Genomic DNA, 55,145 nt, shown 5'->3' with positions numbered 1-55,145 from the left:
CGCAGCACGATCTGGAGGTCGGGGTTGCGCAGTTGCTCGCGGATGTAGCGCACCGTGGCCAGGCCGGCATCGTCGGTCTCCATCACGACATCGAGCAGCACGAGTGCGGTATCCGGGTGAGCGGCGAGGTGGGCCCTGCAGGCTTCGCCGGAATACACGCTGTGGAACTGGATCTTGCGCCCGGAGAAGGTCAGGTCGGTCAGCACCAGGCGCGTGATCTCGTGCACGTCGGGGTCGTCGTCGACCAGCAGGACCTGCCACGCGGGCATCGATAAAGAGGAATTCATGGCAGAGTCCTGGCGGATACGATCGGGATGGTGGCCTTCGCCGAGGGCGTGATGCGGGGCATGCGCAGGGTGAAGACGGTACCGCAGCCATCGGTAGTGCCCGCATGGCCCACGGTGATGGTGCCGCCCAGGCGCTGTGTCACCAGGTTGTAGACCAGGTGAAGGCCCAGGCCGCTGCCACCCTTGCCGCGGCGCGAGGTAAAGAAGGGCTCGAAGATCTTCTCATGCAGGGCATCGGAAATGCCGCTGCCGTCGTCGGCGTAGCGGATCACGACTTCGTCACCGGCGGCGAGCCGGGCGGCGATGCGGATGGTGCCGCGCACAGGGCCCGTGTCGCCGCTGCCGAATGCGTGCACCAGCGAGTTCATGACCAGGTTGGTGAGGATCTGCGCGATCGCGCCGGGGTAGCCGTTCATGGCGATGCCGGCCGGGCAGTCGATCAGCAATTGCACGTGCGTGTCGCGCAGGCGCGGGTCGAGGCTGACCACGGTCTCGCGGATATAGTCGCCCAGGTCGAAGCTGCGCCGTTTTTCGCTGGTCTGGTCGACCGCCATCTGCTTGAAGCTCTGCACCAGCTCTGCCGCGCGGTTGGCGTTGGACAGCAGCAAACGGGCGGATTGCGCGGCGTCCGACAGGTAGCGTTGCAGCGCCTCGGGTGCCAGCTCGTTGCTTGCCACCAGCGCCTGCGTGGCGCTGGTGCGGTCCTGCAGGTAGGAGGCGGCGCTGACGGCGATGCCCACCGGCGTGTTGATCTCGTGCGCCACGCCCGCGACCAGTCCGCCGAGAGAGGCCATCTTTTCCGCATCCACCAGGTGCTTGCGCGCGGACTCGAGATGGCGCAGCGACTCCATCAGTTCCGCCTGCGCCAGCTCGCGGCTTTCGTGTGACAGCACGATCCACCACGCGCCGAAAGCCAGCAGCGGCAAGGTGGCCGAGTACACGCGCAGCAGCAGGCCGCCCGTCCCGTCGGCGTGCGAGGCATGCCCTTCGCCGATCAGCCGGTAGGCGAGCAGGAACACGGCGCCCATGGCCGCCGCGGCAATCACGAACAGGCCGAGGAAACGCGCCAGCCGCCGCAGGAAATGCGGCGGCAGTATCCGCAGGAAGCTGCCTTGCCACGGCGCCGCCTGCGTTTGCGCGGCGGCGCCGGGCGCCTTGCAGGCATCGTGGCAATGGTTGTCCAGGCCGCAGCACAGCGAGCAGATCGGCCCCGCATAGAAGGGGCAGTGCGCCATGTCCGGTGCTTCGTAGTCGCGCTCGCAGATGCAGCAGCGGATCGGCTCGTCGGCGTGCTTGTCGAGGGGGTTCGGGTCCTCCCGCGCGATGTAGTACCGGCCGCGGGTCGCATAGGCGATCAGGATGGCGCTGGCGAACGAAGCGCCCAGCGCGATAAAGGCGCAATAGGCTTGCGCCAGCGCGCCAAGCAAGCCGGAGTAAGCGCCGATGCCGGCGAGCGAGGCGATCAGCATGGCGCCGCAGCCCACCGGGTTGAACGCATACAGGTAGGCCCGGCGGAATTCGATGTGCCGCGGGCTGATGCCCAGCGGCTTGAGCACGACAAGGTCGGCCGCCAGGGCGCCGAGCCAGGCGATCACCAGGTTGGAATACACGCTCAGCACGGCCTCCAATGTGCTGAAGATGCCCAGCAGGGTGAGCAACAGCGCGATCAGCACGTTGAACACCAGCCAGACCACGCGGCCCGGATGGTAGTGCGCCAGCCGCACGAACACATTGGACCAGGCCAGTGAGCCCGCGTAGGCATTGGTCACGTTGATCTTGATCTGCGACACGAGCACGAACAGCATCGCCACCGCGAGCACCACCTCGGGCCGATCGAATACCTGCCCGTATGCCCACACGTACATGTGGATCGGCTCCATCGCATGATTGGCGGGCACGCCTGCTTGCAGCGCGAGCACCGCCAGCAGGCTGCCCGCCAGCACCTTGAGGCCGCCGATCACGATCCAGCCCGGGCCCGCCAGCAGCAGCGCGCTCCACCAGCGCCAGCGGTTCTGCGGCGTGCGGTCGGGCAGGAAGCGCAGGTAGTCCACCTGCTCGCCAATCTGGCCCATCAGCGAGAACAGCACGCCGGTGGCGGCGCCAAATGCCAGCACATTGAATGCGGGCGAGGCCGCATCGCGCCCGGTGAATGCCGCCCATTGCGCCAGCACGCCGGGATCGTGGCGCAGGATGTAGGCGAAGGGCAGCACCAGCAGCACCGCCCACAGCGGCTGTGTCCACATCTGCAGCTTGTTGATCAGCGTGACACCGAAGAACACCATTGGCACGATCACCAGCGAGCAGACCAGGTAGCCCACTGTCAGGTTCAGGCCGGTGGCAATGGCGAGCGCCTGGGCCAGGATGGCCGACTCCAGCGCGAAGAAGATAAAGGTGAAGGACGCGTAGATCAGCGAGGTGATGGTGGACCCGGCATAGCCGAAGCCCGCGCCGCGCGTGAGCAGGTCGATGTCCACATTGGCCATGCTGGCGTGGTATGCCACCGGCAGCCCGATCAGGAATATCAGCGCGCAGACCAGCAGAATGGCCGGGAAGGCGTTCTGGAAGCCAAAGCTGAGCGTGACGCTGGCGCCGATGGCTTCCAGTGCCAGGAAGGACACGCCGCCGATGGCCGTGTTGGCCAGCGTGAATGGCGACCAGCGCCGGTAAGAGCGCGCCGCATAGCGCAGCGCGTAATCCTCCAGCGTTTCGTTCGCGACCCAGGATTGGTATTCTCGTTTGATGCGCATGGCGTGGTGGCTTCGGGTGCGATCCGGGTCGGGACGGATGGCTGGCAGCGGGCGCTCCGATTATTGTCTGAATCCGCCCCTCGCGCAATGACATGCGCGCCGCGCGGGAAGGGGTGCGCAACGCGCTGCGGCATGCCGTGCGGATGCTGCGCGGCAGCATGGCGCGGCGCCTTGACATTTAGGGTGTCAGCGCAAACACTGGCCGGCAGTCCTCATATCGAAGAGGCTGGGGGCAGCGTCGCAGCGCGCTCGCCGCTGCCCGGATCCGCTGTGCCCGATGCCATGGAGAATGCGCGGTTGCCCGCCCAGAATGCCGATAGCGCCGATAGCGCCGATCCCCAGGCCGGGGAACTGATCTACCGTATCCACGCCGCGCGCGATGATGATGGCTGGCGCGGCGTGGTTGCGCTGGTGCGCGATCAGTTCGCCGCGGGCGCGGCCGTGCTGGCGCGGCGGCACCTGGCCGGCGGCCAGGGCGCGGTGCTGCACGGCGCCCCGGACGACCCGGCGTTTTTTCGCACCTTTGCGCAGTACTCCGCGCGCAACCCGTGGTTCCTCTCCAGCACGGCCTACCAGCCCCTGCAGGTGATCAGCGGCGAAGACATGCTGGGCAGCGGCGACCTGGTCCGCACGGACTACTACCAGGCGTTGCTGCGGCCTCATCGCTATCTGCATCGCCTGTGCGGGGTGGTGGCGCGCGAGGCGGATGTCGTCTACTACCTTGAGTTGTACCGGCGCGAAGACCAGCGGCGCTTTGCCAGCAAGGAGAAGGCGGAGTTCCGCGGCCTGCTGGCGCATATGGCGCTGTCGCTGGAAAACCGCTGGCACCGCCACAGCGCCGCGGACCTGAGCCAGGCGCTGATGTGCGTCATCGACGGCCATCCTAACGCGACCTTCCTGGTGGAGCAGGATGGGCGCATCGTCTACTGCAACCGCAGCGCGCAAGCACTGTGCGGGCAGGGCAGCGGCCTGTACCGGGATGGCGAGTATCTTGCGGCGGTGATGCCGACCGACCACCGCACCTTGCACGAGATGCTGGCCACGCTGGCCGGGGCTTCCCAAGGACTTCCCTCCAAGGCCGGTGACACGCGCGACCCCCGCCCGGGCCAGGCCACGCTGGTGCCCACGCAGGTGCTGTCGGTTTGCGCGCCCGGCTTTGCCTTGCCCACGACGCTCACGTTGCAGCCCGCCGGTGCATCCATGCGCAACGGGCTGGGCGAGGCGCGCGCGCTGGTGGTGGTCAGCGCGCGCCGGCAGGGTGCGGAGCATGCGCACCACGATTGCCTGTTCGCGCGCCAGTTCAAGCTGAGCGAGGCCCAGGCGCGGGTCAACGCGCTGGTCTTCGCCGGCCACTCCATCGCCAGCCTGGCGCAGCTACTGCACGTGTCCGAGAACACGGTGCGCAGCCACCTCAAGCAGATCTTCCAGAAGACCGGCACCCATGGCCAGATGGAATTGGTGCGCCTGCACGCGCAGCATTGCCCGCCGGCCTGAACGTCCCTCACCTGGCCATCGCGCCGCTGCCTTATCCGTTGCCTCATTCAACTGGGTGAGGCCACCTCACCCAGCCACGTGATGCGCAGAATCCTCGTCGTGAAGGATTCGCATCTTCGCGGGCCTGCTTATAGTTGACCCGTCGCCACGCGGCCGCCGGCGCCAACAGAAAAAGAACAACCAGAACCCGTCACGGAGGAGATACGCCATGCTAGGCCTGACGTTGCTTTACGTAGGTGCCGTGCTGTGCCTGAACGGCTTGTGGCTGCTGGGCAAGATTGGCGACCGCGAGATCTGGGTCGTCAATATCTTTGCCGGCGGGGTGACGATGCTGGTGTCGCTGCGGCTGATCTTCGGCGGCGAGGCGGACAGCGCATCCATCAAGGCCGGTGCGCTGACGCTGCTATTTACCTTCACCTATCTGTGGGTTGCGCTTAACCGCTTCAACGGTGCGGATGGGCGTGGCCTGGGCTGGTTCAGCCTGTTCGTGTCGGTCACGGTGATTCCCGTCGCCATTGATGCGCTGCGCCATGCCAGCTCCGTCTGGGATACCTGGTTCGCCTGGTGCTGGGTCGGCTGGGGCGTGCTGTGGTTCCTGTACTTCCTGTTGCTGGCGATGCAGCGCCCGATCCTGAAGTTCACCGGCGTTGCGACCGTCCTGGCAGGTATCGCCACTGGCTGGCTGCCAGGCTATCTGCTGCTGAGCGAATCATTCAGATAGACCGCAAGGACATACCGCAAAGTCAGACCGCAAAGGTCGACCACAACGCGGCGGCGGGCAGCCGCACGCGACCAACGCTGATCCAGGCATGCAGCCAAGGCGGCTGCATCGTTTCACGGCCGCAATCCGGCGATTGACCGGACACACACCAAGGAGACAGGCACATGGCAGATACCCTGATCAAGGTCGATCTCGCGCAATCGGCGTACGAGAACGAACAGGTCCACAACCGCTGGCACCCGGACATTCCCATGGCTTGCTGGGTCAATCCCGGCGACGAATTCATCCTGGAGACCTATGACTGGACCGGCGGCTTCATCAAGAACAACGAGTCGGCGGATGACGTGCGGGACATCGACCTGTCCATCGTCCACTTTCTCTCCGGGCCAGTGGGCGTGCGCGGTGTCAAGCCGGGCGACCTGCTGGTGGTCGACCTGCTGGACGTAGGTGCCAAGCCCGAAAGCCAGTGGGGCTTCAACGGCTTCTTCTCGAAGAAAAACGGCGGCGGGTTCCTGACGGACCATTTCCCCCTGGCGCAGAAATCCATCTGGGATTTCCACGGTGTCTACACCACGTCGCGCCATGTGCCCGGCGTGGAGTTCGCCGGGCTGATCCATCCCGGGCTGATCGGTTGCCTGCCCGACCCCAAGCTGCTTCATACCTGGAACGAACGCGAGACAGGGCTGATCAAGACCGACCCCGATCGCGTGCCGCCGCTGGCCAACCCGCCCTTTGCCGCGACCGCCCATATGGGCAAGCTCGTTGGCGACGCTGGCAGGCGGGCGGCAGCCGAGGGCGCGCGTACGGTGCCGCCGCGCGAGCACGGCGGCAACTGCGACATCAAGGACCTGTCGCGTGGCTCCAAGGTGTACTTCCCGGTGTATGTGGATGGGGCGGGGCTGTCGGTTGGCGATCTGCACTTCAGCCAGGGCGACGGCGAGATTACCTTCTGCGGCGCCATCGAGATGGCGGGGTGGGTGCACATGCGGGTGAGCGTGATCAAGGACGGCATGGCGAAGTACGGCATCAAGAACCCCATCTTCAAGCCCAGCCCGATCACGCCGACCTACAACGACTACCTGATCTTCGAAGGCATCTCGGTGGATGAACAAGGCAAGCAGCACTACCTGGATGTCAACGTCGCCTACCGGCAGGCCTGCCTGAACGCGATCGAATACCTGACCAAGTTTGGCTACTCGCGCGCGCAGGCCTACGCCATCCTGGGCACGGCGCCGGTGCAGGGGCATATCAGCGGCGTGGTGGACATCCCCAACTCCTGCGCCACGCTCTGGATACCGACGCAGATCTTCGACTTCGATATCCGGCCGCAGGCCAATGGACCCACCGTGCATATCAAGGGCGGTGCCGACGTCCTGCTGTCGCAGGATGTGGCCTGAATGCCGACCTGAGCGCAAGCCAGAGATGTGAAGTCACGGCGGGCGCGGGCTTCCGCCTTCCTCCTCCTTCCCCAAGGGGGCCCGCGCTTGCCACCTTCCACCAAGCGGAGATACCTGTATGCCCATGTACGAATACGCCTGCGAGGCGTGCGGCAGCTTCACCGCGGTGCGCCGCATCGACGAGCGCGACGCGCCGCAGCCATGCCCCGGCTGCGGCCACGCAGCCCGGCGCCAGGTCACCGCGACCATGCTGGCCCTGATGCCATCGGCCCGCCGCATTGCGCATGCGGGCAACGAGCGCAGCGCCCATGCGCCATCGAGTTCCCAGGGGCACCGGCATGGGCCGGGTTGTGGCTGTTCGGGCGGCAGCGCCGGCCTGGCCGGCAAGCCGGGTGCGGCCAAGTCCTTCCCCGGCACGCGGCCCTGGATGATCAGCCACTAGGGGAGACATCCCGATGGGGGCCAGCCCGATCGCCATCCCGGCTATTCGCCAACCACGATCGAGCTACGCACCCGGTCCAGCAGCGGCAGCCATACGCCGCGCGCCGTGTCGCGGCACGAGAGGATGAGCAGCAGCTCCTGGTCCGGCGTATAGATGTCGAAATGCTGCACGTAGATCGTGCCCTGCGCGCCGGTGCGCACGTAGTTGACGGCAATCGCCGGCCAGCCACCGATTGTCTCGAGGCGAGGCTCGTCGATGGAGAGCATCTCCCTGCCCGATGTCTTCAGGGAGTCGCGCATCCTGCGCTCGAAGCTCGCTGCGTATGCCAGAAGCATTGACCTGTCGAAGCGGCGGACCTGCTCGGGCGTGACTGGCGCTTGCGCCAGCGAGTTGACGATCACGGCCGCGTACGGATTCTGCACATTGGATACGGCATGCAGGAGGTTGACCGTCTGGCCCGCCGGCGCCGGGACGATGGAGACGCCCCCCACCGCGTCCGCGATGGTGCCGTTGGCCCGGCCCTGGGCCCCGGACAGGATGGTCCAGTCCTTGGGAACCTGAACGGCAACCTGCCTGGCAAGCCCGATCCGCACGAAAGGCACTGGCGCGCCCGCACCGGCCTGGGCGAAACACGGCGCGCAATTCAGGGCCAGGCCCAGCGCGCAGGCAGTCGCCACCGCCAGTACAAGCCTGCAGCATTGCGCACGCATGCTCCCTCCGTCGTGATCCCGAACAGGAACAATATAGACGCGAAGCGGCTTTCCGGCACGGATCCGGGCGTCGCACGCGCGCCATCATCGTTGTCCGGCCAGGGCAGGCTCAGCCCGCCACCACATTGCGCGGCGAGCCGGCCGCGAACGCCGCGATATTGTCGATCAGCTGGTCCGCCAGCGCCTGGATGGCCTCCCGGCTCGCCCAGACCACGTGCGGCGTGAGCAGGAAGGCGGGATGGTCGCGCAGTGCGTGGAACGGGTGGCCGGGGCCGGGCGGCTCCTGGGTGGCTACATCGAAACCGGCGCCGCAGACCTGTCCTTGCCGCAGGGCGTCGACCAGTGCGGCCTCGTCGACCAGGCCGCCGCGCGCGGTGTTGATCAGCAGCGGGCGGCGCGTCATCTGCGCGAACTCCTCGCGGCCGATCAGCCCCGCGTTGGCGGGGGTCAGCGGGCAGTGCAGCGTGATGATGTCGCTCAGGCGCAGCATGTCCGCGAAGGGCGTGTGTTGCGTGTCGGCGCTTTGCTGGCCCTTGCGGGCGGCGTACAGCACCTTGAGTCCCAGCAGCCGGGCGATCTCGCCCACCGAGCGGCCCAGGGTGCCGCCGCCGACGATGCCGATGGTCGAGCCGGCCAGGTCGTGGATCGGGTAGTCGTGAAAGCAGAACTGCCCCGAGGCCTGCCAGCGGCCCGCGCGCACCGCGTCGCAATAGGCATGCAGGCTGCGGCGCAGCGCGAAGATCAGCGCGAAGGTGTGCTCGGGCACCGTATGCACGGCGTAGTTGCGCACGTTCGACACGCAGATGCCGCGGGCGGCGCAGGCGCGCAGGTCGACGTGGTCGGTGCCGGTGGCCGCGATCGCCACCAGGCGCAGGCTGGCGGCCTCGCGCAGCACCTCGGCCGGCAGCTTGACCTTGTTGGTGATCACGATCTGCGCGTTGGCGATGCGCGCGGCCACTTCATGCGGCGCGGTGGCGTCAAAGACCGTCAGCCGGTGCGCGAACGGCAACGCGCGCAGCACGGTCTCGGGGGCCAGCGTGCCGCGGTCCAGGAAAACGACTTCCGGCGTGGTCTGGGAGGGGTTCATGGTGTTTGTGGTGTTTGTCGTGTCTGCCTGTCGGTAAGCCCGGGTGGCGAGTACGCCATGCCTCTGGCCATCGGCCGGCGCGCGTGGACCGGCCATGGTGGCCCTGGGCGCCCAAATTGACAATGCCGTTCTCGTCCACTAGCCTTTCCCGATTCTCAAACCTCGGGGCATGGCTTGACGGCCCTGGCCATCCGGCCGCCATCGACGCCGCCGCCCACCGGACGCTTTCGCGTGATCAATCCCGCCCATCTCGACCTGCAGTCCCTGCGCCTGTTCCTGGTGGTGGCGCAGAGCGGCAGCTTCACCAAGGCCGCCGAGCGCACCCACATGACGCTGTCGGCGCTCAGCCGCCGCGTTGCCGACCTGGAAAAGACCACCGATTGCGCCTTGTTCGTGAGGCTGCCGCGCGGGCTTGAGCTCACCCCGGCCGGCGTTGGGCTGGTCGGCCATGCGCGGGCCGTGCTGGATAGCGTGAATCGCCTGGCGGGCGACATGAGCGATTTCGCCATCGGCGTGCGGGGGCATGTGCGCGTGTGGGCCAACACCTCGGCCATCATCCAGTTCATGCCGCGGGACCTGGGCGTGTTCCTGCACGCGCAGCCGCTGATCCGCGTCAGCCTGGAGGAGCGCATGAGCGGCGAGGTGATCGCGGCGGTGGCGGGCGGGCAGGCGGATATCGGCGTGTTTGCCGACAACGTTGCGGCCGGCGCGCTGGAAAAGTTCGAGTATCGCCGTGACCGCCTGGTGGTGCTGGTGCCGCCGGATCATCCGCTGGCGGCGCGCGCCGAGGTGGCCTTTGCCGACGCGCTCGCATTCGATTTCGTCGGCCTCAACCAGGGCAGCTCGCTGCTGCAGCGGCTGGCCGACGCCGCGGCCGCGCTGGAGCGCGTGCTCAAGCTGCGGGTGCAGGTCAGCAGTTTCGATGCGATCTGCCGCATGATCGAGGCGGGCCTTGGCATCGGGGTCTTGCCCGAGGGCGCGGTGCGCGCCGAGATCCTTGGCGCCGGGTTGCGTGCCATCCGCCTTGCGGATCCGTGGGCTTCGCGCACGCTGTGGCTTGGCGTGAAATCGGCCGCGACGCTGCAGCCCGAGGCGCGCAAGCTGTTCGATCACCTGCTGGCGCCGCGCTGAGGCGGGCGCTTCAGCTTTGCGTTTTCGGAAAGGGTGCTGGCGCAATCCGACATGTTCATGTGCCTGCGCAACTGCCATGATGGCTTCCGGCCAAACCGCAGAGAGAGCAAGCGCGACATGATTGACCACCTCGACCACCTGGTGCTGACCAGCACGGATGCCGGCGCCACCATCGATTTCTATACGCGCGTGCTCGGCATGCAGCTGGAAACCTTCGGTGAGAACCGCGTGGCGTTCCGCTTCGGCAACCAGAAGATCAACCTGCACGTGCGCGGCGCGGAGTTCGAGCCCAAGGCGCACCTGCCGGTGCCCGGCGCGCTGGACCTGTGCTTCATTGCGTCGATCCCGCTCGACGGCGTGATCGAGCGGCTGCGCGCTGCCGGCTGGCCCATCGTTGCGGGCCCGGTCGCGCGGACCGGCGCCACGCAGAAGATCCGCTCCGTCTACGTGCGCGATCCGGACCTGAACCTGATCGAGATCTCCGAGCTGGACGCGCCGTGACGAGCGCTACGGCGTTGAGTAACGTGCCAGCGCGAGCGCTGCGCGTGCTGCTCGCGCCTGATTCGTTCAAGGGCAGCCTGGAAGCCGCCGCCGCGCGGCGTTCGGCTTAGAAGGACGACCAGTTGGACGCCGACGCCGCACTCGCGGCACTCGCCGCGCTGGCTATGCCCTGGTTTCCCAGCCTGAACACGGCCACTGTGTCGGAGGCGCGCTGGATGTCGCGGATGATCTCGCTCATGGTCGCGACCACGTCGCGGATCACTTCGCTGCCCGTGCGCACGGACAAGACGGCTTGCGCCAGGCCGTCCGGCATCTTCGCGATGCCCGACAGCAGCTGGCCCATTTCATCCCGCGAGCGGATCTCAACGGGGCGGCTCAGGTCGCCCGCGGTGATGTGGCCGAAGTGCGCGAGCGACGCCTCGATGATCTTCTGGTGGTCGGCCGATTTGACGGCGGTTGCGAAGGCATCGAGCGCGACGTACAGCGCCTTGCGCTTGGCAATGCAGCCCAGGGAGGACCGCACTGGAAACCATACGTACCTTCAACTGCGCATCTCGCGCATCTCGCGCACCATCGCGCGAAAGCGCGTCACGGCTGCCGGCAGCGCGCCCTGTCGCATCGCGAGGTGCAGGGGCGCGCTCAGCGGCGGGCTCTCGCCCAGCGGGCGATAGACGATATCTTCGCCACCCAGGCGGTGCATGGACGCGGGCACCACGGACACGCCAAGGCCTGCTGCCACCAGGCTCAGCGTGGCCGGCAGGCGGGGCGCTTCCTGCGCCACCAGCGGGCTGAAGCCCGCGGCGCGGCAAGCGGTCAGGATCGCGTCATATAAACCGGGCCCGGCGGGGCGGCGATAGAGGATGAAAGGCTCGCGCGCCAGCGCCGACAGCGGCAGCGCGCCGGCCTGCGCCGACAGCGGATGCCCGGCCGGCAACGCAGCCAGCATCGGCTCGTCCAGCACGGCATCGAGCACCAGCCCGGCGGTGCTGCCCACCGGCGAGCGGACGAACGCGGCGTCCAGGCGCTCGTGCAGGATCGCGTCCACCAGCTCGCTGGTGCCGGCTTCCTCCAGCGTCACGGCAACGCCCGGCACGCTCTCGCGAAACCGGCGCAGCACGGCGGGCACAAAAGGGTGCAGGGCGGCGGAGCTGGTAAAGCCCACCGCCAGCCGCCCTTGCTCCCCGGCCGCGGCGCGGCGCACCACATCGGCCACGCCCTCGGCCCGGGCCAGCACGGCGCGGGCCTCTTCCAGCAATGCCAGGCCGGCCTCTGTCGGGCGCACGCCGCGCGGCAGGCGGCGCATCAGCAAAACACCCAGCTCCTCCTCCAGTCCGCGCAACAGGCGCGTGAGCGGCGGCTGTTGCATGCCCAGGCGCTCGGCGGCGCGGGTGACGTGGCCTTCCTCGGCCAGCACGACAAAGGCGCGCAGCCGGCGAAGCTCAATCATTGCCATACTCCCAAGGTATTGAAATCGTGCTAAATATGCATTGGAAATCATAGCAGTTCGGCTCTATCCTGACGGCATGCATCGGACATCCACGGAGCACGGCCATGCAAGAACAGGATCTGGGCAAGGACAACGACTACGACAAGGACGCCAATCTTCCTGCGTCGTCGCACCCTGGCAACCTGCTTGCGTTCCTGGCGTGGCTGGACGCCATGCCGCGCACCTTCGCCGACACCATGGAGGCATGGCGCACGTCCTGCCCACGGCTGTCCGCGTGGGAGGATGCGACAACGGCCGGCCTGGTGGACATGGCGTCCCGGCCCGGTGTGCCGCGCGCGCAGGCCATCGTCACGCTGACCGCCAAGGGCAGGGCCGCGTTGCAGCAGGCGAGGCAGCCCGCGATGCCGAAGCATCCGAACAAGCCAGAACTTCCAAAGCACGAGAAGCGAACCCGCAAAGGAGCAGCAATGACTTGGTCAGCCAAGCAATACGTGAAATTCGAGAACGAGCGTACCCGCCCGGTGCGCGACCTGCTGGCCGCGGTGCCGGGGCGCGAGCCGCGTGTCGCGGTAGACATCGGCTGCGGCCCGGGCAATTCGACCGAAGTGCTGGCCGCCTGCTTTCCCGGCGCGAGCGTGACGGGGCTGGACAGCTCGGCCGACATGGTCGAAGCCGCGCGCAAGCGGCTGCCGGCGTTGAAGTTCGAGGTGAGCCGCATCGAAACCTGGTACGACCCGGGCCCTTACGACGTGATCCTCGCCAATGCCGTGCTGCAATGGCTGCCCGACCACGGCCGCCTGCTGCCTGCGCTTGCCGCCAAGCTGGCGCCCGGCGGCAGCCTCGCCATCCAGGTGCCCGACACGCTGGACACGCCCGCACACCGCCTCATGCGCGAAGTCGCCGCCGACGGCCCGTGGGCCGGCAAGCTGGCCGCCGCTTCGCAGGCGCGTACCGGGCTGCAAGGGCCTGGCTGGTACTACGAACTGCTACGCGCGCATTGCGCAGCGGTCGATGTCTGGCACACCACCTACTACCACGCGCTGGCCGGCGGCCCCGCGGCGATTGTCGAGTGGTTCAAGGGCACCGGACTGCGCCCCTTCCTGGACCCGCTGGATGAAGCCGAGCGCGCGGCTTACCTGGAGCGCTACACCGCGCAAGTGGCGCGCGCCTATCCGCCGATGGCGGATGGCACGGTGCTGCTGCCGTTCCCGCGGTTCTTCATCGTGGCCACGCGCTGACCGGCACCGGGGCCGCAACCAACAGCGTGCGGCGTGTCAAGCAGGCTCAGGCCTTGCGCAGGTAGCAGGCCTTGAGCATGAAGCTGCCGGCGTCCATCTTGCAATCGACCTCGTGGTCGCCGCCCACCAGCCGGATGCTCTTGACCTTGGTGCCCATCTTCAGCGTGATGGACGAGCCCTTGACCTTCAGGTCCTTGATCAGCACCACGGCGTCGCCGTCGTTCAACACGGCGCCGTTGGCATCTTTCACCACGGCCTGGACGTTGTCATCGTCCTGCGCGGCGGCCACCATGGCCCATTCGTGGCCGCAGTCGGCGCAGACAAAGTTGTCGCCGTCAGGGTAGGTGTTCTCCAGGGCGCATTGGGGGCAGGCGGGGATAGTGGGCATGACGGCTTCCGGTTACTTGAGGCTTGAGGCTTGAGGCTTTTGGGGGGGCTAGAGTATAGCGGGCGGCGGGCCCGCGTTCGGCCACGGCGTATGGCCCGTTCAGATCATCGTGATTCTCTCGCGCCGGCTTATCCGGCAATCTTCGGCCAGCACCCTATAACAGGCAAGCGCCCCAGCTTGCCGGCCTGGTTTCGGAGACAACGATGATTGGCATGACCGCGATGAAGCACGTAGGCACTGGCTTGAAGTGGATGGTTCTTGGACCGATTGCGGCGGGGCTTGCCTCGGGCGCGATGGCCGTGGAAGCGTTCCCATCCAAGCCGGTCACGCTGGTGGTTCCCTTTTCGGCGGGCGGCCCGACGGATGTCGTGGCGCGGGCACTCGCGCAGGCGATGTCCAGGGATCTCGGGCAAAGCGTGATCGTGGAGAACCGCCTCGGTGCCGGCGGCACGGTCGCGGCGGCCTATGTCGCACGGGCCCGGCCGGACGGCTACACGATCCTGATCCACCACAACGGGATGGCGACGGCGCCCGCGCTGTACAAGAAGCTGTCGTACAGCCCGCTCAAGGACTTCGAGTACATCGGGCAAGTCGCGGATGTCCCGATGACGCTGCTCGGGCGCAAGGACCTGCCCCCGGCCACCACGCAAGACCTGGTGAAGTACGTCGCCCAGAACAAGGACAAGGTCTCCCTGGCCAACGCCGGCCTGGGGGCGGTATCCCAGCTGTGCGGGCTGTTGTTCGAGGAGGCGGTGCATGTGAAGCTGAACGCGATTCCTTACCAGGGCACCGGGCCGGCGCTCACGGCGCTGCTCGGCGGGCAGGTCGACCTGTTGTGCGACCAGACCACCTCGACGCTGCCGCATATCAACGCCAACCGGCTCAGGTTCTACGGCGTGACCACGCCCAAGCGCATCAAGGCGCTGCCCAATGCCCCGACGTTGCAAGAGGGTGGCATGAAGGGCTTCGAGATGAAAGTCTGGCATGGGGTCTACGCGCCCAGGGGCACGCCGCCGGCCGTCACCGCGCGCCTGACCAAGGCACTGCAGAAGGGCTTGCAGGACCCCATGGTAGCGAAGCGCCTCGATGACCTTGGCGCCGAGATCGTGCCCGTCGACAAGCAGACGCCGGAAGGGCTGCATGGCTGGCTCAAGACGGAAAGCGACAAATGGCAACCGCTGCTGAGAACGATGAAGGTGGAAACGGACTAACGTTGAAGACGACAGCGGGCCATGGCCCGCCGCCATGGCAAGCACGCCGCCCTGCAACCGCAGCGCGGCGTTTTTTGCGTTCGGCACCGCCTGGGCGCGCGCGGCAGGCATGTCGTTCGCTGATGGCAGCAGCGTCATTTTCTATTTCACCATTCACTCACCCGCTGGCTACCATCGTCTCCACGGGTTTGGCGATTTTCCCCTGGCCCGCACCATAACAATCTGGAAGAGACATGAAACGCTTGATTGTGCAAGTCGGGGTGGGTGCGTTCGTCTGTGTTGGCGCGCACGCCCAGCCGGCATACCCCGACCATCCCATCCGCATGGTGGTTGGCTTTGCCGCGGGCGGCAGCACGGACATGGTGGCGCGTATTGTCGCCAACAAGGTTGGCATGCTGCTGGGCCAGCCGATCGTGGTCGAGAACCGGGCAGGCGCGGGCGGCAGCATTGCCACCGACGCCGTTGCCAAGAGCAAGGCCGACGGCTACACGCTGCTGTTCGGCACCAGCTCGCACGCCATCAATGCGTCGCTATACAAGACGCTTCCCTATGACAGCGGCGCGGTCGTGCCCGTGTCCATCGTGGCCGCCGTGCCGATGGTGCTCTCGGTGAACCCATCGGTGAAAGCCAGCACGGCAAAGGAGCTGGTCGACGATATCAGGAAGAACCCCGGCAAGTACAGCTACGGCTCCGCCGGCAAGGGCAGCGCGTTGCATATGGCCGTGGAGCTGCTGAAGTACCAGGAGCACCTGGACGTCGTCCACGCGCCTTACCGGGGTGCCAGCCAGGCGATCCAGTCCGTGATGTCCGGCGACCTGCAGTTCATTACCGATGCCGTATCCACCTCCGCGCCCATGATCAAGGCCGGGCGCCTGAAGGCGCTCGCGGTCACCACCGGTACGCGTTCCAGCGTGCTGCCGAATGTTCCGACGATGAAGGAAGCGGGCTTTCCCGGCTACGAGACATCGATCTGGAACATGGTGATGGTGCCGCGGGGCACGCCCGCGCCTGCGATCGAAAAGCTGAGCGTGGCCTTGCAGCAGGCCGTCAAGGACCCGGAAGTGCGGGAGCGGATGGAGAAGATCGGCGTGGAGCCCGTGGTGGATTCCAGCCCGGATAAAGCCGCCAGGTTCGTGCAGGCGGAGACACGCCGCTGGGCGGAGGTGATCAAGGCGGGCAACATCCAGGCGGACTGAATGCGGGCCCGGCAGGCTATGCGCCAATCCAGGTGGCGCCCGGCCAGGCGCCATCCAGCACCAGGCGCTTGATCAGCGTGACCAGTTCCGCCGAGGCGAAGCTGGCGGCAGGCGACATCCGGCGCGTGGCCGGATGCGCCAGCACGATACGCCGGGAAAGGTTGGGCGAGGTGATCGGCGCCGCGGCCAGCGTCCCTTTTTCCAGCTCTTCGGAGACGGCGGAGCTGGGCAGGACCGTATAGCCAAAGCCCTTGGCCACCAGGGATTTCTGCACGCTCAGGGAGTTGGTCTCGACGGCGATCGTGAGCGTCACCCCCGCCACCGCGCACGCATGCTCGACTACCGTGCGCAGCCCGTGCGGCGCATTGGGCAGCACCAGCGGCAGGTCCCGCAGGCTCTCGATGGTATGCGCGGCGCCCGCGGGCACGGTGCCGGGGGCGCCAATCAGGCAGAGCTGCTCGTCGAGCAGCGCCTCGACCTGCAAGCCGGGAGATGCCTTGATGTCGTACAGCAGCGCGATCTCGACGTCGCCCGCCTCCAGCCATTGCAGGAGGTTGCCCGCGTAACCCACGTTGAGCCGCACGACCAGTTGCGGGTGCGTGCCTCTGACGGTTGCGACCAGCTCCGCGGCCAGCAGCTCGCAGGTGCTGGGCAGCAGGCCGACGGCGGCCATGCCAGAGATCGCCCCGGCTACCGGCTGGATCTCCGCCTTGGCCCGGTCGAGCTCGCGCAGCGCGCGGCGCCCGTACTCAACCAGCGTCCGGCCCGCGTCGGTGAGGACCATGCCGTGCCGTTCGCGCTCGAACAGCTCCACGCCGAACTCCTCCTCAAGCAGCCGCACATGCCGGGAAACGGCCGGCTGCACGATGCGAAGCAGCTCGGCGGCCTTGGTGGCGCTGCCGGTCTCGGCGATGGCCAGGAGGGCACGAAGCTGCTTGATGTCCATTGGCGTGTTCCTAAGTGTTCCTAAGTGTTGCTGTGATTCTGGTGGTTGGCCGGCTATCCAAATTACTGATGGTGGAATCAAATTATTCTATTTCATATGAGATTCCATTCAATTTTATGATAACAGCGTTGTTCCCTACCTGGATCACTTCCCATGACAAATCCAAATCCAAATCCTGAGCCTCTTGCCTGGCAAGAGGACATCTTCCAAGCCATCAAGCAAGCCGGAGTCCGGCAAATTGCCTATGTGCCGGATGCAGGGCACTCGCACGTTATCAAGCGGGCCAAGGCCGACCCGGCGATCCGCGACATTGTCCTCACCACCGAGGAGGAGGGCGTCGGCGTTGTCAGCGGCGCGTGGCTGGGCGGTGAGCGCGCGGTCCTGCTCATGCAGAGCAGCGGCGTGGGCAACTGCGTGAACATGTTCTCGCTGCTGGAAAGCTGCCGTTTCCCGTTTTTCACCATCGTGACCATGCGTGGCGAGTACGCCGAGTTCAATCCCTGGCAGGGGCCGATGGGCCTGGCAACCGAGGCGGCGCTCAAGCTGATGGGCATCACGGTGTACCGCGTGGACTCGCCGCAAGACGCAGCCGAACTGGTCGACGCGGGCCTGGCTAGCGCCTTCGACGCCGGGCAACGCGTGGCGATTCTTCTCTCTCAAAGCCTTATCGGCCGCAAAAAATGGGTGCGCTGAACCTATGACTACCTTGACCTCCAAGCCGGCGATCGACCGCCGCGATTTCGTTGCCGCCCTGCTCAAGCAGTTTCCCGATGCGCTGGTCGTGACCGGTCTCGGCTCGCCCTCGTACGACGTCTTTGCCGCCGGCGACCGCCCGGGCAATTTCTACCTGTGGGGCGCCATGGGCGGCTCAACGTCGGTGGCGCTGGGGCTGGCCCTGGCACAACCGCAAAAGCAGGTGATCGCCATCACCGGCGATGGCGAGCAGTTGATGGGCATCGGCAGCCTGGCGACTGCCGCGGCGCAGAACCCGAGCAACCTCGCGGTGGTGATCCTGGACAACGGCCACTTTGGCGAGACCGGCATGCAGCAAAGCCACACCAGCCTGGGCACCAACCTGGCAAAGGTGGCCAAGGCGTGCGGCGTGCCGTCCACGCTGGAGATCTTTGACATGGACGAAGTGCAGGCGCTGGTGCAGGCGATCAGGAACGCCGACGGCATGACCGTGGCGCAGGTGCGCATCGCCGCCGAAGAGCACCAGCGCGCCTTGCCGCCGCGCGATGGCGTGTTCGTCAAGAACCGGTTCCGCCAGCATCTGGGTTTCGCGCCGTTCTAGCCGTCCTGCCGCAGCTTGCCATCCTGTGCCTCGCATCCTGCGAATCCATCCTGCACTTTCAATCTGACCGGACAGCATCGCGCCATGAAGCAATATCAAATGTTCATCGACGGGACCTTCGTGAATGCAAGCGACGGTCGCTGGTTCGAAACCCAGAATCCTTTCACTGGCAAGGCCTGGGCAGAGGTAGCCCGCGGCACGGCGGCCGATGTGGACCGCGCGGCCGGCGCAGCCGATCGTGCGTTCCGCGCGGGCCCCTGGGCGGCGCTGACAGCCACCCAGCGTGGCGCGTTGCTGCGCAAGCTCGGCGACCTGATCGCCAGGGACGCGGAGCGCCTGGCTGAGTTCGAAGTGCAGGACAACGGCAAGCTGCTCGCCGAGATGAGCGGGCAGGTAAGGTACCTGCCGCAGTGGTTCTACTACTTTGGCGGCCTGGCCGACAAGATCGAGGGCACGGTCATCCCGCTCGACAAGAAGGGCTACTTCAACTACACGCGCAGCGAGCCCCTGGGCGTGGTGGCCGCCATCACGCCCTGGAATTCGCCGCTGATGCTGCTGGCGTGGAAGATCGCGCCGGCGCTGGCCTCCGGGTGCACGGTGGTGGTCAAGCCGTCGGAGTTCACCTCGGTTTCCGCGCTGGAACTGGCGCTCCTGTTTCAGGAGGCAGGCTTTCCGCCCGGCGTCTTCAACGTCGTGACGGGTTTCGGCGCGGAGGTCGGGGCGCCGCTCGTCACGCATCCGCTGGTCAGAAAGGTCACGTTCACGGGGTCCGATGCCACCGGCCGCGTCATCAACCAGCAGTGCGCGGCGCAGTTCAAGCATGTCAGCCTGGAGCTTGGCGGCAAGTCGCCCAACATCGTGTTCAACGACGCCAATCTGGACGATGCCGTCAACGGCGCTGTCTCGGGGATCTTCGCGGCCAGCGGACAAACCTGCATTGCCGGTTCTCGCCTGCTGCTGCAGCAAGACATCCACGATGCCTTCGTCGACAAGCTGGTGGCACTCGCCAGGACGGCAAAGCTTGGCAACCCCATGAATGCCTCGACGCAGGTCGGGCCCATCACCACGCCGGCGCAGTACGACAAGGTGCTTTCCTACATCCGGATTGCCAGGGACGAGGGCGCCCGCCTTGTGCTGGGCGGGCAGCCTGCGTCGTGCGGGCAAGGGTGGTTTGTCGAGCCGACCATCTTCTGCGGGGTGACGCCGCAAATGCGCATCGCGCGCGAGGAAGTCTTTGGCCCGGTGCTCTCCATCCTGAAGTTCAAGGATGAAAGCGAGGCGATAGCGATCGCCAACGATAGCTGCTATGGCCTTGGGGCGGGCGTGTGGACCAGCGATATCGGCCGGGCATTCCGCATGGCCGAGAAGATACAGGCCGGCACCGTGTGGGTGAATACCTATCGGGCGGTCAGCGTCATGTCGCCGTTCGGCGGTTACAAGGATTCCGGCCTGGGGCGGGAGAACGGCATCGACGCGATCCGGGCGTATCTCCAGACCAAGAGCGTCTGGATCAATACCGGCGCGGACTCGGGCAATCCGTTTGCCATGCGGTAGCGCGCCTGATTGGTGGGAGCGATCAGTGGGACGTCCAGGTGCTTAGCCGATCAGCTTTGCCGGGCTCCCGCCGGCAGCTTGCGCCACGCTGATCAGCTCATCGATGAGGGCGCGCGCGCAGCCGGGCAGCCCCTGCAGTTCGCGCACGATGACCGCGCGCTCGCGGATCACCCACGGGTCGTCCAGCTCGACGATGGCGAGCTTCATGGTCTGGCGGTGCCGCAGCGCTGCGGACAGCGGCACCACGCCAATGCCCACGCCCGCTTCGATCATGCGGCACATGGCTTCGAAGCTGCGAATCTGGATGCGGATCTGCAGCTTGCGCCGTTGCTCGTGGAGCAGGTCGGTGAGGAAAGCATGCAGGGTGCTGCCCTCATGCAGGCTGACGTGCTCGTACTCGAGGGTGTCGGCGAGCGAGACCTTGCTCTTTTGCGAGAGGGGATGGCCGACGGGCGTGGCGAGCACGAGCTTGTCGGTGCTGAAGTGCACCACTTCAAGCCCTTCCGGGTTAACGGGCCCGGAGATGATGCCGAGGTCGGCGCTGCCGTCGAGCACGCCCCGGATGATGTCCCGCGTCAGGCGCTCCTGCAGGTCGACGGTCACGGCCGGGCGCTCGGCCATGAAGCGCGAAAGTACCTCCGGCATGAATTCCGTGACCGCGGTGGTGTTCGCGAAAATGCGGATGTGACCGACGGAATCCTTCGAGAACTCTTCGAAATCGCTGCGCACGTGTTCGAACTGCCGCTCGATGACCCGCGCATGGCGCAGCAGCCGTTCTCCGGCGGGCGTCAGCGCCAGCCCTCTGCTCTCCCGGTAGAACAGCCGCGTGCCCAACTGCTCCTCCAGGGACTTGAGGCGCGCGCTGGCCGCGGCGGGGGATAGAAATGCCTTTTTCGCACCGCGAGAGAGGTTTTCTTCCTCGGCGATGCGGGCAAAGAGCCTGAGGTCGGCAAAGTCAAAGTGCATGGATACTCCTTCGCCGCCACTGTACCAAGGGGTCGCCGGTGCCGCAATTCGTGCGGCGGGCCCGCTGGCAAAGCGATGCTTTCCGTTGAAGCGAATGGCTGGTTCGAGAAAACGAGATGGTCCGATCCCCTCGACTCTGGGAGACTAGCTTCGGCGCGCATTGCACCAGGCGTGCTGCCCATGCGTGGCGACTTCCGGCCGGGCCGGGGCGCCGTGGACCCACTTCTCCCGTTTGCCGCTGCGCTGCGCAGGGCAGGCGGGCCCAGACTGAACAAGGCTGCTATGCGCCCCCTGGATGGCATCACCGTCGTTTCCCTCGAGCACGCCATTGCCGCGCCGTTCTGTACCCGGCAACTTGCGGACCTCGGCGCCCGGGTCATCAAGGTCGAGCGGCCCAAGGTGGGCGATTTCGCGCGCGGCTACGATGAGCGGGTGGATGGCCTGTCCTCGCATTTCGCCTGGACCAACCGTTCCAAGGAAAGCCTTGCGCTGGACCTCAAGCACAGGGAAGCCCCGGCCATCCTGGGCAAGCTCCTCGGCCAGGCCGATGTGCTGGTGCAGAACCTGGCGCCGGGCGCTGCGGACCGGCTCGGCCTTTCCTATGCGGCGCTGTCGCAGCGCTATCCCGCCATGGTCGTCTGCGATATTTCAGGCTATGGCAGCGATGGCCCCTACCGGGACAAGAAGGCCTATGACCTGCTGATCCAGGCGGAATCCGGCTTTGTCTCGATCACCGGCACCCCCGATAGCCCCGCCAAGGCTGGCTGCTCCATTGCCGATATCGCGGCGGGCATGTATGCCTACTCCAACATCCTGGCGGCGCTGCTGCAGCGCGGCAGGAGCGCAAAGGGCGCGCATATCGACGTGTCGATGCTGGAGAGCATGGTCGAGTGGATGGGCTATCCGCTTTACTACGCGTTCGATGGCGCCACGCCGCCGCCGCGGGCCGGCGCCTCGCACGCCACCATCTTCCCGTATGGCCCGTTTACCGCCGGCGACGGCAAGACCATCATCCTGGGCCTGCAGAACGAGCGCGAGTGGGATGCCTTTTGCCGCGTGGTGCTGGAGCGGCCGGAACTGACGACCGACGAACGCTTTGTCTCCAACTCCCTGCGCACCCAGAGCCGCGCGGCGCTCACCGACATCATCACGGCGGTGTTCTCCGCCCTGAGCATCGAGGCGGTGATCGAGCGGCTTGAGCGCGCCCAGATCGCCAATGCCCGCATGAACGACATGCGCGACGTCTGGAACCATCCGCAGCTCAAGGCGCGCGAACGCTGGACTTCTGTGCCGTCGCCCGTGGGCATCATTCCGGCGCTGCTGCCGCCCGGCACGCCGCAGTCGTTCGCGCCGCGGATGGACGCGATTCCCGCGCTCGGCCAGCATAGCGAGCGCATCCTGCTCGAACTTGGCTACACCGCGGACGACGTGGTTCGGCTCAGTGCCGAAGGCGCGATCTGACCCCATGCTCTCCATCCCGGATAGAGTCCCCATGGCCGCCGCCGCTATCGCCCGTTCCTATCTTTTCGTGCCCGCCAATCGTCCCGAGCGTTTCGCCAAGGCCAACGCATCGGGGGCGGACGCAGTCATTCTCGATCTCGAGGACGCGGTGTCCGACGAGGACAAGTGCCGGGCAAGGGGGATGCTGGAGGCGTACCTGGCCGACGGCGGTCGCGGCATGGTGCGGATCAACGCCACGCAGACCGAATGGTTTGAGGATGACGTGCGCCTTTGCCGCGAGACAGGCGTGACGGGCATCGTGCTGCCCAAGGCGGAAAGCGCGGCGGATGTCGCGCTGGTGGCCAGGCACCTTCGGCCCGGCGTGCAGGTGCTCCCGCTGATCGAGACGGCCAGGGGCATGGCCAACGTCAGCGAGGTGGCCGGTGCGCCGGGCGTCGACCGCCTGATCTTCGGGACCGTGGATTTTCGCACCGAGCTGGGCATCGAGGGCGACGACCAGGAACTGCTGTTTTTCCGCTCCATGCTCGTCCTCGCGTCGCGGGTCGCGGGCATTGCGCCGCCGGTGGACGGGGTGACGGTTGCACTCTCCGATGCCGAGGCGCTGCGCAACGCTGCCGAGCGCGGGCGGCGCCTGGGCTTCGGGGCAAAGCTCTGCATTCACCCCGCTCAGGTGGGCGAAGTCAACGCCGCCTACCGGCCAACCGACGCGCAGCTTGCCTGGGCTGCGCGAGTGGTCGAACAGGCAAGGTCAGGCCCGGGCGCATTCCAGCTCGACGGCGAGATGATCGACGCGCCCGTCATTGCACGCGCCGTGAACCTGCTCGAGCGCGCGGGCCGGGCGCCGGCCTGATCGGCATCAACCACTGACCAGAACCTAACCACAGAGAGATCGATGGACACTGCCAACCTGAAGGCGTGGATCGGTAAGTCAACCGAGTCCCAGGATGACATCACCGCGTTTCCCGTCAAGGCGCTTAGCGCGACCCTGGACCGCGAAGACGCGCCGCCCGTGCACGGCGATGCCTTGCCGCCGCTCTGGCACTGGCTCTACTTCTTGCCGCTGCACCGGCAGTCCGAGCTGGGCATCGACGGCCACGCCAATCGGGGCGGGTTCCTGCCGCCCGTGCCGCTGCCGCGCCGCATGTGGGCCGGCGGGCGCCTGCGGTTTCACCAGCCGCTGCGCCTGGGCGACGCCGTGTCGAAAACGTCCACCATCCTGGACGTGAGCGCCAAGGCGGGCCGCACCGGCTCGCTGGCCTTTGTGACCGTGGAGCATCGGTATTCGGGGCCGCAGGGCCTAGCGGTGACGGAAGAGCACGACATTGTCTACCGTGAGCAAGCCGTCCCGGGCGCGGCCGCGCCCGACCCCATCGCCGCGCGCACGGACGAAGACTGGTCCCATGAAATCCTGCCCGACCCGGTGCTGTTGTTCCGTTTCTCCGCGCTGACCTTCAATGGCCACCGGATCCACTACGACCACGACTACGTGACCACGGTCGAGCACTACCCGGACCTGATCGTCCACGGCCCGCTGCTGGCCGTGCTGCTCCTTGATCTGGTACGCAGGAACCTGCCGGACGCCACCGTTAGCAGTTTTACCTTCAAGGGCGTGCGACCGACCCACGTGCCCCAGCGTTTCGAGGCCTGCGGCAAACTGAGCGAGGACGGCAAGACGGTCGCGCTGTGGATTCGCCAGGCGGGCGGCGCCCTCGCCATGACCGCCACCGCCGAGCTGGGCTAAGCCAGGCGCATCCAGATCCAGCCGAACCAGGCAAAGAAGAACACTCACGGAGACATCTCGTGCTGAACAAAGTCGATGAACACCAGGAAATCCGCGAAGCCATCCGCGACCTGTGCGGGCAGTTCTCGTCGGAGTATTTCCGCAAGATCGACGAGGCCCGGGGCTATCCCGAGGCATTCGTCAATGCGCTGACCGCCGCCGGCTGGCTGGCGGCCTTGATCCCCGAGGAATACGGCGGCTCGGGGCTGAGCCTCACGCAAGCCTCGGTCATCATGGAAGAGATCAACCGTGCCGGCGGCAACTCGGGCGCCTGCCACGGGCAGATGTACAACATGGGCACGCTGCTGCGCCATGGCTCGGCTGCGCAAAAGCGCGAGTACCTGCCAAAGATCGCGAGCGGCGCGCTGCGCCTGCAATCCATGGCGGTCACCGAGCCGAGCACCGGGACGGATACCACCAAGATAAAGACCACTGCCGTGCGCAAGGGCGACAAGTATGTCGTCAACGGCCAGAAGGTCTGGATCTCGCGCGTGCAGCACTCGGATCTCATGATCCTGCTGGCGCGGACCACGCCGCTGGCGGCGTGCAAGAAGAAGTCGGAAGGCATGTCCATCTTCCTCGTCGACCTGCGCGAAGCGATCGGCAAGGGCCTGACGGTGCAGCCGATCCTCAACATGGTCAATCACGAAACCAACGAGCTCTTCTTTGACAACCTGGAGATCCCGGTGGAGAACCTGATCGGCGAGGAGGGCAAGGGCTTCAAGTACATCCTGGATGGCCTGAACGCCGAGCGCACGCTGATTGCCGCGGAGTGCGTCGGCGACGGCTACTGGTTTATCGACAAGGTGACCAAGTACGTCAACGAGCGCGTTGTGTTCGGCCGGCCCATCGGCCAGAACCAGGGCGTGCAGTTCCCCATCGCAAGGGCGTTCGTCAACGTGGAGGCCGCAAGCCTGATGCGCTTCAAGGCTGCCAGGCTGTTCGACGAGCACCAGCCCTGCGGCGCAGAAGCCAACATGGCCAAGCTGCTGGCCGCGGATGCCTCCTGGGAGGCTGCCAACGCCTGCCTGCAGTATCACGGCGGGTTTGGCTTCGCCGCGGAGTACGACGTGGAGCGCAAGTTCCGCGAAACCCGCCTGTACCAGGTCGCGCCGATTTCGACCAACCTGATCCTGTCCTATGTCGGGGAGCACATCCTTGGCATGCCGAGGTCGTTCTGAGGCTTCGTTGGGAGGATTGGATGGCGGCGTAGCGCCGGTGCCTGGCGCTACGCTGGGCGGTGTTCAGCCACTCAGTGATATGCAGAACCGCTGGATCGCCTGGCATGCCTGGCGCAGCGACTCCGTGTCCAGCGCGTAGGCAAGGCGGATGTAGGGCGCAAGGCCGAAGGCGCTGCCGTGCACGACGGCCACGTTGGCCTCGTCCAGCAGCGCAAGCGCAACGTCCTCGTCCGTGCTCAGCAACGTGCCGGCGGGCGTTCGCCGGCCGAGCAGGGCTGCGCAGGAGGCGAATGCATAGAACGCCCCGCCAGGTACCGCGCAGGTTATCCCCGGCGTTTCGTTGAGCAGTTGGACCATCAGGTTGCGCCGCGCCTCGAATACCCGCCGCGTGTCGGCGATGAACGCCTGCGGCCCGGTGAGCGCTGCCAGCGCGGCGTGCTGGGAGATGGCGCTGGCACCGGAGGTCTGCTGGCCCTGGAGCTTCTCCATGGCCTCGAGCAGCCAGCGCGGGCCGGTGCCAAAGCCGATGCGCCAGCCGGTCATGGCGTAGGCCTTGGAAACGCCGTTCATCGTCAGCGTGCGCGCCGCCAGGCGCGGCTCGACCGCGGCGATGGTGTGGAAGCGCTTGCCGTCAAACGTCAGGTGCTCGTAGATGTCATCCGACAGGATCAGCACATGCGGGTGGGCCAGCAGCACCTCGGCAAGCGCTGCCAGCTCGCCGTGCGTGTAGACCGCGCCTGTGGGGTTGGATGGCGAATTCAGGATAAGCCAGCGCGTCGCCGGGCCGATTGCCGCGGCGAGGACGGCCGGCGTCAGCTTGAAGCCGACGTCCGCATCGCACGGCACCACCACGGCATGCGCCCCGCACAGCTGGACCATCTCCGGGTAGCTGACCCAGTAAGGCGCGGGCACAATGACCTCGTCGCCCTCGTTCAAGGTCGCTGCCAGGGCGTTGTAGATCACCTGCTTGCCGCCGCTGCAGACGATGGTGTCCTGCCAGGCAACGTCGAGCCCGTTCTCGCGCCCGAACTTGGCGGCAACGGCTTCGCGCAGGGCGCGCAGGCCCGCGACTTGCGTGTACCGGGTGTGGCCCTGGCGAATCGCGTCGACCGCGGCGTCGCAGACATGCACGGGCGTATCGAAGTCCGGCTCGCCCGCGCTGAGCGAAATCACCTTGGCGCCGGATGCGCGTTTAGCCGCCACGCGGTCCATCATCCGGTAAGTCGCGGACGGCTGGGCACTAGCCAGGTTCTCATTCAAGCGCTGTACATCGGTTGTCATCGGGCCTTCCTCTGCAGCGTGTGGTAGCCCAGTGCCGCGCGGGCTTCCCCGAGGGTTTTCCCGTTGGCAATGTGCTCGCGGATCCGCGCTTCCACGGACTCGATCTGGCGTGCCAGTCCGGCAACCTCGCGCGCCCGGTCGCGCGGGACGACGACCACCCCGTTGGCGTCCGCCACGACGATGTCGCGGGCGCAGACGCGCGCCGTGCCGATGGAGACCGGCGCATTGATCGCTTCGACCTGGACACGGTCCTTGCCGGTGCGCATGAACCGGCCGCGCGTGAACAACGGATAGCCGTCGCCGAGCGCCTTGGCCACATCCCGGCACACCCCGTCGATGACGGTGGCCGCGATGCCGCGCGCGCCGGCGTACTGGGTCATGATGTCGCCCCAGACCGTGCAGTCGGTGCGGCCGTCGTTGTCGATCACCACCACGTCGCCTTCGGCCACGTCATCGATGAAGTCACCGACCGTGCCCGGCGGCGTGCTGGCGCACACGTACCTGACGGTGTAGGCGGGCCCGACCACGACATGGGCGTAGTTGTCCAGCGGCGCAATGCCAAGGCACTGGCCGGGCAAGCCCAGCTTGTCCATGGCGTCGGACACCCCCGGTGTATCCAGGCCCGCGAACAGGTCCGATAGTTCTTTGTCTGCTGCGTTCATTGGGCATCTCCACTGTGGATGGCGTCGAATTCCTTGTCATGCATGACTTCAGCGACCGAGCGTCCGGCGCGCACGGCCTTGACCATCGAGTCCTGGCGGCGTGCAATGCGTTCGCCAAGCGCCACGATGTCTTCGATGCGTGCGGCCGCCACGAACACCGTGCCGCAGCGATCGGCGATCACGTAGTCATCCTGATGAACAAGCACGCCAGCAAAGTCGACAGGCTCGCCGGCGCCAACCTGCACAACCCGGTTGCGCGCGCTGATCATGGTCACGCCGCGTCCGAACACGGGGTAGCCGATCGACTCGCTGCCTTCGATGTCGCGGCTCAGGCCGTCGATCACCGAGCCGCGCACCTGCCTGGCGGTGGCGGCATTGGCCAGGATGTCGCCCCAGCAGGAGACGCCATCGATGCCGCCTGCAATCACAAGCACACGGTCGTCGGTCTGGATTGCGTCGACGACCGGGGTGATCAGGTGCACCGTCGGTTGGGCGTCCGTCTTGCGGCCCAGCTGGATGGTGCTGGCCCGGCCAACGATCTTCGGGCAGTCCCAGAGCGGGCGAATGCCGAAGGTTGCCCCGGGGAGGCTGTAGAAATCGAGGGCATCCGACACCGTGTTGGTATCGAGTGCGGCGAGGCGGTCGAGCAAGGAGCGTGAGGTGGGGGAGGTCATTTCGAGCCTGTAAAGGGGGTTGCCAGGCTTGCACTTTCAACGATGGAGTTCGATCTGTAAATTCCGAATCCGGTAACCTATCCATATGTAAAACCTATCAAGATAGCCATGATCAATTTCCGGCTTGTCCGTCACCTCTGGGTGTTCCTGGCTGTCGCCGAGGAGCAGCATTTCGGGCGTGCCGCCAAGCGGCTTGGCATGTCCCAGCCGCCCGTCACCGAGCAGATCCAGGTACTGGAGCAGGCACTCAAGGTGAAGCTCTTCGAGCGCTCGAGGCGCGGCGCGCAACTCACGCCGGTTGGCGCGGCGCTGCTGCCGGCGGTGCAAAAGCTCGCGGAGCAGCTGGAGCGGCTTGACGTGGCGGTGCGCGAAGCCGTGCATGGGCAGACCGGGCTCCTGACGATCGGCGCGATCTCGTCCGCGATGCTCGATACGTTGCCTGCGCTGATCGACCATCTCAAGGCCGCATACCCGCAGCTGACCATTTCCGTGACGGAGATCGACAGCGCCGACGCCGTGCCAGCGCTGGAGCGCGGTGATGTCGATCTGGCCTTCGCGCGCCTGGAAGGGGAACTGGGCCCGTCGATCCAGTCCATGCCTCTCAAGCAGGACCGGCTGGCGGTCGCGCTGCCGCGGGCGCATGCGCTGGCCGAGGCGCCGCGTATCAGGCTGGCGGCGCTGGCGGATGAAGCGTTCGTGATGTTCGCCCGGCAGGTCAGCCCGGTCTACTACGACAGTCTCATCGCGACCTGCCGCACCGCGGGCTTCTCGCCGCGGGTGCTGCACCAGGTGCGCACGGTGTCTTCGCAGATCGCCTTCGTGGGTTGCGGGCAGGGGATCGCACTCGTTCCCGCATCCTTGAAGAAGGCCGCGCCGGACAATGTCGTGGTCCGGCCGCTGAAGGAATCGGTGAGCGTGGTGACCACCGCCATGGCGTGGTCGACCACGCGGGAGAACCCCATGGTGGCCAACGTCATCGCCGCGCTTTCGGCCGGGAAAGCCACACCGCGATCGCGCACGGCCAGGGCTTGAGCAGGCGCCATGCCCACGCCCCGATCCGCGCCTTGGTGTATCGTTGGAGACTGCGCGAAACGCGGGAATCTTCAACGGGAATACATCGAATGCTGACGATCTGGGGCCGTGCGAATTCGGTCAATGTGCAAAAGGTACTGTGGGGTTGCGAAGAGCTTGGCTTGCCGTTCCGGCGGATCGACGCCGGCATGCAGTTCGGCGGCAACAACGAGCCCGACTATCTCGCCATGAATCCCAACGGGCGTGTCCCGACGATCATCGATGGCGATTTTGTGCTGTGGGAGTCGAATTCCATCCTGCGCTACCTCGCCATGGAATACGGCAAGGCAGGCGCGCTGTACCCGGCCGGGCCCAAGGTGCGCGCCAGCGTGGACCGCTGGCTGGACTGGGCGCTGTCAACCTTGCAGCCGGCGGAACGGCCGGTCTTCTGGGGCTTTGTGCGCACGCCCGCCGCCGAACGCGATGTGGCTCGCCTGACGGCTGAAGTCCGCGTGGTGGCAGGGCTGTGGCGCTTGCTCGACCAGCACCTGGAGGGCCGCGACTATATGGAAGGCGGCGTCTTCACGCTGGCTGACCTGGTGCTGGGCGCCTACGCACGCCGCTGGTTCGGCCTGGACGCCCAGATCGAGCGTCCCGCGCTGCCCAATCTCGAACGCTGGTATGCGCGCGTGGGCGAGCGCGCCGGCTTCCGCCAATACGTTGCGGCGCCCTTGAGCTGAGCCTGGATCCCCTCAACACGAGCCAATCACGAACCGATTTCCATGACTATCATCCTGCACACCTGGAATACGCCGAACGGACGCAAGATCAGCGTCGCGCTCGAGGAAATGGCGCTGCCTTATACCGTCAAGACCGTCAATATCACCAAGGGCGAGCAACACCAGCCGGATTTCCTGCGCATCAGCCCCAACAACCGGATCCCGGCCATCGTCGATGCGGATGGCCCCGATGGACAGCCGATCAGCGTCTTCGAATCCGGCGCGATCCTGCTTTACCTGGCCGAGAAGACCGGCAAGTTCCTGCCTGCGAGCTTGCGTGACCGTGTGCCGGTGCTGGAGTGGCTGATGTGGCAGATGGGTGGCTTCGGGCCAATGCCGGGCCAGGTGCATCACTTCCGCACGGTCGAGGCGGAGGCTGACCGGCACTATGGGCTCAAGCGCTATTCGGAAGAAACGCGGCGCCTTTACGGCGTGCTGGACCGGCGGCTGGCGGAGGTGGAGTACGTGGCCGGCGACCTGTCCGTGGCGGATTTCGCGATCCTGGGCTGGGCCTGGCGCCACGAGCGCCATCAGGTCTCGCTGGAGCAGTTTCCGAATGTCAGGCGCTGGTACGACGCCCTGTTTTCGCGTCCCGGCGTGCAGCGCGGCTTTGCGGTCAAGCTGGATGACCTGGCTTGACGCCGGCAAATCCGTACAAGCGCCATACAAGCGCCATACAGGCGCCGCGCCGCCTTTGCACTACCTTCGCACAAACCGGAGGCCCATTTGACATGGGTCAAGAACCCGAATGGTGCCGCCCGCTAATATGATTTCCGTCATGGAGATGCGGGGGCGCTCTTCATGACTTGTCTACCCGTTTCCAGAATACGGAAACTTGGCCCGCGCCACGCGAGTGGGGCGGGCTTTTTTCTGGGCGCTTGTCCGCCCGGCGCTATCGGTTCCCATCGGCCCGGCGCATCCGGTTGTGCGCAGCGGCCAGCGCGTGGCAACTGCTAACATGCCAGACGGTCCCCGCAGACGGGCCATGGACCCGCAAGTCAATCGGGAGGACTCGCATGCCTCAGACAGAAGCCCCTTCGCCGCACGACGCCGCCGTGCAAGACCGTATGTTCCAGGAAGGCCGCCTCTCGCTTGGCCTGACCTTGCCGATGTTGCAATCCGGCCAGGTCGTCGCGGACTTCCGCGAGCAGGTGGCGCTGGCCAGGCTCGCCGACGCGCTCGGATTCCGCGCGCTGTGGGTGCGCGACGTGCCCCTGAACAGCGCCGACTACCCGGACCCGGTCGGGCATCTCGATCCCTGGGTGTTCCTTGGCGCGCTGGCCAGCCAGACCGAGCGTATCGCCCTGGTGAGCGGCGCCATCGTGCTAACGCTGCGGCATCCGCTGCATATCGCCAAAGGAGCGATTTCAGTGAGTGCGTTGTCCCAAGGCCGCTTCGTGCTCGGCCTGGGCTCCGGCGACCGACCCGCCGAATATGCTGCGTTTGGGCAGGATACGGCCGCACGGCGCGCTTTGTACCTGCGCCACTGGGAAACGGTGGCAGCCGCGGTGACGCTGCCTTCCCGTGTTGTACCGGACCGAAGCCAGGGCGATGCGCCGGGGTTCTTCCTGCTGCCCCGGTTGGCAGCCTCCATTCCCTTGCTGGCCGTGGGCTCGGGTGGGCAGAGCGTCGACTGGATCGCGCGCAACGCTATCGGCTGGATGACGTATCACCGCGAGCCTGCGGTGCAGCGGGAACGCCATCGCATGTGGCAAACGGCCGTGGAGCGCGCCGTGCCCGGCCAGTTCCGCGGCTTCGGCATCGCCATGCAACTGGATCTGAGCGCGGATGCCGATGAACCTCCCGCCGCTATTTCACTGGGTTATCGAACTGGCCGCCGTGGCCTGTCGGCATTGCTCAGGGAGATGCGCGATAACGGGACGCATCATGTTTCGTTCAACTTGACAGCTTCTCAACGGCCGCCGCGCAAGGTGATCGAGGAACTGGCCGCAGAGGTGCTGCCAGCGTTTCACGTGGACTGAGCCGGGGCGGGTCATGCTTCACGGCTCCTTGATATCGGCCGCCTGCGCGACGGTCCGCCATTTGGCGATCTCACTGCCTACGTGCGCGGCGAGCGCCTGCGGCGTTGGATCGGACTCGAGAACCAGGCCCATCTCGAAGGCTCGCTGCTTCAGGCCGGGGTCGGCAAGCGCACGGCGCAACGCACCGTTGAGCGTGGTGATCACCGCCGCCGGCGTTCCCGCGGGGACGAAGGCGCCATTCCACGTATAGGCTTCGTAGCCGGGTACCGCTTCGGCGATGGCCGGCGTGTCCGGTGTCTGTGGGAGGCGCGATTGCATCGACGTGGCAATCAGCCGCACTGTTCCCGCGCGGACCTGCGCGAGGCCCGTCGGCGCGCTGTCGATCATGAAGCCGATCTGCCCGCCGATCAGGTCGGTCATGGCGGGCCCGGTGCCGCGATACGGGATGTGCGTGGTCTTCAGCGCGGCTTTGAGGTTCAGCAGCTCGGTCGCGACATGAGGTGCGCTGCCATTGCCGGCGGAACCATAGTTGACCTGCCCAGGATGCGCTTTGACGTACGCCAGGAATTCGGGGAGATTCCTGGCCGGGAAGTTCTTGTTCACCAGCAGGACCAGGGGCGCCTTGGCTGCCAGCCCGACCGGCGCGAAGTCCTGCGTGGTGCGGTAGGGCAGGCGGGGAACGATACTCTCGTTGACCGCGTGCGCCACCGTCGTCAACAGGACCACATAGCCATCCGGCTTGGCCTTGGCCACATAGTCGGTGCCAACCACCGTGCCGGCGCCCGTGCGGTTTTCCACGATCATCGGCTCGCCCAGCTGCTTGCCCCATTGCTCAGCCAGCACGCGTGCAAAGGCATCGGTCGGTCCGCCGGCTGCATAGGGCACCACGAGCCTCACGGCCTGGGTGGGCCATGCATCCTTCGCGCTGGCGCCACCGGGCTGCACCGCGAGCAGCGCAAGGATTACGGGGGCGCTCCGGTGCAGGGTGTTCAGGAATCGCATGCGTTTGCTCCGCTTTCGTTGAGGGCGATGGTTGAATGCTTGTTGAAGCCGGCACGATCAGGCTTGCCAGGATGGCTTGCGCTTTTCCACGAACGCGGCGATGCCTTCCTTCGCATCGTCTGTCGCCACCACATTGCCGAAGCTCTCCACCGCCGCGGCGACGCCGCGCCGGTAGTCGTTGTCATTGGCGCGCATGAAGGCCTTGCGTCCCATCTTGACGACGACCGGAGATTTCGCGCACAAGGTCTGGGCAAGCGCTCTGGCCTCGCGCATGACGTCCTGCTCGGGCACCACGCGGCTGACCAGTCCGAGGGACATGGCTTCGGCGGCGTCGAACGCGCGCCCGGTGAAAAGCAGGTCGAAGGCCCGGTGACGGCCAATCACACGCGGCAGGTGCGTGTAGTGGATGGCGGGCGTCAGCCCCACGTCGATTTCCGGATAGCCGAAGGTGGCCGTGTCGGCGGCGACGATCATGTCGCAGGAGATCGCGAGCGTCATGCCGCCGCCACGGGCGGTGCCGTTCACGGCGGCAATGGACGGCTTGCCCAGGTTGAATTGCGCGTCGCACAGTGCGTTGTACAGCTTGTCGACCAGGCCGTAGATCCGGGCCTGCGGCGCCCCGTGCAGCGCATCCAGCCGCAGCCCGGCGCAAAAGCGCCGGGGCAGGGCGCTGCCCAGGATGACGGCCCTGACCGAATCGTCCTGTGCCGCGCGCCGCAGCGCCGCCAGCGTTTCGTCGATCATCGTCTCGTTCAGGGCATTGACCGGCGCGCTATCGAGGAGGATTTCCGCGACCCTGTCGCGCACTTCATATCTGACTGAATTGACTGAGGGCATGGTGACTCCTGATCTCATGCGGCCGTGCAAAGGCCGCCGGTTTTGCTGGCATCGGCGCTGGCAATCACGCCACGCGCCTTGAATCGTTCAATGGACTCGGGCGTATAGCCCGACTGCAACAAGATCTCGTCGGTGTGCTGGCCCAGCAAAGGCGGCGCGCGGCGCGCTTGCCGGCTGCCGCCGCGAAAGCGCACGGGCAAGCCCATATTCCTCACCTTGCCCAGCACCGGATGCTCAGATTCGGCGATCAGCGCGCGCTCTGCCACTTGAGGGTGCGCCAGCGCCTGGTCCAGCGTGTGGATCGGGGAACAGGCCACGCCAGCCTTGCGCAATGCGTCGATCCAGTAGGTAACCGGCTGGGTCCGAATACGCGCCTGGACCATCTCGACGGTTTCGGTGAAGTGCGCGACGCGGGCCGCATTGGTGGCGAACCGCGGTGCGTCGGCCACATCCTGCAACCCGGCGACCGGGCAGAAGCGCCGCCACTGCGCGTCGTTGCCGACGCCGATCATCACCGGCCCGTCGGCTGCGTCGAACACCTGGTAGGGCGCCATGGCCGGATGCGCGGTGCCCATGGCCCGCGGTACCTTGCCGCTTAGCCAGTAGTTCTGTGCGAGATAGCCCATGAAGCCCATCGCCGTATCCAGCAGGGACACCTCCAGGTGCATGCCGCGGCCGGTCTTCTGGCGCTCGATCAGCGCGGCCAGGATGCCACTGAATGCATGCATGCCGGTGCCCAGGTCCACCGGCGAAAAGCTGGCGCGCGCATGCTTGCCGCCGGCCTGGCCCATCGTGCTGATCATGCCGCTGAAGGCCTGCAGCATGACGTCGTAGCCGGGCTCCTGGCCCAGGGGGCCCGTGCGTCCGTAGCCGGAGATCTCGCAATAGACCAGGGCCGGGTTCAACGCGGACAGCGTGTCGTAGTCGACACCGAGCCTGGCGGCGGCGCCACTGCCGAAGCCTTGCAGCACGACGTCCGCCTTGGCCGCCAGCGTCTGGACGATCTGCCTGCCCTCGCTGGTCTTGAGGTCAACGGCGAGACTGCGCTTGTTGTGATTGACGGCGAGAAAGGTGGCGGACTGCCCGCGATCCTGCGGCAGCCAGGCGCGCGTATCGTCGCCGCTGCCGACCGGCTCGACCTTGATGACTTCGGCGCCGAGTTCGCCCAGATACTGTCCGCACAAGGGGCCGGCAAGCACCTTGCTCAAGTCGAGGACGCGAATGCCCTGCAATGCAATCATGGATGTGTCTCCAAAACGGATCAACGGCGGACGCCGCCCGGCGTTGCGGGCGCAGGTCTGGCGTCGTGTTGTGGCGATGGGATGCCGGGTGAGTCGGGGCGCTACTCGGGCTTGATATCGATGGAGCGGGCCAGGGCCGTCCACCGGGCGGTATCGCGATTCACATAGGCCTGCACATCGGCGGGCGCCATGTGGAACGGCTCGGCTCCCCGCGCAATCAGCGCACGGCCATAGCCTGGATCGCCCGCGCTTTGTGCCACGGCCTGGCGCAGTGTCTCGACGATGGCGGGCGGCGTCTTCGCCGAGGCTTGCAGCGACAGCCAGAACTTCAAGTCCAGCGCCGGATAGCCGGCTTCTTGCAGTGTCGGCACATCCGGCAGCAGGGGCGAACGCGCAGCGGAAGTGATCGCCAGGGCTTTGAGCTTGCCACCCTGTATCTGGCCGATGGAGGTGGTCATGCTGTCGAAGAGGAAATCCACATTCCCGGCCATGACATCCGTGCTTGCCGGCGCGCTGCCCTTGTAGGGCACGGCCACCGCGGTGAAGCCCGCGGCCTTCTGCAGCAGCGCGCCATAGATATGCGGGGAGCTTCCCGCGCCGAAGGTGGCATAGGTGAGGTTGTCAGGCCGCTGTTTGCCGGCGCGGACCAGTTCCGCCAGCGAGCTGATACCCAGCTTGGTTGGATGCACCACCAGCACGTTCGGCACCGTCGCAACCACGCCGATGGCCACCAGGTCGCGTTGCGGGCGAAAGCGCAAGTCGGGAAACAGCAGCGGGTTGACGGCATGCATGCCGACCGTGTTCAGCAGCAGCGTATAACCGTCGGCATTGGCGTCGAGCACATTCTGCGTGCCGAGATTGCCGCCGGCGCCGGGCTTGTTCTCGATCACCACGGGCTGGCCGAGCCGGTTGCCCAGCGGTATGGCAATCAGGCGCGCCACAAAGTCACCGGGGCCACCCGCGGCGAAAGGGACAACCAGCTTGATTGGCCGCGACGGCCATTGCTCAGCGTGGAGCGGCGGGGCGAGCAAGGATGCGGCTGCGCCCGTCAGGAAAGTACGGCGGCTGAGTCCCATTGAGTCTCCGTGGATTATCTGTGTTGGCATCCGCGTGCGTTGCGCGGAAGCTGGCATCACTATGGGCTTCGGTGCCGCTATATGTCCAAGATAGATTTTTGATATGTAGTATATTTTTATGCTATACCCGGCCGGACCTTGCTGCCATCGTGCCGCCGCCCCGGCAGGCCCTGTGGTGTCACTTGCGCAGACTTGCTTATGTCGATCGATGTACGTGGACTCAGATGCTTTCTGGCGGTAGTGTCGGCGGGATCGATCTCCCGGGCCGCGGAGAACATGCATCTCGCGCAACCGGCGCTGAGTCTCCAGATCAAGCACATCGAGCAGGATCTTGGCGTGGCCCTCTTCATGCGCAGCCACAAGGGCGTCGTCCTGACTGCCGCCGGGCTGAGGTTCGAGAGCCACGCCAGGGATATCCTCAAGCGACTCGACGTCGCCTGCGAGGACGTGCGTGACCTGGTAACCGATCCCGCGGGCAGGGTCGCGATCGGCCTGCCGCAATCCATGGCAAAGATCCTGACCGTGCCGCTGGTGCGTGAAGCCATCCGGCGCTGGCCCAAGGTCCAGTTGCAGGTGGTCGAGCTCAGCACGGGTTACATCCCGGACCATCTGCTGAGCGGGCGCGTCGATATTGGCCTGACCTTCCAGGCGGACGCTGGCTCCGGCCTGCTGTTCGAGCACGTGGTCGATGAGGATCTTGTCTTGCTGGCGCCCCCGGGGCAGTTCGCCGATGCCAGCAAGAGCGGAGCCGATCTGACGAAGACGGTGCGGTTCAAGGACCTGGAGCGCTTCCCCATGATCCTGCCCGCTGGCGAGCATGGCCTGCGCGCGCTGATCGATGGGTATCTGCGCGCTCACCAGGTCGCACTCTGCGTGCTGGCGGAGGTGAATGCCATACCGCAACTCATCAATCTCGCCGCGGCAGGCGTGGGGTGCACGATCCTCTCCTACGCATCGGTTTGCGAGGAGTTGCACAATGGCTTGCTGTCCGCGGCGCGGATCACCCATCCGAGCATGTCGCGCCCGGTCTATCTATGCCGCTCTGCCACCATGCCACTGTCGATCGCGGTCTCTGCGGTGCTGGATCTGCTGATGGAAACGGTTCGCGCGCTGATCGCCGGTGGGCAGTGGCCGGCCCGCGTCAACGGCGCAGGCCGCTGACGGCAAGGGTGGGGCGCGCAAGGTTCTCGGCACAGCGATCCTGTCTCCCACCTGCTGCGGCATGTTCATATTTCCGTCGAATCTTATGCGGAAAACGTGCAAGGATCGGCGAAACCATTCGTTCCTTTCAGATAGGCCCTTCGGTAGTCTTCATCCCTGACGCAAGCCTTCCCACACAAGGAAGGCCATGAAACGCGGCGCGCATGCGCCATTTCACGACGAGAATACGGGAGCAAGACACATGATTCGCAAGCTGGCCATCGGACTCGCGGCACTGGCCGTCATCGGTTCCACCCAGACCGCCTGGGCCAACACCGCCCTCCTGAACGTTTCGTACGATCCCACGCGGGAGCTGTATGTGGACGTGAATGCCGCCTTCGCCAAGGCTTGGAAGGCCAAGGGCGGCGACACGCTGACCATCCGCCAGTCGCATGGCGGCTCCGGCAAGCAGGCGCGTTCGGTGATCGATGGGCTGGATGCGGATGTGGTCACACTGGCGCTGGGCTATGACATCGACGCCATCGCCGAGAAGGGCTTGCTTAAGCCGGACTGGCAAAAGCGCCTGCCGCACAATGCGTCGCCCTATACCTCGACCATCGTGTTCCTGGTGCGCAAGGGCAACCCCAAGGGCATCAAGGACTGGAACGACCTGGTCAAGCCGGGCGTGCAGGTGATCACGCCTAACCCGAAGACCTCGGGCGGCGCGCGCTGGAACTACCTGGCGGCCTGGGGCTACGCACTGCGCCAGCCGGGCGGCAACGAGCAAAAGGCCAAGGAGTTCGTCGGCCAGTTGCTGAAGAACGTGCCGGTGCTGGATTCCGGCGCCCGCGGCGCCACCACCACCTTTGTCGAGCGCGGCCTGGGCGATGTGCTGATTGCCTGGGAAAACGAGGCCATCCTGGCGATCAAGGAACTGGGCCCGGACAAGTTCGACATTGTCGCGCCGTCGATCTCCATCCTGGCCGAGCCGCCGGTGGCAGTGGTGGACAAGGTGGTGGACAAGAAGGGCACGCGCAAGGTGGCCGAGGCCTACCTGCAGTTCCTGTACACCGACGAGGGCCAGGAAATCGCGGCCAAGAATTACTACCGCCCGATCTCGGAGAAGATTGCGGCCAAATATGCGAGCAACTTCCCCAAGGTCAAGCTGTTCACCATCGATGAGGCCTTTGGCGGCTGGCAGAAAGCGCAGAAGGCGCACTTCGCCGACGGTGGCTCGTTCGACCAGGTCTACCAGCCTGGCAAGAAGTAAGACGTAGCCGGCGGCGGGCGGGCGCCCGCCGGCTTGCGTGCCTTGTCCCCGCTTCCTATCCCGATTTCTATCTCTATCCCTATTTCGATGCCGACACCGATCCGGGCCGGCGCCCCGCCGCGCCCTGCCAAGCATGTACTGCTGGTGGCGCTAGTCACCGGCGCATTGGGCGCTGCGTTGCTGGTGATCGGCCTGGATGCGGCAGGCGAGGGCCGGACGGCCACGATCCACAAACAGAGCTGAAGAGGCACGGACATGCAGGTCTTCTGGTTTATCCCCACGCACGGCGATAGCCGCTACCTCGGCACCTCCGAAGGGGCGCGCGAGGTCAATATCGATTACTTGAAGCAGATCGCTACCGCGGCCGATACGCTTGGCTACGAAGGCGTGCTGATTCCCACCGGCCGCTCCTGCGAGGATCCGTGGGTGGTGGCCTCCACGCTGGCCGCGGTCACCTCCCGGCTGCGCTTCCTGGTGGCGGTGCGCCCCGGGCTGATGGCGCCCACGCTGGCCGCGCGCATGGCGGCGACATTCGACCGCCTCTCGGGCGGACGCCTGCTGGTGAACCTGGTGACGGGCGGCGATGTGTCAGAGCTGGAGGGCGATGGCCTGTTCCTGGACCATGCCGAGCGCTACGAAGCCTCGGCCGAGTTCATCCGTATCTGGCGTGAGGTGTTGGCCGCCAGCCATGAAAGCGCCGAACTCGACTATGAAGGCAAGCATCTCAAGGTCAAGGGCGCTAAGGTGTTGTTCCCGCCGCTGCAGCGCCCGCATCCGCCGGTGTACTTTGGTGGCTCCTCGGCCGCCGCGCATGAGCTCGCGGCCGAGCAGGTAGATACCTACCTGACCTGGGGCGAGCCGCCGGCGGAGGTCGCCAGGAAACTCGCCGACGTGCGCCAGCGCGCGGCGCGCCATGGGCGTAGCGTGAAGTTCGGCATCCGCCTGCACGTGATCGTGCGCGAGACCGAGGACGAGGCATGGGCCGCGGCCGACCGGTTGATCAGCAAGCTCGACGATGCGACGGTGGCGCGCGCGCAGGCGGTGATCGGCAAGATGGATTCCGAAGGGCAGCGCCGCATGGCAGCGCTGCATGCCGGCGGCGGCGCACGCAGCCGCGCGGAGCTGGAGATCAGCCCCAACCTGTGGGCCGGCGTGGGCCTGGTGCGCAGCGGCGCGGGCACGGCGCTGGTGGGCGACCCGCACATCGTGGCGGCACGCATCAACGAATACGCGGCGCTGGGCATCGATACCTTCGTGCTGTCCGGCTACCCGCATCTGGAAGAAGCCTATCGCTTCGCCGAACTGGTCTTTCCGCTGCTGCCGCGCTCGGTGCGCGACAAGCTGCAGGGCAAGGCGCTTTCCGGCCCGTTCGGAGAAATCATGGCAACCGGCATCGTGCCGCGCGCGGCGCGCGCTTAGGAGGCAACCATGTCCGCTCCCTTGACCCTGCCCGCGCGCAACCCTGACTGGCTGCGCCATGTCGCTCGCTCGGCCGCACCCTGGATCGTGCCGGTGCTGCTGGTGGCGGCGTGGCAACTGGCCTCGCAGCTGGGCTGGCTGTCCAACCGCATCCTGCCGGCACCGCTCGACGTGGTGAAGGCCGCCTGGGGCCTGTCCGTGACCGGCGAGCTGTGGCGCCACGTGTGGGTCAGTACCTGGCGCGCCGTGCTCGGTTTCACCATCGGCGGCGGCTTCGGGCTGGCGCTGGGCCTGCTGACGGGCACCTTCCGGCCGGCCGCGACCCTGCTTGACAGCACCTTGCAGATGGTGCGCAACATTCCGCCGCTGGCGCTGATCCCGCTGGTGATCCTGTGGTTCGGCATCGACGAGACCGCCAAGCTGTTCCTGGTTTCGCTGGGCGTGTTTTTCCCGATCTACCTGAACACGTACCACGGCATCCGCGCGGTGGACCCCGGGCTGATCGAGATGGCGAAGAGCTACGGCCTGTCGGGCTGGCGCCTCTACCGCGAGGTGATCCTGCCGGGCGCCTTGCCCAACATCCTGGTCGGCGTGCGTTTCTCGCTCGGCCTGATGTGGGTGATCCTGATCGTGGCCGAGACCATCTCGGCGCAGTCGGGCATCGGCTACATGACCATGAATGCGCGCGAGTTCCTGCAGACCGACGTAGTGCTGGTGGGCATCCTGCTCTACGCGCTGCTGGGCAAGCTGGCGGATCTGCTGTCACGCGGGCTGGAGCGCTTCTGGCTGCGCTGGCACCCCGGTTACCAGGCGCACTGAGCGCCCCCGGCCAAGGAGAACCCGATATGCAAAGCAACCCGATCGAGCACGCCGCGCTGGCCGATGTGCCTGCCGGCCAAGATGGCAAAGGCCTCGCGCTGCGCGTGCAGCAGGTGGTCAAGCGCTACGGCGGGCGCGAGGTGCTGCACGGCATCGACCTGCAGGCCGCGCCCGGCGAGTTCCTCGCCATCGTGGGCCGCAGCGGTTGCGGCAAGAGCACCTTGCTGCGGCTGGTGGGCGGCCTGGAAGACAGCGACGGCGGTGGCGTGACGCTGGACGGCGCGCCTGGCAACAAAGAGCGCGAGGCGGTCCGGGTGATGTTCCAGGACGCTCGCCTGCTGCCGTGGAAGACGGTGCTGGACAACGTGGCGCTGGGGCTGCCGCGCGCGCGGCTGGCCGATGCGGCCAGGGTGCTGGGCCAGGTCGGCCTGGCCGAGCGCGCGGGCGAGTGGCCGGCGCGCCTGTCGGGCGGGCAGCGCCAGCGTGTGGCACTGGCACGCGCGCTGGTGCATCACCCGCGCTTGCTGCTGCTGGACGAGCCGCTGGGCGCGCTGGATGCGCTGACCCGCATCGAGATGCAGGGCTTGATCGAAGCCTTGTGGCAGCGCCTGGGCTTCACGGCGCTGCTGGTCACCCACGATGTATCGGAAGCGGTAGCGCTGGCCGACCGCGTGGTGCTGATCGAAGACGGCCGCATCGCGCTGGACCAGAGGGTGGCGCTGCCGCGTCCGCGCCAGCGCGGCTCGGCGGTGTTCGCACAACTGGAGGACGCGGTGCTGCGCCGGGTGATGCGGCGTGAGGGCACGCCGGCTGTCGATGAGGGCCAGCACGGGCAAGCATTGTTGCCCGCAGTGGACTGGTCGGTGGCGCGCACGTTCGATTCAGTGCGCTGGGCAATCTAGGACGCAAGCAACGGCGCAGGCAGGCACGCCAGGGAAGCAGCAGACAAGTATGAAACAAAGGCCGCGCGGCCAGCCTCGAGCGAAGCCGGCGCAACCCGCGCAAGCGGTGGCAGCCATGGGTGAGCGGGCAACGTCACTCACCCGCGCGGGCGCCATCCGCTGAACCAAAGTTTTACGCATTTCTCATTTTCACTCACGCAAAGGAACTTCTATCATGAGCATTCAGGCGATCAACGTACGTAACCAGTTCCGCGGCAAGGTTGCCGCCATCATCGAAGGCCCTGTGGTCTCGGAGGTCGACGTCGAGACGCCGGCCGGCATCGTCACCTCGGTCATCACCACCCGCTCGGTCAAGGATCTCGGCCTTACCATTGGCAGCGAAGTCGTTGCCCTGGTCAAGGCTACCGAGGTATCCCTGGCCAAGCTTTGAAGCCTCGCCCGAGGCGCAAGCGCAACGCAAAGGAAATCGCAATGGCAAGCGCGAACGAAGCAGGCGCGGCACCGACGGCGCTCACTCACTACCTGGAAGGGCTGCCGCGCCGCCCGCAGAACGATCGCCAGCTGTGGCGAGACGAGCGCGGGCAGGTGCAGGGCCAGTTCTATAACTGCTCGCTGACGAGCGCGTTCGAGCCGCTCATCACCCTGTCCAGCCGCGACGTGGTGGCGCACGAAGGCACGCTGCGCACCTACGCCGGCGACGGCGTCGGCCTGACCGCATGGAAGCTGTTCGCGATGGCGGCGGACGATGCCTCGCTGGTCTCGCTTGACCGGCTCTCGCGCCTGGTGCATGCCATCAATTATTTCGCGGCCGATGGCGATCGCAAGCTGGTGCTCAACGTGCACAACCGGTTGCTGGCCGCCGTGGCCGACGATCACGGCGCGGCCTTCCGGCGCGCGCTGCAGTCGCTCGGCCTGCCGCTGGACCGCTTCGTGATCCAGGTGCCGGCCAGCGCCAACGACGATCTGCCGCTGCTGCTGCACGTGGTGGGCAACTACCGCCGCAACGGCTTTGCGGTGAGCCTGCAGGCATCGGACCCGGCGGAAGCCGGCGCGCTGATGGCGCACGCGTTGCCCGACTGGCTCAAGCTGGACATGCGCCGCAATTGGACCGACCGCCAGCTGGCGGGGCTGCAGGCCAGCGCCGACAGCGCCGGCGTGACGCTGATCGGGCGCCGGCTGGAGAACGCCGAGAACGCCGAGCGGCTGCAGGCCGCTGGCATCGTGCTGGGGCAGGGCAGCTTCACCGGCGCGGCGGTGAGCGCGCGCCACCTGCATGCAGTGTCCGGCGAGGCTGGCATTCAGGAGTTCAAGGGCGGGGTGCCCCGGAGCGCATCCGGCGGCGTCCCGATGGCGTTGACCAAGGAGCCGATATGACGCAGACGAAGAGGCCTGCCGCGCGGGAGCAGCGCGGCGGCCAGGCGGGCGCAAGCGCGCGACCCGCCGACGTACGGTTGAAGGTGCCCAAGGGCTTGCAGATCCTGACGGTGCCGGGGTTGCATGGCAGTGGCCCGGGCCACTGGCAAAGCCGTTGGGAGCAGCGCTTCCCGGACTGGCAGCGCGTGGAGCAGCACGACTGGTCGCGCCCGAGCCTGCCGCTGTGGGCCGAGCGCGTGTCGGAGAGCATCATGCGGGCGCAGCGCGTGGCCCCGCGCGGGGCCATCCTGGTGGCGCACAGCTTTGGCTGCCTGGCCACCTTGCGCCAGGCAGCGCTCGACCCCGAGGGCATCGCGGGCGCGGTGCTGGTGGCGCCGGCAGACCCCGACAAGTTTGGCGTGGCCGGGCTGCTGCCCGCGTACCGGCTGCCGTTTCCCACCATCCTGGTGGCCAGCCGCAACGATCCCTGGATGCAGCAGCGCACCGCGTTCAGCTGGGGCACGCTGTGGGGCAGCGAGCTTCACGATGCGGGCATGCTGGGTCACATTAACGCCGATTCCGGGCTTGACCAGTGGCCCGAGGGGCTCGCCTTGCTCGATACCTTGATCCAGCGGATCGAGGCGGACGGCAGCGCCGGCCCGTCCGGCGACCGCACCGGGCCTTGGGAAGGCGGGCTGGAAGTGTCGTCCACGTTCCCTTATATCTAAAACGCCTAAGAACATACGTAAAGATTCGTTCTGTTTATAAGGCGGTATCTGCAGAATTTGTCTCGTAGGCCGGTGTGTTATGCGCCGGCGTCATAAAGAAGCCGCCCCCGCTGCTTCGGTTTCCGGCGAATCCCGCTTGGAATCCATGCTCCGGAGGCGGATACGACACTGACGGCACAGACGAGACAACATGCCACCCTCGATTTCCCTGGCGGACAATCCGCCCCCGGCGAGGCCGGATGCCCCCCAAGCGCGCAACAGCGCGCCGCCCAAGCCAGGCAAGCAGCGCTTTACCGTGCTGCCAGGCTTTGGCCTCTCTCTGGGCTTCACGCTGTTCTACCTGACGCTGATCGTCCTGATCCCGCTGTCGGCCACCTTCCTCAAGACCTTCACCATGACCTGGGAGGCCTTCTGGGCCGCGGTGAGCTCGCCCCGGGTGGTCGCCTCCTTGCAACTGAGCTTCGGCGCCTCGCTGATCGCCGCCATCGTGAACACGGTGTTCGGGCTGATCGTGGCCTGGGTGCTGGTGCGCTACCGCTTTCCCGGCAAGCGCCTGGTCGACGCGCTGGTCGATCTGCCCTTTGCCCTGCCCACCGCGGTGGCCGGCATCGCGCTGACCGCGCTGTTCGCCGGCAACGGCTGGATCGGCCGCTACCTGGAGCCGCTGGGCATCAAGGTGGCCTTCACCCCGCTGGGCGTGGTGGTGGCGCTGACCTTCATCGGGCTGCCGTTCGTGGTGCGCACGGTGCAGCCGGTGCTCGAAGACGCGGAGCAGGAGCTGGAAGAAGCCGCGGCCAGCCTGGGCGCCACGCGCTTGCAGACCTTTGTTCGCGTGATCCTGCCCACCATCCTGCCGGCGCTGCTGACCGGGTTTGCGCTGTCGTTCGCACGAGGCACCGGCGAGTACGGCTCGGTGGTTTTCATTTCCGGCAACATGCCGATGGTCTCCGAGATCGCGCCGCTGATGATCTATTCCAAGCTGGAGCAATACGACTACGCGGGCGCAACCGCGGTGGCGGTGGTGATGCTGGTGATCTCCTTCGCGCTGCTGCTGCTGATCAACCTGCTGCAAGCGTGGACGCGCCGTCACCACCAGGCAGTGCGTGCGTCCGTCTCGCCGGACAAGGAGAGCTGAAATGGCTGGCGTCGTTACCAAGGGCCTGGGCGGCCGTGCTGCCCCCGCCGCCACGCGTTTCCGGGATGCCACGGGTGAAGCGCCGTGGGTGCGCTACACCCTGATCGCGGTCGCGGTGCTGTTCCTCGCGCTGTTCCTGTTCATCCCGCTGGCTTCGGTGTTTTATGAAGCGCTGCGCAAAGGCGTGCAGACTTATTTCGATGCGCTGGTGGAGCCCGATGCCGTGGCCGCGATCGAGCTCACCTTGCTGGTGGCGGCCATCGCGGTGCCGCTCAATGTGGTGTTTGGCGTGGCGGCGTCCTGGGCCATCGCCAAGTTCGATTTCCGCGGCAAGAGCCTGCTGACCACGCTGATCGACCTGCCGTTCTCGGTGTCGCCGGTGATCTCCGGGCTGGTCTACGTGCTGCTGTTCGGCGCGCAGGGCTGGCTGGGGCCGTGGCTGGAGGCGCACGACATCAAGATCATGTTCGCGGTGCCGGGCATCGTGCTGGCCACCATCTTCGTCACCTTTCCCTTCGTGGCGCGCGAGTTGATCCCGCTGATGCAGGCGCAGGGCAGCGAGGAAGAAGAGGCCGCCATCGTGCTGGGCGCCTCGGGCTGGCAGACCTTTCGCCGCATCACGCTGCCCAACATCCGCTGGGGCCTGCTGTACGGCGTGATCCTGTGCAATGCGCGGGCGATGGGCGAGTTCGGCGCGGTCTCGGTGGTGTCGGGCCATATCCGCGGCCTGACCAACACCATGCCGCTGCACGTGGAGATTCTCTACAACGAATACAACTTCGCGGCCGCCTTTGCGGTGGCGTCGCTGCTCACGCTGCTGGCCCTGGTCACGCTCGGCATCAAGACGCTGGTGGAGTACCGCGCCAGCCGCGAGCACAGGGAAGACGAGAACTTTGCGCCGGAGAACCCGAGCGCTGGCAAATTGCAAGGACAGGCATCATGAGCATCCAGGTCAAGAATGTGCAGAAGCGCTTCGGCAATTTCGTTGCGCTCGACGACGTCACCCTCGATTTCGACGAAGGCCAGCTGACGGCGTTGCTGGGGCCCTCGGGCTGCGGCAAGACCACGCTGCTGCGCATCATCGCTGGCCTGGAGCGCGCGGACGCCGGCCAGATCCTGCTGGAGGGGCGCGATGCCTCGCATCAGCATGTGCGCCAGCGCCAGGTCGGCTTTGTGTTTCAGCATTACGCGCTGTTCAAGCACATGACGGTGTTCGAGAACGTGGCCTTCGGCCTGCGCGTCAAACCGCGTGCCGAGCGTCCCAGCGAGGCGCAGATCCGCGACAAGGTGCGCGCGCTGCTGGAACTGGTGCAGCTCGACTGGCTGGCCGAGCGCTATCCGCCGCAGTTGTCCGGCGGGCAGCGCCAGCGTATTGCGCTGGCCCGCGCGCTGGCGGTGGAGCCGCGCGTGCTGCTGCTCGACGAGCCGTTCGGCGCGCTCGACGCCAAGGTGCGCAAGGAACTGCGCCGCTGGCTGCGCCGCCTGCACGACGAGCTCCATGTCACCAGCGTGTTCGTCACCCACGACCAGGAGGAGGCGCTCGAAGTGGCCGACCAGGTGGTGCTGATGAACCGCGGCCACGTGGAGCAGGCGGGCACGCCGGAGGCAGTCTACAACCATCCGGCCACGCCGTTCGTGTTCGGTTTTCTGGGCAACGTCAACCTGTTCCACGGGCGGCTTGAGGTTGGGGAGCGGGGCGGCCTGCTGCATACCGGCGACTCGATCCTGCCGGTGATCGGCAGCGGCCATGAGACCGCCGGTGACGCCGTGGCCTATGTCCGTCCGCACGATCTCGACCTCGAGCGCTATTCGCCTGGTACCGACGGCATTGCCGTGACGCTGCGCCGCGCGCTCACGCTGGGCCCCGTGGCCCAGCTCGAACTGGAACGTGAAGACACCCAGGAAGTCATCGAGGTGGCGCTGCCGCTCGAGCGCTTCCGCCACCAGGGCTTCCGCGAGGGCGAGCTGCTCGCCGTGCGGCCGCGCCGGCTGCGTGTCTTCGTCCAACCCCATTCATCCGCCCCGGCTAGCGCCAGGAGCACGCCGGCAGGAGCCGCACAATGAACTTCCAGCAACTGCGTTCCATCCGCGAGGCGGTGCGCCGCCAATTCAACCTGACCGAGGTGGCCAACGCGCTCTACACCTCGCAGCCCGGCGTCTCGCGCCAGATCCGCGAGCTGGAGGAAGAGCTCGGCGTCGAGATCTTCGAGCGCTACGGCAAGCGCCTGACCGGGCTGACCGAGCCCGGACGCGAAATCGTGCGCATCGTCGAGCGCCTGCTGCTCGAGGCCGAGAACCTGCGCCAGGCGGGCGACGAATTCGCCGGGCGCCATACCGGCCGCCTGACGGTGGCCACCACCCACACCCAGGCGCGCTATGCCTTGCCCAAGGTGGTGCAGAGTTTCCGCCGCGCCTACCCCCATGTGACGCTGGCGCTGCAGGAAGCCTCGCCCGCGCACATCGTGGAACTGGTGCTGAGCGGCCAGGCCGATATCGGCATTGCCACCGAGGCGGTGGCTAGCGAGGCCGGGCTGACCTCGTTCGAGGCCTATACCTGGCGCCACGTGCTGGTGGTTTCGCCGGAGCACCCGCTGACGCAGCTGCCGGAGCCGACGCTGGAAGACATTGCCGGCTTCCCGATCATTACCTACGATGCCGGCTTCACCGGGCGCCGCAAGATCGATGGCGCCTTCGCCGCCGCCGGCCTGCAGCCGGAGATCGTGCTGACCGCGATGGACGCTGACGTCATCAAGACCTATGCGGAGCTGGAGCTGGGCGTGGGCATCATCGCCTCGATGGCCTACGACGAACGCAAGGACGCCGGGCTGGTGCGGATCGCGGCCGACCATCTGTTCGAGCCCAACACCACCAGCGTGGCCGTGCGCCGCGGCGCCTACCTGCGCGGCTACGCGCACGCCTTCATCAACATGTTCGCGCCGCACCTCTCGCGCGACACGGTCAGCAGCGCGCTGTCCGAGCCAGCGGGTGGGCAGGTGGTCGAGGCCTGACGGCCCGGGCTTGCGGGGCCTGAGTGCCCCGGTGCCGATCGCGCCGCATCCTCGCGTTTCGCGCCATCCGTTCTCCATTCGTCGCACGCCACTTTCGTCCCGGCAGGTGTCCGCGTAAAGTCACAACTGTCCGTGGCGGAATACGCTGATACCGTCACATGGCTTGATGCACCGCAATATCGACGGTGCGCGGGTCCGCACGAGAGGAGAGCGAGATGAAACAAGGCCGTGGCGGCAAGGGGCTGATCGCCCCGATCATCCTGATTGCACTGGGCGCGGTGTTCCTCGCGCAAAACGGCGGCCTGCTGCCGGCCTACCTGGTGCGGGATGGCTGGCCCGTGCTGCTGATCGCCCTGGGCGCCATCGTGCTCGTGCGCCGCCTGGCGTGGCGGCGCGTCGACCAGCGCGGCCCGAAGCCATGAGCGCGCGCCCGCAAGGGCTGCTGAGCTGGCAATGGCGCGGCTACGCCCGCAATCACAATCACCCTCGCAGCCTGCTGCTGCACATTATCGCGGTGCCGATGTTCATGGCCGGCAATGTGCTGTTCGTCTATGGCGTGCTGTCGCTATCCGTGCCTGCGGTAGGGCTCGGCGTGCTGTGCATGGCCTTGTCGCTGATGCTGCAAGGGCGGGGGCACCGGCTCGAGGCGGTCAGGCCCGAGCCGTTTGCTGGCCCGCTCGACGTGGCGCAGCGCATCCTGGCCGAGCAATGGATCACGTTTCCGCGCTATGTCCTGTCCGGGCAGTGGTGGGCCGCGTTGCACGGCCACGGCGCCAATCCCGGGATTGATGGCGCCAACGTGTCGCAGCGTACATGCGAGCCGGGCGACAGCTGTCAGCGCCGGTGATCGGCCTTTACAATAACGATCAGTCATCGATCAGTCATCCTCGACCTTTGCCCCTATGAAAGCGCTGGATCGCTGTCCCGCCGCCATTCCCTCGAGGATCTCGATCCTCGCGCGCGACCTGTTGTTCGTGCTGTTCGCGAACACCATCATTGCCGTCAGCCTGAACTACGGTTTTCGCACGGGCGGCTCGCTGTGGCACAACTTCGTCTACAGTCAGCTTATCGGCCTGTCGATCTGGCTGCTGATCGACATCGCCCGCGTCCTGATCTGGTGGAATGATCGTCCCAGGCGCTGGCCCTTCCTGTGCCTGACCGCCGTTGCCGTGCCGCTGGGCGTGATCATGGGCAGCTGGACCACGCGCGTGGTACTGGGCGAGCCGGCGAAGTCCTTCGAGGAAGCTACCGATATGCTGCGCATGTGCCTGGTCGTGGGCATGCTTGCGTCGGCCAGCATGATCTACTTCTACTGGTCTCGCGAGAAGCTCGCCCATCTCGAGCGGCAGGCAGCACTCGACGCGCTGCAGCGCGAAGAGGCCGAGAAGCAACTGGTGCGCGCGCAGCTGATGGCCCTGCAGGCGCAGATCGAGCCGCATTTCCTGTTCAACTCCCTGGCCAACCTGGATTGCCTGATTGCCACCGACCAGCAGGCCGCAAGGCGCCTGCTGCAGCGGCTGATCGGTTTCCTGCGCATGTCGCTGTCCCACACGCGCGCCGAGCAATGCACGCTGCGCCAGGAGTTCGAGTTGCTGCGCAGCTACCTGGACATCCAGGCGCTGCGTTTCGGCACGCGCCTAGCCTATGAGATCGAGCTTCCGCCCGAGCTGGCGGAGGTCGAGATCCCGCCCATGCTGATCCAGCCGCTGGTGGAGAACGCGGTCAGCCACGGCATCGAGCCCTGCATGCATGGCGGCAGGATCGTGCTGTCGGCCCGGGCGCAGGGCGACAACGCCGTGCAGGTTGTCATCACCGATACCGGGGTAGGTTTCGGACATGCCGTGACCAAGGGCTCCGGCCTCGGGCTGACCCATGTACGCGAGCGGCTGGCGCGGATTTTCGGGGCGGCGGCCAGCATGCAGATGGAGGAAAACACGCCACGGGGCGTGATCGTCCGGCTGACGTTGCCCGTTGTGCGCACGGCGGCGCCTGCCGCGGCCCACGCACCCATGCCGGTACCCGCGGGCAAGATCGCCGGTGCGCGCGCAATCCCCCCCGTGAGCGCTGCCGCGCAAGGCATTTCCCAGTCTTGATGCACCTCGCCGCCTAGGCCGCTTCGACCCATCCGCCCCTTACTTCCGTTTCCATGGCCCCGACCCTGTTGATTGCCGACGACGAGCCGCTGCTCGCGCGCGCCTTGCATGCCGAATTGTCCAGCCTCTGGCCCGAGGCGCAGATCGTCAGCGTGGTCCATGACGGCGTGTCCGCACTGGAGGCGGCCCGCCAGCACCAGCCCCAGGTCGCGTTTCTCGATATCCGCATGCCGGGCATGAGCGGCATGGACGTGGCGCGCGAGCTGATGGAGTTCGATCCGCCGCCGCTGGTGGTGTTCGTCACGGCGTACGACCAGTTCGCGCTGGAAGCCTTCGAGCGCGAGGCAGTCGATTACGTGCTCAAGCCCGTGCAGCCCGAGCGGCTGGAGGCCACGGTGCACCGCCTCAAGGCGAGGCTGGCGGCCCAGGCGCAGGCCAGCGAGGAGGGTGGCGCCGCCCTCGATACCGATCGCCTGGCGCAATTGCTGGCGCGCCTGGAGACCATGGAGCCAGGCGGCGGGCCCGGGCAGCATGCGCCGGCGGGCGCGCCGCAACATGGCTACCTGCGCTTTATCAAGGCGCTGGTCGGCCAGGAGATCCGCATCATCCCGGTGGATGAGGTGATCTACCTGGAGGCGACGGACAAGTACGTCAACGTGGTGTCTGCCAGCGGCGAGGCGTTGATCCGCACCAGCCTGCGCGAGCTGTCGCAGCAGCTCGACCCCGAGCGCTTCTGGCAGATCCATCGCGGCACGGTGGTCAATATCGACTGCGTGGCCAGTGCCGTGAACCAGTCGCTGGGGCGGCTCGCGCTCAAGCTGCGCAATCGCTCTGAAACCTTGCCGGTGGCGCGTCAGTACGCCTATCTGTTTAAACAGATGTAACGTGCAGGGCACCCCTGCCATGGGTTGTTTTACTCTATGATGCGGTATTCGCAGCGCGCCTCTTGAGCCTGGCAGCATGGCCAGCGCGCCATGCCAAGCCCAGCCAGATAGCCGCCCGATGACTGCCGCCACCCTCGATCCCGTTCGCAATCCGCTGCGCCACGACGCCCAGGTCATCGGCCTGGTCGGCCTGGCCCACGGTGTTTCCCACTTCTTTCACCTGCTGCTGGCGCCCCTGTTCCCGTGGATCAAGGCCGAGTTCGGCCTGAGCTATGCGGAGCTGGGCTTGCTGATGACGGTGTTCTTTGCCGTGTCGGCCGTGGTGCAGACCGCTTCGGGTTTCGTGGTGGACCGCTTTGGCGCGACACCGGTGCTGTTTGGCGGCCTCGGGCTGCTGGGTGCGGCGGCTTTGCTGCTGTCGATCAGCCCGAGCTACGCGATGCTGCTGCTTGGCGCGGGCGTGGCCGGGATGGGCAACGGCGTGTTCCATCCCGCCGATTTCACCTTGCTCAACAAGCATGTTTCCCAGCCGCGGCTGGGGCATGCGTTCTCGGTGCATGGCATTTCGGGCAACCTAGGCTGGGCCGCGGCGCCGATCTTCCTGGTGACCATTGCCGAGCTCGGCAGCTGGCGCACCGCGCTCGCCAGCGCCTCGGCGGTGGCCTTTGGCGTGCTGGCCGTGCTGCTGGCCTTCCGGCATGTGCTGGATCCCCGCGCTGGCGCCGGCGCGGCGCCCAGGGCGGCGGCCACCGCGGCGGCCAAGGCCGGCGGCAGCATGCTGGCGTTCCTGAAGCTGCCCCAAGTGTGGATCTGCTGGGCCTTCTTCCTCGTCACCACCTTTTCGTTTTCCGGCATCCAGAGCTTCGCGCCGACCGCGCTGACCCAGCTCTACGGCATGCCGCTGACGCTCGCCACGGCGTCGTACACCGTCTATATGTTGTGCAGCGCGGGCGGCATGATCGTGGGCGGCTTTGCCGCGGGACGCACCAGCAACCACGACCGCCTGATCGCAATGAGCTTCACGCTGTCGGGCTTGGTCGCGATCGTGGTGGGGCTGGGCGTGCTGCCGGCCGTGATGGTGCCGGTGCTGATGGGCGTGATCGGCTTTGGCGCGGGCACGGCCGGGCCTTCGCGCGACCTGCTGGTACGTGCGGCAGCGCCTGCCGGCGCTACGGGCCGGGTTTATGGCGTGGTCTACTCTGGCCTGGATATCGGCCTGGCCAGCGGGCCGCTGTTCTTCGGCATGCTGATGGATGCGCACTGGCCGAGCTGGGTGTTCTTCATGATCGGCGCCTTCCAGATGCTGGCGATCTTCACCGCTGTCACGGTTGGCAACGGCAACCGCTCCCGCCGCGAGGTGGCGGGCAAGCGGGCGGCCGCCGGCTGAAACGGACTGACGCACGTAAGCGCACCTCATCCAATTTCCACTTTCCGATTCGGGAGTCCTTCATGAGCTTTGCTACCACTGACCTGTGCGACGCCAATGAGGCGCGCCTGGCCGACGGCTCGCTGCGCGTGCTGTCGCCGGTATTCCAGCATTTTGGCAAGCGCGCCGCGTTCTCTGGTCCGGCGGCCACGCTCAAGGTGTTCGAGGACAATTCGCTGGTGCGCGAGGCGGTTGAATCGCCGGGCAACGGGCGCGTGCTGGTGGTCGATGGCGGCGGCTCGCTGCGCTGCGCGCTGGTGGGCGGCAACCTCGGCGTGCTGGCCGAGAAGAACGGCTGGACCGGCATCCTCGTCAATGGCTGCGTGCGTGACAGCGGGGAGCTTGCGGTGTGCGATATCGGCGTGCGCGCCCTGGCCCTGCATCCGCAAAAGAGCCAGAAGCGCAATGTGGGCGAGCGCGAGGTCACGGTGCAAATGCCCGGCGCCGTGGTACGGCCCGGCAACTGGATCTATGCTGACGCCGATGGCGTGCTGGTGGCGGACACTAGGCTGGAGGGCTGAGCATGCCGGTGGTCTTTGTCTATGGCACGCTGCGCGCGGGCGAAGTCAACGACCTCAACGCGGCCGCGCGCAAGCACGGCATTGCCGCGCCGCGCCTGATCGGCAGCGCGACCGTGGCGGGGCGGCTCTATGACTTCGGCACGTATCCCGGGCTGGTACTGGACGCTGCCGCGCCCGGCGTGGCCGGCGACTTGTACGAGGTCGATGCCGCGCTGGTGCCGGTGCTCGACGAGATCGAGGAGGTCTATCCGGGCCAGGCCTCGTTGTTCGTGCGCGAGGAGCGCGTGGTGGCGGTTGGCGATCAAGCCGTCAGCTGCCTGCTTTACCCGGTGGGCGAGGACGCGGTCGCGGGCCTGCCGCGCATTGCATCCGGAGACTGGGTGGCGTACCGGCGCGCCCGCTAGCCCGTTAGTCCGCTTGCGTTTGAAACGCCATGCCGCGCGCTCGCCGCGCGGCCGGTCTTGGCGTAGCATCGGCAACCATTCCATCGTCCGATGTCATGGTCAAGCATGCACGCTCCCCATTCCCTTCCCAACCAGCGATTCGTCCAGTCCGGCGGCGTGCGGCTTGCCGTCAAGACCTGGGGCGATCCCGCGCACCCGGCCATGGTGCTGGTGCACGGCTATCCGGACAACAGCGCGGTCTGGCATGGCGTGGCGCCCCTGCTGGCCAATGACTATTACGTAGTCGCCTACGATGTGCGCGGCGCCGGTGGCTCTTCGGCGCCCAACGGCGTGGCGGCCTATCGCCTGGAGCGCCTGGCGGAAGACTTCAGCGCGGTCATCGACGCTGTGTCTCCCGATGCGCCCGTTCACCTGGTCGGCCATGACTGGGGCTCGATCCAGTGCTGGGAGTTTGTCACCGAGCCACGCCTGCGCGGCCGCATCGCTTCGTTCACGTCGTGCTCCGGGCCTTGCCTGGACCATGTCGGCCACTGGATGCGGGGAAGCCGGCGCCTGTCGTTCACAGCGCTTTCGCGCTCGCTGCGGCAGATGGCGTCGTCCTGGTACATCTATATCTTCCACCTGCCGTGGCTGCCCGAACTAAGCTGGCGGCTCTGGATGGGCCGCGCCTGGCCGCTTTACCTGAAGCGGACCGAGCGCATCGAGGCCGATCCCAATCCCACCCAGGCGGCCGACGGCCGTCACGGGCTGGCGCTGTACCGCGCCAATATGCTGCCGCGCCTGCTTTCACCGGGCGAGCGCCATGCCCACGCGCCGGTGCAGGTGATCGTGCCGCTGCTGGATCGCTACGTCAGGCCGGCGCTGTCCGAGGATCTGTCGTGCTGGGTCGAGCGCTGGTGGCGCCGGGAGGTCAACGCGCGGCACTGGCTGCCGCTGGCGGACCCCGCCGGCATGGCGGCGATGGTGCGCGACCTGGCCGGGCATATCGACGGTGGCCCGGAGCCGCTGGCATTGCGTCAGGCACGGATGGCGCCAGATCCCGAAATTTCATAATGCGGAAAGTTGTTTTGCGCGGCAAAAAATGGTGATGCGTAGCACAACGGGCACTTCTCATGATGGAGAATTGCTTGCCACATCGCGAAAAATAAATTGTAAGTTATTGATTATAAAGTGGAAAAAAACTAAGCAAGGACTGTATTCCGAGCTGTTGCGACGCGGGGTGTTTCCCTACACTCTTATATAAGACACATGACCTGAACGGCAAAAAACAGGGGTGACGAGGCCCGCAGATCCGCGCCGCCGAAACACCCCCGAAAGTGCCCCGGTCGGCAAGTCGGCACCACGGTCCGCCCAGCCTGTCGCCAGTTTCCAATGCCATCCCCGCTCTAAACTCTAGGAGAGTGAAATGTCCCGCGAAACCGAAGCAAAGAACCTGCAAAAAGAGTGGGATACCAATCCCCGCTGGAAGGGCGTCGCGCGTCATTACACCGCCGACGACGTCGTGCGCCTGCGCGGCTCCGTGCAGATCGAGCACACCTTGGCCCGCCGCGGCGCCGAGAAGCTGTGGCACCTGCTGAACACCGAGCCGTTCGTCAACACGCTGGGCGCGCTGACCGGCAACCAGGCCATGCAACAGGTCAAGGCTGGTCTCAAGGCCATCTACCTGTCGGGCTGGCAAGTCGCAGGCGATGCCAACCTGGCCGGCGAAATGTACCCCGACCAGTCGCTGTACCCGGCCAATTCGGTGCCGCAAGTGGTGCGCCGCATCAACAACACCTTCCAGCGGGCCGACCAGATCCAGTGGAGCGAAGGCAAGGGCGATACCGATTTCTTCGCGCCGATCGTGGCTGATGCCGAAGCCGGTTTCGGCGGCGTGCTCAATGCCTTCGAACTGATGAAGTCGATGATCGACGCAGGCGCTGCCGGCGTTCACTTCGAAGACCAGTTGGCCTCGGTCAAGAAGTGCGGCCACATGGGTGGCAAGGTGCTGGTGCCGACGCGTGAAGCCGTTGCCAAGCTGACCGCCGCGCGCCTGGCCGCCGATGTGTCTGGCGTGCCGACCCTGGTGATCGCCCGTACCGATGCCGAAGCCGCCGACCTGCTGACCTCCGACGTGGACGAGCGCGATCGTCCGTTCTGCACCGGCGAGCGCACGGTGGAAGGCTTCTACCGCGTCAAGCCGGGCATCGAGCAATCGATCTCCCGTGCCCTGGCCTACGCCGAAGTGGCCGACCTGGTGTGGTGCGAAACCGGCAAGCCTGACCTGGAATTCGCCAAGAAGTTTGCCGAAGCGGTTCACGCCAGGTTCCCGGGCAAGCT

The 55,145-nt window shown here is 66.6% G+C and carries 59 protein-coding genes (2 of these 59 cut by a window edge); 43 read left to right on the top strand and 16 right to left on the bottom strand.

The window, feature by feature from the left end; genetic code table 11:
• Positions 1–287: the beginning of an EAL domain-containing response regulator gene (locus tag F7R26_RS10975; RefSeq protein WP_150983621.1), read on the bottom strand. Its footprint begins 1,018 nt before the window's first position; the window shows 287 of its 1,305 coding nt (coding positions 1–287); the start codon lies at positions 285–287; the stop codon falls past the left edge of the window.
• Positions 284–3,034: an ATP-binding protein gene (locus F7R26_RS10970; RefSeq protein ID WP_150983620.1), complete on the bottom strand. Its 2,751-nt coding sequence runs from the start codon at positions 3,032–3,034 to the stop codon at positions 284–286. Before F7R26_RS10970 ends, F7R26_RS10975 begins: the two co-directional genes overlap by 4 nt.
• Positions 3,035–3,217: 183 nt before the next feature.
• Between F7R26_RS10970 and F7R26_RS10965 the strand changes: the two genes are divergently transcribed.
• The 4 genes from F7R26_RS10965 (at position 3,218) to F7R26_RS10950 (ending at position 7,088) form a co-directional block, all read left to right on the top strand.
• Positions 3,218–4,528, top strand: a complete 1,311-nt coding sequence (locus F7R26_RS10965; protein ID WP_193692058.1) for a helix-turn-helix transcriptional regulator — start codon at positions 3,218–3,220, stop codon at positions 4,526–4,528.
• Between the two features lie 208 nt (positions 4,529–4,736).
• Complete coding sequence (locus tag F7R26_RS10960) at positions 4,737–5,249, top strand: AmiS/UreI family transporter (protein ID WP_150983618.1); 513 nt, start codon at positions 4,737–4,739, stop codon at positions 5,247–5,249.
• Between the two features lie 164 nt (positions 5,250–5,413).
• Entirely contained in the window at positions 5,414–6,646 is a 1,233-nt protein-coding gene (gene fmdA / locus F7R26_RS10955; protein WP_150983617.1) for a formamidase, read from the top strand.
• Positions 6,647–6,764: 118 nt separating this feature from the next.
• On the top strand, positions 6,765–7,088 hold the full coding sequence (locus tag F7R26_RS10950) for an FmdB family zinc ribbon protein (RefSeq protein ID WP_150983616.1): 324 nt from the start codon (positions 6,765–6,767) through the stop codon (positions 7,086–7,088).
• 41 nt (positions 7,089–7,129) lie between these two features.
• On the opposite strand, the gene F7R26_RS10945 is transcribed toward F7R26_RS10950, so the two are convergent.
• Complete coding sequence (locus F7R26_RS10945; RefSeq protein WP_150983615.1) at positions 7,130–7,798, bottom strand: hypothetical protein; 669 nt, start codon at positions 7,796–7,798, stop codon at positions 7,130–7,132.
• 109 nt (positions 7,799–7,907) lie between these two features.
• On the bottom strand, positions 7,908–8,885 hold the full coding sequence (locus F7R26_RS10940) for a D-2-hydroxyacid dehydrogenase (RefSeq protein ID WP_150983614.1): 978 nt from the start codon (positions 8,883–8,885) through the stop codon (positions 7,908–7,910).
• 231 nt (positions 8,886–9,116) lie between these two features.
• On the opposite strand from F7R26_RS10940, the gene F7R26_RS10935 reads away from it, so the two are divergent.
• The 3 genes from F7R26_RS10935 (at position 9,117) to F7R26_RS40945 (ending at position 10,627) form a co-directional block, all read left to right on the top strand.
• Positions 9,117–10,016: a LysR family transcriptional regulator gene (locus tag F7R26_RS10935; protein WP_150983695.1), complete on the top strand. Its 900-nt coding sequence runs from the start codon at positions 9,117–9,119 to the stop codon at positions 10,014–10,016.
• Positions 10,017–10,133: 117 nt separating this feature from the next.
• A complete protein-coding gene (locus F7R26_RS10930; protein WP_150983613.1) occupies positions 10,134–10,517 on the top strand; it encodes a VOC family protein in 384 nt (127 codons plus the stop codon).
• Positions 10,514–10,627, top strand: coding sequence for a glycerate kinase (locus F7R26_RS40945; protein ID WP_241754299.1), 114 nt, complete (start codon positions 10,514–10,516; stop codon positions 10,625–10,627). The genes F7R26_RS10930 and F7R26_RS40945 overlap by 4 nt, the downstream gene beginning before the upstream one ends.
• On the opposite strand, the gene F7R26_RS10925 is transcribed toward F7R26_RS40945, so the two are convergent.
• On the bottom strand, positions 10,624–11,040 hold the full coding sequence (locus F7R26_RS10925) for a methyl-accepting chemotaxis protein (RefSeq protein ID WP_150983612.1): 417 nt from the start codon (positions 11,038–11,040) through the stop codon (positions 10,624–10,626). The two genes, F7R26_RS40945 and F7R26_RS10925, sit on opposite strands and share 4 nt — an antisense overlap.
• 18 nt (positions 11,041–11,058) lie before the next feature.
• Positions 11,059–11,970, bottom strand: a complete 912-nt coding sequence (locus F7R26_RS10920; protein WP_416351281.1) for a LysR family transcriptional regulator — start codon at positions 11,968–11,970, stop codon at positions 11,059–11,061.
• 461 nt (positions 11,971–12,431) lie between these two features.
• Here F7R26_RS10920 and tam point away from each other — a divergent pair, with 461 nt between their 5' ends.
• On the top strand, positions 12,432–13,202 hold the full coding sequence (gene tam, locus F7R26_RS10915) for a trans-aconitate 2-methyltransferase (RefSeq protein WP_150983694.1): 771 nt from the start codon (positions 12,432–12,434) through the stop codon (positions 13,200–13,202).
• A 46-nt stretch (positions 13,203–13,248) separates the two neighbouring features.
• Here tam and F7R26_RS10910 read toward each other — a convergent pair whose 3' ends face one another.
• Entirely contained in the window at positions 13,249–13,590 is a 342-nt protein-coding gene (locus F7R26_RS10910) for a zinc ribbon domain-containing protein YjdM (RefSeq protein ID WP_150983610.1), read from the bottom strand.
• A 212-nt stretch (positions 13,591–13,802) separates the two neighbouring features.
• Here F7R26_RS10910 and F7R26_RS10905 point away from each other — a divergent pair, with 212 nt between their 5' ends.
• Positions 13,803–14,801 carry a tripartite tricarboxylate transporter substrate-binding protein gene (locus F7R26_RS10905; RefSeq protein ID WP_416351330.1) on the top strand — a complete coding sequence of 333 codons (999 nt, stop codon included), beginning with the start codon at positions 13,803–13,805 and terminating at the stop codon, positions 14,799–14,801.
• A 233-nt stretch (positions 14,802–15,034) separates the two neighbouring features.
• A complete protein-coding gene (locus F7R26_RS10900) occupies positions 15,035–15,997 on the top strand; it encodes a Bug family tripartite tricarboxylate transporter substrate binding protein (protein WP_150983608.1) in 963 nt (320 codons plus the stop codon).
• Between the two features lie 16 nt (positions 15,998–16,013).
• On the opposite strand, the gene F7R26_RS10895 is transcribed toward F7R26_RS10900, so the two are convergent.
• On the bottom strand, positions 16,014–16,943 hold the full coding sequence (locus F7R26_RS10895) for a LysR family transcriptional regulator (protein ID WP_150983607.1): 930 nt from the start codon (positions 16,941–16,943) through the stop codon (positions 16,014–16,016).
• Positions 16,944–17,096: 153 nt separating this feature from the next.
• Between F7R26_RS10895 and F7R26_RS10890 the strand changes: the two genes are divergently transcribed.
• The 3 genes from F7R26_RS10890 (at position 17,097) to F7R26_RS10880 (ending at position 19,791) form a co-directional block, all read left to right on the top strand.
• A complete protein-coding gene (locus tag F7R26_RS10890) occupies positions 17,097–17,636 on the top strand; it encodes a thiamine pyrophosphate-binding protein (protein ID WP_150983606.1) in 540 nt (179 codons plus the stop codon).
• Between the two features lie 4 nt (positions 17,637–17,640).
• Entirely contained in the window at positions 17,641–18,237 is a 597-nt protein-coding gene (locus tag F7R26_RS10885; RefSeq protein WP_150983605.1) for a thiamine pyrophosphate-dependent enzyme, read from the top strand.
• A gap of 84 nt (positions 18,238–18,321) precedes the next feature.
• A complete protein-coding gene (locus F7R26_RS10880; RefSeq protein WP_150983604.1) occupies positions 18,322–19,791 on the top strand; it encodes an aldehyde dehydrogenase in 1,470 nt (489 codons plus the stop codon).
• Positions 19,792–19,833: 42 nt separating this feature from the next.
• Here F7R26_RS10880 and F7R26_RS10875 read toward each other — a convergent pair whose 3' ends face one another.
• Positions 19,834–20,757: a LysR family transcriptional regulator gene (locus tag F7R26_RS10875; RefSeq protein ID WP_150983603.1), complete on the bottom strand. Its 924-nt coding sequence runs from the start codon at positions 20,755–20,757 to the stop codon at positions 19,834–19,836.
• A 282-nt stretch (positions 20,758–21,039) separates the two neighbouring features.
• On the opposite strand from F7R26_RS10875, the gene F7R26_RS10870 reads away from it, so the two are divergent.
• From F7R26_RS10870 to F7R26_RS10855, 4 genes are read left to right on the top strand one after another with little or no spacing between them, the layout of a single operon-like run.
• On the top strand, positions 21,040–22,218 hold the full coding sequence (locus F7R26_RS10870) for a CaiB/BaiF CoA transferase family protein (RefSeq protein ID WP_150983602.1): 1,179 nt from the start codon (positions 21,040–21,042) through the stop codon (positions 22,216–22,218).
• A 31-nt stretch (positions 22,219–22,249) separates the two neighbouring features.
• On the top strand, positions 22,250–23,068 hold the full coding sequence (locus tag F7R26_RS10865) for an HpcH/HpaI aldolase/citrate lyase family protein (RefSeq protein ID WP_150983601.1): 819 nt from the start codon (positions 22,250–22,252) through the stop codon (positions 23,066–23,068).
• Positions 23,069–23,110: 42 nt separating this feature from the next.
• Positions 23,111–23,959 (top strand): HTD2 family dehydratase, encoded by an 849-nt coding sequence (locus F7R26_RS10860; protein ID WP_150983600.1) that lies wholly within the window; start codon positions 23,111–23,113, stop codon positions 23,957–23,959.
• Between the two features lie 59 nt (positions 23,960–24,018).
• Positions 24,019–25,179, top strand: a complete 1,161-nt coding sequence (locus F7R26_RS10855; protein WP_416351280.1) for an acyl-CoA dehydrogenase family protein — start codon at positions 24,019–24,021, stop codon at positions 25,177–25,179.
• A gap of 63 nt (positions 25,180–25,242) precedes the next feature.
• Here F7R26_RS10855 and F7R26_RS10850 read toward each other — a convergent pair whose 3' ends face one another.
• Genes F7R26_RS10850 through F7R26_RS10840 form a run of 3 tightly spaced genes read right to left on the bottom strand, consistent with a single transcriptional unit; the run spans position 25,243 to position 27,796 of the window.
• Complete coding sequence (locus F7R26_RS10850) at positions 25,243–26,460, bottom strand: pyridoxal phosphate-dependent aminotransferase (RefSeq protein WP_150983599.1); 1,218 nt, start codon at positions 26,458–26,460, stop codon at positions 25,243–25,245.
• Entirely contained in the window at positions 26,457–27,122 is a 666-nt protein-coding gene (locus F7R26_RS10845) for an RraA family protein (RefSeq protein ID WP_150983598.1), read from the bottom strand. The genes F7R26_RS10850 and F7R26_RS10845 overlap by 4 nt, the downstream gene beginning before the upstream one ends.
• Positions 27,119–27,796, bottom strand: coding sequence for an RraA family protein (locus F7R26_RS10840; RefSeq protein WP_150983597.1), 678 nt, complete (start codon positions 27,794–27,796; stop codon positions 27,119–27,121). The genes F7R26_RS10845 and F7R26_RS10840 overlap by 4 nt, the downstream gene beginning before the upstream one ends.
• 108 nt (positions 27,797–27,904) lie before the next feature.
• Between F7R26_RS10840 and F7R26_RS10835 the strand changes: the two genes are divergently transcribed.
• The 4 genes from F7R26_RS10835 (at position 27,905) to F7R26_RS10820 (ending at position 31,568) form a co-directional block, all read left to right on the top strand.
• Complete coding sequence (locus F7R26_RS10835) at positions 27,905–28,828, top strand: LysR family transcriptional regulator (RefSeq protein ID WP_150983596.1); 924 nt, start codon at positions 27,905–27,907, stop codon at positions 28,826–28,828.
• 89 nt (positions 28,829–28,917) lie between these two features.
• The gene (locus F7R26_RS10830) at positions 28,918–29,547 is read left to right on the top strand and encodes a glutathione S-transferase family protein (RefSeq protein ID WP_150983595.1); all 630 of its coding nucleotides are present in this window, start codon (positions 28,918–28,920) and stop codon (positions 29,545–29,547) included.
• 42 nt (positions 29,548–29,589) lie between these two features.
• Entirely contained in the window at positions 29,590–30,225 is a 636-nt protein-coding gene (locus F7R26_RS10825; RefSeq protein ID WP_150983594.1) for a glutathione S-transferase family protein, read from the top strand.
• A gap of 377 nt (positions 30,226–30,602) precedes the next feature.
• Positions 30,603–31,568: a TIGR03571 family LLM class oxidoreductase gene (locus F7R26_RS10820; protein ID WP_150983593.1), complete on the top strand. Its 966-nt coding sequence runs from the start codon at positions 30,603–30,605 to the stop codon at positions 31,566–31,568.
• 18 nt (positions 31,569–31,586) lie between these two features.
• Here F7R26_RS10820 and F7R26_RS10815 read toward each other — a convergent pair whose 3' ends face one another.
• From F7R26_RS10815 to F7R26_RS10800, 4 genes are all read right to left on the bottom strand, one after another.
• Positions 31,587–32,570 carry a tripartite tricarboxylate transporter substrate binding protein gene (locus F7R26_RS10815; protein ID WP_150983592.1) on the bottom strand — a complete coding sequence of 328 codons (984 nt, stop codon included), beginning with the start codon at positions 32,568–32,570 and terminating at the stop codon, positions 31,587–31,589.
• A 57-nt stretch (positions 32,571–32,627) separates the two neighbouring features.
• Complete coding sequence (locus F7R26_RS10810) at positions 32,628–33,407, bottom strand: enoyl-CoA hydratase/isomerase family protein (RefSeq protein ID WP_150983591.1); 780 nt, start codon at positions 33,405–33,407, stop codon at positions 32,628–32,630.
• 14 nt (positions 33,408–33,421) lie between these two features.
• Positions 33,422–34,648, bottom strand: coding sequence for a CaiB/BaiF CoA transferase family protein (locus F7R26_RS10805; RefSeq protein WP_150983590.1), 1,227 nt, complete (start codon positions 34,646–34,648; stop codon positions 33,422–33,424).
• Between the two features lie 101 nt (positions 34,649–34,749).
• Positions 34,750–35,724, bottom strand: a complete 975-nt coding sequence (locus tag F7R26_RS10800) for a Bug family tripartite tricarboxylate transporter substrate binding protein (RefSeq protein ID WP_150983589.1) — start codon at positions 35,722–35,724, stop codon at positions 34,750–34,752.
• A gap of 198 nt (positions 35,725–35,922) precedes the next feature.
• On the opposite strand from F7R26_RS10800, the gene F7R26_RS10795 reads away from it, so the two are divergent.
• From F7R26_RS10795 to aceA, 22 genes are all read left to right on the top strand, one after another.
• Entirely contained in the window at positions 35,923–36,885 is a 963-nt protein-coding gene (locus tag F7R26_RS10795; protein ID WP_150983588.1) for a LysR family transcriptional regulator, read from the top strand.
• Positions 36,886–37,126: 241 nt separating this feature from the next.
• Positions 37,127–38,134, top strand: a complete 1,008-nt coding sequence (locus F7R26_RS10790) for a sulfate ABC transporter substrate-binding protein (RefSeq protein WP_150983587.1) — start codon at positions 37,127–37,129, stop codon at positions 38,132–38,134.
• 87 nt (positions 38,135–38,221) lie between these two features.
• Positions 38,222–38,377, top strand: coding sequence for a hypothetical protein (locus F7R26_RS10785; protein WP_170301732.1), 156 nt, complete (start codon positions 38,222–38,224; stop codon positions 38,375–38,377).
• A gap of 12 nt (positions 38,378–38,389) precedes the next feature.
• On the top strand, positions 38,390–39,553 hold the full coding sequence (ssuD, locus tag F7R26_RS10780; RefSeq protein ID WP_150983586.1) for an FMNH2-dependent alkanesulfonate monooxygenase: 1,164 nt from the start codon (positions 38,390–38,392) through the stop codon (positions 39,551–39,553).
• A gap of 9 nt (positions 39,554–39,562) precedes the next feature.
• Positions 39,563–40,372, top strand: coding sequence for an aliphatic sulfonate ABC transporter permease SsuC (ssuC, locus tag F7R26_RS10775; protein WP_150983585.1), 810 nt, complete (start codon positions 39,563–39,565; stop codon positions 40,370–40,372).
• Between the two features lie 26 nt (positions 40,373–40,398).
• Positions 40,399–41,274, top strand: coding sequence for an ATP-binding cassette domain-containing protein (locus F7R26_RS10770; RefSeq protein ID WP_150983584.1), 876 nt, complete (start codon positions 40,399–40,401; stop codon positions 41,272–41,274).
• Positions 41,275–41,488: 214 nt separating this feature from the next.
• On the top strand, positions 41,489–41,704 hold the full coding sequence (locus tag F7R26_RS10765) for a TOBE domain-containing protein (RefSeq protein ID WP_006161487.1): 216 nt from the start codon (positions 41,489–41,491) through the stop codon (positions 41,702–41,704).
• A 41-nt stretch (positions 41,705–41,745) separates the two neighbouring features.
• Positions 41,746–42,648 (top strand): EAL domain-containing protein, encoded by a 903-nt coding sequence (locus F7R26_RS10760; protein WP_150983583.1) that lies wholly within the window; start codon positions 41,746–41,748, stop codon positions 42,646–42,648.
• Positions 42,645–43,355 carry an RBBP9/YdeN family alpha/beta hydrolase gene (locus F7R26_RS10755; RefSeq protein WP_241754298.1) on the top strand — a complete coding sequence of 237 codons (711 nt, stop codon included), beginning with the start codon at positions 42,645–42,647 and terminating at the stop codon, positions 43,353–43,355. Before F7R26_RS10760 ends, F7R26_RS10755 begins: the two co-directional genes overlap by 4 nt.
• 190 nt (positions 43,356–43,545) lie before the next feature.
• Entirely contained in the window at positions 43,546–44,490 is a 945-nt protein-coding gene (gene cysT, locus F7R26_RS10750) for a sulfate ABC transporter permease subunit CysT (protein ID WP_150983582.1), read from the top strand.
• 1 nt (position 44,491) lies between these two features.
• Positions 44,492–45,433 carry a sulfate ABC transporter permease subunit CysW gene (gene cysW / locus F7R26_RS10745; protein WP_150983581.1) on the top strand — a complete coding sequence of 314 codons (942 nt, stop codon included), beginning with the start codon at positions 44,492–44,494 and terminating at the stop codon, positions 45,431–45,433.
• The gene (locus tag F7R26_RS10740; protein ID WP_150983580.1) at positions 45,430–46,554 is read left to right on the top strand and encodes a sulfate/molybdate ABC transporter ATP-binding protein; all 1,125 of its coding nucleotides are present in this window, start codon (positions 45,430–45,432) and stop codon (positions 46,552–46,554) included. The genes cysW and F7R26_RS10740 overlap by 4 nt, the downstream gene beginning before the upstream one ends.
• Positions 46,551–47,498 (top strand): CysB family HTH-type transcriptional regulator, encoded by a 948-nt coding sequence (locus F7R26_RS10735; RefSeq protein WP_150983579.1) that lies wholly within the window; start codon positions 46,551–46,553, stop codon positions 47,496–47,498. Before F7R26_RS10740 ends, F7R26_RS10735 begins: the two co-directional genes overlap by 4 nt.
• A gap of 215 nt (positions 47,499–47,713) precedes the next feature.
• A complete protein-coding gene (locus F7R26_RS10730; RefSeq protein ID WP_150983578.1) occupies positions 47,714–47,920 on the top strand; it encodes a LiaI-LiaF-like domain-containing protein in 207 nt (68 codons plus the stop codon).
• Positions 47,917–48,345, top strand: a complete 429-nt coding sequence (locus tag F7R26_RS10725; RefSeq protein ID WP_241754297.1) for a terminase — start codon at positions 47,917–47,919, stop codon at positions 48,343–48,345. The genes F7R26_RS10730 and F7R26_RS10725 overlap by 4 nt, the downstream gene beginning before the upstream one ends.
• Positions 48,346–48,400: 55 nt before the next feature.
• A complete protein-coding gene (locus F7R26_RS10720; RefSeq protein ID WP_150983577.1) occupies positions 48,401–49,591 on the top strand; it encodes a sensor histidine kinase in 1,191 nt (396 codons plus the stop codon).
• Between the two features lie 53 nt (positions 49,592–49,644).
• Complete coding sequence (locus tag F7R26_RS10715; RefSeq protein ID WP_150983576.1) at positions 49,645–50,475, top strand: LytR/AlgR family response regulator transcription factor; 831 nt, start codon at positions 49,645–49,647, stop codon at positions 50,473–50,475.
• A 118-nt stretch (positions 50,476–50,593) separates the two neighbouring features.
• On the top strand, positions 50,594–51,862 hold the full coding sequence (locus F7R26_RS10710) for an MFS transporter (RefSeq protein WP_150983575.1): 1,269 nt from the start codon (positions 50,594–50,596) through the stop codon (positions 51,860–51,862).
• Between the two features lie 62 nt (positions 51,863–51,924).
• Complete coding sequence (rraA, locus tag F7R26_RS10705) at positions 51,925–52,422, top strand: ribonuclease E activity regulator RraA (protein ID WP_150983574.1); 498 nt, start codon at positions 51,925–51,927, stop codon at positions 52,420–52,422.
• A 2-nt stretch (positions 52,423–52,424) separates the two neighbouring features.
• A complete protein-coding gene (locus F7R26_RS10700) occupies positions 52,425–52,826 on the top strand; it encodes a gamma-glutamylcyclotransferase family protein (protein WP_150983573.1) in 402 nt (133 codons plus the stop codon).
• 105 nt (positions 52,827–52,931) lie between these two features.
• Complete coding sequence (locus F7R26_RS10695) at positions 52,932–53,879, top strand: alpha/beta fold hydrolase (protein WP_241754296.1); 948 nt, start codon at positions 52,932–52,934, stop codon at positions 53,877–53,879.
• Between the two features lie 352 nt (positions 53,880–54,231).
• Positions 54,232–55,145, top strand: the 5' portion of a protein-coding gene (aceA, locus tag F7R26_RS10690; protein ID WP_150983572.1) for an isocitrate lyase. The gene runs 379 nt beyond the window's last position; 914 of the gene's 1,293 nt are visible here — the first part of the coding sequence; it begins with the start codon at positions 54,232–54,234; its stop codon lies off the right edge, out of view.

Source organism: Cupriavidus basilensis (assembly GCF_008801925.2).
Classification (GTDB): domain Bacteria; phylum Pseudomonadota; class Gammaproteobacteria; order Burkholderiales; family Burkholderiaceae; genus Cupriavidus; species Cupriavidus basilensis.
This window is presented reverse-complemented; position numbering and strand designations above follow the sequence as displayed.

Coding starts and splice junctions, on each gene's coding strand:
- F7R26_RS10940 (WP_150983614.1), bottom strand. CDS start 8,885: ATGAACCCCTCCCAGACCACGCCGGAAGTCGTTTTCCTGGACCGCGGC.
- F7R26_RS10930 (WP_150983613.1), top strand. CDS start 10,134: ATGATTGACCACCTCGACCACCTGGTGCTGACCAGCACGGATGCCGGC.
- F7R26_RS10815 (WP_150983592.1), bottom strand. CDS start 32,570: ATGCGATTCCTGAACACCCTGCACCGGAGCGCCCCCGTAATCCTTGCG.
- F7R26_RS10840 (WP_150983597.1), bottom strand. CDS start 27,796: ATGACCTCCCCCACCTCACGCTCCTTGCTCGACCGCCTCGCCGCACTC.
- fmdA (WP_150983617.1), top strand. CDS start 5,414: ATGGCAGATACCCTGATCAAGGTCGATCTCGCGCAATCGGCGTACGAG.
- F7R26_RS10725 (WP_241754297.1), top strand. CDS start 47,917: ATGAGCGCGCGCCCGCAAGGGCTGCTGAGCTGGCAATGGCGCGGCTAC.
- F7R26_RS10910 (WP_150983610.1), bottom strand. CDS start 13,590: ATGCCCACTATCCCCGCCTGCCCCCAATGCGCCCTGGAGAACACCTAC.
- F7R26_RS10795 (WP_150983588.1), top strand. CDS start 35,923: ATGTCGATCGATGTACGTGGACTCAGATGCTTTCTGGCGGTAGTGTCG.
- F7R26_RS10700 (WP_150983573.1), top strand. CDS start 52,425: ATGCCGGTGGTCTTTGTCTATGGCACGCTGCGCGCGGGCGAAGTCAAC.
- F7R26_RS10895 (WP_150983607.1), bottom strand. CDS start 16,943: ATGGACATCAAGCAGCTTCGTGCCCTCCTGGCCATCGCCGAGACCGGC.
- F7R26_RS10790 (WP_150983587.1), top strand. CDS start 37,127: ATGATTCGCAAGCTGGCCATCGGACTCGCGGCACTGGCCGTCATCGGT.
- F7R26_RS10760 (WP_150983583.1), top strand. CDS start 41,746: ATGGCAAGCGCGAACGAAGCAGGCGCGGCACCGACGGCGCTCACTCAC.
- tam (WP_150983694.1), top strand. CDS start 12,432: ATGACTTGGTCAGCCAAGCAATACGTGAAATTCGAGAACGAGCGTACC.
- F7R26_RS10870 (WP_150983602.1), top strand. CDS start 21,040: ATGCGCCCCCTGGATGGCATCACCGTCGTTTCCCTCGAGCACGCCATT.
- F7R26_RS10850 (WP_150983599.1), bottom strand. CDS start 26,460: ATGACAACCGATGTACAGCGCTTGAATGAGAACCTGGCTAGTGCCCAG.
- F7R26_RS10890 (WP_150983606.1), top strand. CDS start 17,097: ATGACAAATCCAAATCCAAATCCTGAGCCTCTTGCCTGGCAAGAGGAC.
- F7R26_RS10710 (WP_150983575.1), top strand. CDS start 50,594: ATGACTGCCGCCACCCTCGATCCCGTTCGCAATCCGCTGCGCCACGAC.
- F7R26_RS10695 (WP_241754296.1), top strand. CDS start 52,932: ATGCACGCTCCCCATTCCCTTCCCAACCAGCGATTCGTCCAGTCCGGC.
- cysW (WP_150983581.1), top strand. CDS start 44,492: ATGGCTGGCGTCGTTACCAAGGGCCTGGGCGGCCGTGCTGCCCCCGCC.
- F7R26_RS10735 (WP_150983579.1), top strand. CDS start 46,551: ATGAACTTCCAGCAACTGCGTTCCATCCGCGAGGCGGTGCGCCGCCAA.
- F7R26_RS10950 (WP_150983616.1), top strand. CDS start 6,765: ATGCCCATGTACGAATACGCCTGCGAGGCGTGCGGCAGCTTCACCGCG.
- F7R26_RS10785 (WP_170301732.1), top strand. CDS start 38,222: ATGCCGACACCGATCCGGGCCGGCGCCCCGCCGCGCCCTGCCAAGCAT.
- F7R26_RS10730 (WP_150983578.1), top strand. CDS start 47,714: ATGAAACAAGGCCGTGGCGGCAAGGGGCTGATCGCCCCGATCATCCTG.
- F7R26_RS10865 (WP_150983601.1), top strand. CDS start 22,250: ATGGCCGCCGCCGCTATCGCCCGTTCCTATCTTTTCGTGCCCGCCAAT.
- F7R26_RS10845 (WP_150983598.1), bottom strand. CDS start 27,122: ATGAACGCAGCAGACAAAGAACTATCGGACCTGTTCGCGGGCCTGGAT.
- F7R26_RS10905 (WP_416351330.1), top strand. CDS start 13,803: ATGACCGCGATGAAGCACGTAGGCACTGGCTTGAAGTGGATGGTTCTT.
- F7R26_RS10715 (WP_150983576.1), top strand. CDS start 49,645: ATGGCCCCGACCCTGTTGATTGCCGACGACGAGCCGCTGCTCGCGCGC.
- F7R26_RS10800 (WP_150983589.1), bottom strand. CDS start 35,724: ATGGGACTCAGCCGCCGTACTTTCCTGACGGGCGCAGCCGCATCCTTG.
- cysT (WP_150983582.1), top strand. CDS start 43,546: ATGCCACCCTCGATTTCCCTGGCGGACAATCCGCCCCCGGCGAGGCCG.
- F7R26_RS10835 (WP_150983596.1), top strand. CDS start 27,905: ATGATCAATTTCCGGCTTGTCCGTCACCTCTGGGTGTTCCTGGCTGTC.
- F7R26_RS10740 (WP_150983580.1), top strand. CDS start 45,430: ATGAGCATCCAGGTCAAGAATGTGCAGAAGCGCTTCGGCAATTTCGTT.
- F7R26_RS10755 (WP_241754298.1), top strand. CDS start 42,645: ATGACGCAGACGAAGAGGCCTGCCGCGCGGGAGCAGCGCGGCGGCCAG.
- F7R26_RS10825 (WP_150983594.1), top strand. CDS start 29,590: ATGACTATCATCCTGCACACCTGGAATACGCCGAACGGACGCAAGATC.
- F7R26_RS10960 (WP_150983618.1), top strand. CDS start 4,737: ATGCTAGGCCTGACGTTGCTTTACGTAGGTGCCGTGCTGTGCCTGAAC.
- F7R26_RS10920 (WP_416351281.1), bottom strand. CDS start 11,970: ATGGCAATGATTGAGCTTCGCCGGCTGCGCGCCTTTGTCGTGCTGGCC.
- F7R26_RS10830 (WP_150983595.1), top strand. CDS start 28,918: ATGCTGACGATCTGGGGCCGTGCGAATTCGGTCAATGTGCAAAAGGTA.
- F7R26_RS10970 (WP_150983620.1), bottom strand. CDS start 3,034: ATGCGCATCAAACGAGAATACCAATCCTGGGTCGCGAACGAAACGCTG.
- ssuC (WP_150983585.1), top strand. CDS start 39,563: ATGTCCGCTCCCTTGACCCTGCCCGCGCGCAACCCTGACTGGCTGCGC.
- F7R26_RS10770 (WP_150983584.1), top strand. CDS start 40,399: ATGCAAAGCAACCCGATCGAGCACGCCGCGCTGGCCGATGTGCCTGCC.
- ssuD (WP_150983586.1), top strand. CDS start 38,390: ATGCAGGTCTTCTGGTTTATCCCCACGCACGGCGATAGCCGCTACCTC.
- F7R26_RS10805 (WP_150983590.1), bottom strand. CDS start 34,648: ATGATTGCATTGCAGGGCATTCGCGTCCTCGACTTGAGCAAGGTGCTT.
- F7R26_RS10820 (WP_150983593.1), top strand. CDS start 30,603: ATGCCTCAGACAGAAGCCCCTTCGCCGCACGACGCCGCCGTGCAAGAC.
- rraA (WP_150983574.1), top strand. CDS start 51,925: ATGAGCTTTGCTACCACTGACCTGTGCGACGCCAATGAGGCGCGCCTG.
- F7R26_RS10860 (WP_150983600.1), top strand. CDS start 23,111: ATGGACACTGCCAACCTGAAGGCGTGGATCGGTAAGTCAACCGAGTCC.
- F7R26_RS10900 (WP_150983608.1), top strand. CDS start 15,035: ATGAAACGCTTGATTGTGCAAGTCGGGGTGGGTGCGTTCGTCTGTGTT.
- F7R26_RS10765 (WP_006161487.1), top strand. CDS start 41,489: ATGAGCATTCAGGCGATCAACGTACGTAACCAGTTCCGCGGCAAGGTT.
- F7R26_RS10945 (WP_150983615.1), bottom strand. CDS start 7,798: ATGCGTGCGCAATGCTGCAGGCTTGTACTGGCGGTGGCGACTGCCTGC.
- F7R26_RS10875 (WP_150983603.1), bottom strand. CDS start 20,757: ATGCACTTTGACTTTGCCGACCTCAGGCTCTTTGCCCGCATCGCCGAG.
- F7R26_RS10880 (WP_150983604.1), top strand. CDS start 18,322: ATGAAGCAATATCAAATGTTCATCGACGGGACCTTCGTGAATGCAAGC.
- F7R26_RS10885 (WP_150983605.1), top strand. CDS start 17,641: ATGACTACCTTGACCTCCAAGCCGGCGATCGACCGCCGCGATTTCGTT.
- F7R26_RS10810 (WP_150983591.1), bottom strand. CDS start 33,407: ATGCCCTCAGTCAATTCAGTCAGATATGAAGTGCGCGACAGGGTCGCG.
- F7R26_RS10720 (WP_150983577.1), top strand. CDS start 48,401: ATGAAAGCGCTGGATCGCTGTCCCGCCGCCATTCCCTCGAGGATCTCG.